The organism is Pseudomonas sp. Root401, from assembly GCF_001425105.1.
Classification (GTDB): domain Bacteria; phylum Pseudomonadota; class Gammaproteobacteria; order Pseudomonadales; family Pseudomonadaceae; genus Aquipseudomonas; species Aquipseudomonas brassicacearum.
Genome location: NZ_LMDO01000029.1, coordinates 1 through 51,393 on the forward strand (window position 1 = coordinate 1; position 51,393 = coordinate 51,393).

Annotated in this window: 46 protein-coding genes; 19 read left to right on the forward strand and 27 right to left on the reverse strand. The window is 61.9% G+C overall.

The window, feature by feature from the left end:
* Positions 1 to 209 precede the first annotated feature (209 nt).
* Positions 210 to 1,325: a Gfo/Idh/MocA family protein gene (locus tag ASC85_RS20295; RefSeq protein WP_057451063.1), complete on the forward strand. Its 1,116-nt coding sequence runs from the start codon at positions 210 to 212 to the stop codon at positions 1,323 to 1,325.
* A 166-nt stretch (positions 1,326 to 1,491) separates the two neighbouring features.
* Here the strand turns inward: ASC85_RS20295 and ASC85_RS20300 are convergent, their stop codons facing one another.
* The 3 genes from ASC85_RS20300 to ASC85_RS20305 all read right to left on the reverse strand — a co-directional run bounded on the left by ASC85_RS20300 (position 1,492) and on the right by ASC85_RS20305 (position 4,234).
* Positions 1,492 to 2,925, reverse strand: a complete 1,434-nt coding sequence (locus tag ASC85_RS20300) for an FAD/NAD(P)-binding protein (protein ID WP_057451064.1) — start codon at positions 2,923 to 2,925, stop codon at positions 1,492 to 1,494.
* A gap of 231 nt (positions 2,926 to 3,156) precedes the next feature.
* On the reverse strand, positions 3,157 to 3,525 hold the full coding sequence (locus ASC85_RS32190) for a hypothetical protein (RefSeq protein WP_156395664.1): 369 nt from the start codon (positions 3,523 to 3,525) through the stop codon (positions 3,157 to 3,159).
* A gap of 145 nt (positions 3,526 to 3,670) precedes the next feature.
* Positions 3,671 to 4,234, reverse strand: coding sequence for a helix-turn-helix domain-containing protein (locus ASC85_RS20305; protein ID WP_057451065.1), 564 nt, complete (start codon positions 4,232 to 4,234; stop codon positions 3,671 to 3,673).
* A 12-nt stretch (positions 4,235 to 4,246) separates the two neighbouring features.
* Between ASC85_RS20305 and ASC85_RS20310 the strand changes: the two genes are divergently transcribed.
* The 7 genes from ASC85_RS20310 to ASC85_RS20340 all read left to right on the forward strand — a co-directional run bounded on the left by ASC85_RS20310 (position 4,247) and on the right by ASC85_RS20340 (position 11,596).
* Positions 4,247 to 5,251 (forward strand): DMT family transporter, encoded by a 1,005-nt coding sequence (locus tag ASC85_RS20310; RefSeq protein WP_057451066.1) that lies wholly within the window; start codon positions 4,247 to 4,249, stop codon positions 5,249 to 5,251.
* A gap of 284 nt (positions 5,252 to 5,535) precedes the next feature.
* Positions 5,536 to 8,460 carry a monovalent cation/H+ antiporter subunit A gene (locus ASC85_RS20315; protein WP_057451067.1) on the forward strand — a complete coding sequence of 975 codons (2,925 nt, stop codon included), beginning with the start codon at positions 5,536 to 5,538 and terminating at the stop codon, positions 8,458 to 8,460.
* Positions 8,460 to 8,804, forward strand: a complete 345-nt coding sequence (locus ASC85_RS20320) for a Na+/H+ antiporter subunit C (RefSeq protein ID WP_003202835.1) — start codon at positions 8,460 to 8,462, stop codon at positions 8,802 to 8,804. Before ASC85_RS20315 ends, ASC85_RS20320 begins: the two co-directional genes overlap by 1 nt.
* The gene (locus tag ASC85_RS20325; protein ID WP_057451068.1) at positions 8,801 to 10,486 is read left to right on the forward strand and encodes a monovalent cation/H+ antiporter subunit D; all 1,686 of its coding nucleotides are present in this window, start codon (positions 8,801 to 8,803) and stop codon (positions 10,484 to 10,486) included. Before ASC85_RS20320 ends, ASC85_RS20325 begins: the two co-directional genes overlap by 4 nt.
* The gene (locus ASC85_RS20330; protein WP_057451069.1) at positions 10,483 to 10,971 is read left to right on the forward strand and encodes a Na+/H+ antiporter subunit E; all 489 of its coding nucleotides are present in this window, start codon (positions 10,483 to 10,485) and stop codon (positions 10,969 to 10,971) included. The genes ASC85_RS20325 and ASC85_RS20330 overlap by 4 nt, the downstream gene beginning before the upstream one ends.
* The gene (locus ASC85_RS20335) at positions 10,968 to 11,246 is read left to right on the forward strand and encodes a K+/H+ antiporter subunit F (protein ID WP_003202841.1); all 279 of its coding nucleotides are present in this window, start codon (positions 10,968 to 10,970) and stop codon (positions 11,244 to 11,246) included. Before ASC85_RS20330 ends, ASC85_RS20335 begins: the two co-directional genes overlap by 4 nt.
* Positions 11,243 to 11,596: a Na+/H+ antiporter subunit G gene (locus tag ASC85_RS20340; RefSeq protein ID WP_057451070.1), complete on the forward strand. Its 354-nt coding sequence runs from the start codon at positions 11,243 to 11,245 to the stop codon at positions 11,594 to 11,596. The genes ASC85_RS20335 and ASC85_RS20340 overlap by 4 nt, the downstream gene beginning before the upstream one ends.
* A gap of 134 nt (positions 11,597 to 11,730) precedes the next feature.
* Here ASC85_RS20340 and ASC85_RS20345 read toward each other — a convergent pair whose 3' ends face one another.
* From ASC85_RS20345 to ASC85_RS20355, 3 genes are all read right to left on the reverse strand, one after another.
* Positions 11,731 to 12,168 (reverse strand): DUF3995 domain-containing protein, encoded by a 438-nt coding sequence (locus ASC85_RS20345; RefSeq protein ID WP_057451071.1) that lies wholly within the window; start codon positions 12,166 to 12,168, stop codon positions 11,731 to 11,733.
* A gap of 139 nt (positions 12,169 to 12,307) precedes the next feature.
* A complete protein-coding gene (locus ASC85_RS20350; protein WP_003202848.1) occupies positions 12,308 to 13,318 on the reverse strand; it encodes an ABC transporter substrate-binding protein in 1,011 nt (336 codons plus the stop codon).
* Between the two features lie 187 nt (positions 13,319 to 13,505).
* On the reverse strand, positions 13,506 to 13,955 hold the full coding sequence (locus ASC85_RS20355; protein ID WP_003202850.1) for a hypothetical protein: 450 nt from the start codon (positions 13,953 to 13,955) through the stop codon (positions 13,506 to 13,508).
* 426 nt (positions 13,956 to 14,381) lie between these two features.
* Here ASC85_RS20355 and ASC85_RS33920 point away from each other — a divergent pair, with 426 nt between their 5' ends.
* The 3 genes from ASC85_RS33920 to ASC85_RS20365 all read left to right on the forward strand — a co-directional run bounded on the left by ASC85_RS33920 (position 14,382) and on the right by ASC85_RS20365 (position 15,304).
* Complete coding sequence (locus ASC85_RS33920) at positions 14,382 to 14,618, forward strand: hypothetical protein (RefSeq protein ID WP_430458892.1); 237 nt, start codon at positions 14,382 to 14,384, stop codon at positions 14,616 to 14,618.
* 131 nt (positions 14,619 to 14,749) lie between these two features.
* Positions 14,750 to 14,980 carry a hypothetical protein gene (locus ASC85_RS20360; RefSeq protein WP_003202853.1) on the forward strand — a complete coding sequence of 77 codons (231 nt, stop codon included), beginning with the start codon at positions 14,750 to 14,752 and terminating at the stop codon, positions 14,978 to 14,980.
* 87 nt (positions 14,981 to 15,067) lie between these two features.
* A complete protein-coding gene (locus ASC85_RS20365) occupies positions 15,068 to 15,304 on the forward strand; it encodes a DUF2789 family protein (RefSeq protein WP_003202855.1) in 237 nt (78 codons plus the stop codon).
* A 234-nt stretch (positions 15,305 to 15,538) separates the two neighbouring features.
* On the opposite strand, the gene ASC85_RS20370 is transcribed toward ASC85_RS20365, so the two are convergent.
* The 14 genes from ASC85_RS20370 to ASC85_RS20430 all read right to left on the reverse strand — a co-directional run bounded on the left by ASC85_RS20370 (position 15,539) and on the right by ASC85_RS20430 (position 32,971).
* Positions 15,539 to 17,143, reverse strand: coding sequence for a methyl-accepting chemotaxis protein (locus tag ASC85_RS20370; protein WP_057451072.1), 1,605 nt, complete (start codon positions 17,141 to 17,143; stop codon positions 15,539 to 15,541).
* 178 nt (positions 17,144 to 17,321) lie between these two features.
* Positions 17,322 to 17,726 (reverse strand): TraR/DksA family transcriptional regulator, encoded by a 405-nt coding sequence (locus ASC85_RS20375; protein ID WP_003202859.1) that lies wholly within the window; start codon positions 17,724 to 17,726, stop codon positions 17,322 to 17,324.
* 470 nt (positions 17,727 to 18,196) lie between these two features.
* Positions 18,197 to 19,219: an ABC transporter permease gene (locus tag ASC85_RS20380; RefSeq protein ID WP_057451073.1), complete on the reverse strand. Its 1,023-nt coding sequence runs from the start codon at positions 19,217 to 19,219 to the stop codon at positions 18,197 to 18,199.
* A 268-nt stretch (positions 19,220 to 19,487) separates the two neighbouring features.
* Positions 19,488 to 21,041 carry a sugar ABC transporter ATP-binding protein gene (locus tag ASC85_RS20385; RefSeq protein ID WP_057451074.1) on the reverse strand — a complete coding sequence of 518 codons (1,554 nt, stop codon included), beginning with the start codon at positions 21,039 to 21,041 and terminating at the stop codon, positions 19,488 to 19,490.
* A 77-nt stretch (positions 21,042 to 21,118) separates the two neighbouring features.
* Positions 21,119 to 22,045 (reverse strand): sugar ABC transporter substrate-binding protein, encoded by a 927-nt coding sequence (locus ASC85_RS20390; RefSeq protein ID WP_057451075.1) that lies wholly within the window; start codon positions 22,043 to 22,045, stop codon positions 21,119 to 21,121.
* Positions 22,046 to 22,096: 51 nt separating this feature from the next.
* On the reverse strand, positions 22,097 to 22,249 hold the full coding sequence (locus ASC85_RS32660; protein WP_164488492.1) for a hypothetical protein: 153 nt from the start codon (positions 22,247 to 22,249) through the stop codon (positions 22,097 to 22,099).
* A 142-nt stretch (positions 22,250 to 22,391) separates the two neighbouring features.
* Entirely contained in the window at positions 22,392 to 23,444 is a 1,053-nt protein-coding gene (locus ASC85_RS20395) for a Gfo/Idh/MocA family protein (RefSeq protein WP_057451076.1), read from the reverse strand.
* A 140-nt stretch (positions 23,445 to 23,584) separates the two neighbouring features.
* Positions 23,585 to 24,595: a Gfo/Idh/MocA family protein gene (locus tag ASC85_RS20400; RefSeq protein WP_057451077.1), complete on the reverse strand. Its 1,011-nt coding sequence runs from the start codon at positions 24,593 to 24,595 to the stop codon at positions 23,585 to 23,587.
* Positions 24,596 to 24,626: 31 nt separating this feature from the next.
* On the reverse strand, positions 24,627 to 26,558 hold the full coding sequence (gene iolD, locus ASC85_RS20405; RefSeq protein ID WP_057451078.1) for a 3D-(3,5/4)-trihydroxycyclohexane-1,2-dione acylhydrolase (decyclizing): 1,932 nt from the start codon (positions 26,556 to 26,558) through the stop codon (positions 24,627 to 24,629).
* A 163-nt stretch (positions 26,559 to 26,721) separates the two neighbouring features.
* On the reverse strand, positions 26,722 to 27,543 hold the full coding sequence (locus tag ASC85_RS20410; protein ID WP_057451079.1) for a TIM barrel protein: 822 nt from the start codon (positions 27,541 to 27,543) through the stop codon (positions 26,722 to 26,724).
* Positions 27,544 to 27,578: 35 nt separating this feature from the next.
* Positions 27,579 to 29,081, reverse strand: coding sequence for a CoA-acylating methylmalonate-semialdehyde dehydrogenase (locus tag ASC85_RS20415; RefSeq protein ID WP_003202875.1), 1,503 nt, complete (start codon positions 29,079 to 29,081; stop codon positions 27,579 to 27,581).
* 30 nt (positions 29,082 to 29,111) lie between these two features.
* On the reverse strand, positions 29,112 to 29,921 hold the full coding sequence (iolB, locus tag ASC85_RS20420; protein ID WP_013693594.1) for a 5-deoxy-glucuronate isomerase: 810 nt from the start codon (positions 29,919 to 29,921) through the stop codon (positions 29,112 to 29,114).
* Positions 29,918 to 30,811, reverse strand: a complete 894-nt coding sequence (gene iolE / locus ASC85_RS20425; protein ID WP_057451080.1) for a myo-inosose-2 dehydratase — start codon at positions 30,809 to 30,811, stop codon at positions 29,918 to 29,920. The genes iolB and iolE overlap by 4 nt, the downstream gene beginning before the upstream one ends.
* Positions 30,812 to 31,033: 222 nt before the next feature.
* Complete coding sequence (locus ASC85_RS20430; RefSeq protein ID WP_057451081.1) at positions 31,034 to 32,971, reverse strand: bifunctional 5-dehydro-2-deoxygluconokinase/5-dehydro-2-deoxyphosphogluconate aldolase; 1,938 nt, start codon at positions 32,969 to 32,971, stop codon at positions 31,034 to 31,036.
* Between the two features lie 313 nt (positions 32,972 to 33,284).
* Here ASC85_RS20430 and ASC85_RS20435 point away from each other — a divergent pair, with 313 nt between their 5' ends.
* The gene (locus ASC85_RS20435) at positions 33,285 to 34,208 is read left to right on the forward strand and encodes a MurR/RpiR family transcriptional regulator (protein WP_014337867.1); all 924 of its coding nucleotides are present in this window, start codon (positions 33,285 to 33,287) and stop codon (positions 34,206 to 34,208) included.
* 30 nt (positions 34,209 to 34,238) lie between these two features.
* Complete coding sequence (locus ASC85_RS20440; protein WP_057451082.1) at positions 34,239 to 34,850, forward strand: glutathione S-transferase; 612 nt, start codon at positions 34,239 to 34,241, stop codon at positions 34,848 to 34,850.
* A 190-nt stretch (positions 34,851 to 35,040) separates the two neighbouring features.
* Here the strand turns inward: ASC85_RS20440 and hcnC are convergent, their stop codons facing one another.
* Genes hcnC through hcnA form a run of 3 tightly spaced genes read right to left on the reverse strand, consistent with a single transcriptional unit; the run spans position 35,041 to position 38,025 of the window.
* Positions 35,041 to 36,300 (reverse strand): cyanide-forming glycine dehydrogenase subunit HcnC, encoded by a 1,260-nt coding sequence (gene hcnC, locus ASC85_RS20445; protein WP_057451083.1) that lies wholly within the window; start codon positions 36,298 to 36,300, stop codon positions 35,041 to 35,043.
* On the reverse strand, positions 36,293 to 37,702 hold the full coding sequence (gene hcnB, locus ASC85_RS20450) for a cyanide-forming glycine dehydrogenase subunit HcnB (protein WP_057451084.1): 1,410 nt from the start codon (positions 37,700 to 37,702) through the stop codon (positions 36,293 to 36,295). The genes hcnC and hcnB overlap by 8 nt, the downstream gene beginning before the upstream one ends.
* Positions 37,699 to 38,025, reverse strand: coding sequence for a cyanide-forming glycine dehydrogenase subunit HcnA (gene hcnA, locus ASC85_RS20455; protein WP_095974883.1), 327 nt, complete (start codon positions 38,023 to 38,025; stop codon positions 37,699 to 37,701). The genes hcnB and hcnA overlap by 4 nt, the downstream gene beginning before the upstream one ends.
* A 276-nt stretch (positions 38,026 to 38,301) precedes the next feature.
* Between hcnA and ASC85_RS20460 the strand changes: the two genes are divergently transcribed.
* The gene (locus tag ASC85_RS20460; protein ID WP_003202897.1) at positions 38,302 to 38,985 is read left to right on the forward strand and encodes a response regulator transcription factor; all 684 of its coding nucleotides are present in this window, start codon (positions 38,302 to 38,304) and stop codon (positions 38,983 to 38,985) included.
* Positions 38,963 to 40,348: a sensor histidine kinase gene (locus ASC85_RS20465; protein WP_057451085.1), complete on the forward strand. Its 1,386-nt coding sequence runs from the start codon at positions 38,963 to 38,965 to the stop codon at positions 40,346 to 40,348. Before ASC85_RS20460 ends, ASC85_RS20465 begins: the two co-directional genes overlap by 23 nt.
* A 164-nt stretch (positions 40,349 to 40,512) precedes the next feature.
* Here the strand turns inward: ASC85_RS20465 and ASC85_RS20470 are convergent, their stop codons facing one another.
* Both ASC85_RS20470 and ASC85_RS20475 read right to left on the reverse strand, forming a co-directional pair.
* Positions 40,513 to 40,761: a DUF1652 domain-containing protein gene (locus tag ASC85_RS20470; RefSeq protein ID WP_057451086.1), complete on the reverse strand. Its 249-nt coding sequence runs from the start codon at positions 40,759 to 40,761 to the stop codon at positions 40,513 to 40,515.
* Between the two features lie 239 nt (positions 40,762 to 41,000).
* Positions 41,001 to 42,485, reverse strand: a complete 1,485-nt coding sequence (locus ASC85_RS20475; RefSeq protein ID WP_057451087.1) for a helix-turn-helix transcriptional regulator — start codon at positions 42,483 to 42,485, stop codon at positions 41,001 to 41,003.
* Positions 42,486 to 42,840: 355 nt separating this feature from the next.
* On the opposite strand from ASC85_RS20475, the gene ASC85_RS20480 reads away from it, so the two are divergent.
* Entirely contained in the window at positions 42,841 to 43,299 is a 459-nt protein-coding gene (locus ASC85_RS20480) for an REP-associated tyrosine transposase (protein WP_057451088.1), read from the forward strand.
* A 208-nt stretch (positions 43,300 to 43,507) separates the two neighbouring features.
* Here ASC85_RS20480 and ASC85_RS20485 read toward each other — a convergent pair whose 3' ends face one another.
* The gene (locus ASC85_RS20485) at positions 43,508 to 44,791 is read right to left on the reverse strand and encodes a Zn-dependent hydrolase (RefSeq protein WP_057451089.1); all 1,284 of its coding nucleotides are present in this window, start codon (positions 44,789 to 44,791) and stop codon (positions 43,508 to 43,510) included.
* Between the two features lie 59 nt (positions 44,792 to 44,850).
* The gene (locus tag ASC85_RS20490) at positions 44,851 to 46,329 is read right to left on the reverse strand and encodes an NCS1 family nucleobase:cation symporter-1 (protein ID WP_057451090.1); all 1,479 of its coding nucleotides are present in this window, start codon (positions 46,327 to 46,329) and stop codon (positions 44,851 to 44,853) included.
* A gap of 613 nt (positions 46,330 to 46,942) precedes the next feature.
* Between ASC85_RS20490 and hydA the strand changes: the two genes are divergently transcribed.
* The 3 genes from hydA to preA all read left to right on the forward strand — a co-directional run bounded on the left by hydA (position 46,943) and on the right by preA (position 51,200).
* Positions 46,943 to 48,382 carry a dihydropyrimidinase gene (hydA, locus tag ASC85_RS20495; protein ID WP_057451091.1) on the forward strand — a complete coding sequence of 480 codons (1,440 nt, stop codon included), beginning with the start codon at positions 46,943 to 46,945 and terminating at the stop codon, positions 48,380 to 48,382.
* Between the two features lie 175 nt (positions 48,383 to 48,557).
* Positions 48,558 to 49,925 (forward strand): NAD(P)-dependent oxidoreductase, encoded by a 1,368-nt coding sequence (locus ASC85_RS20500; RefSeq protein ID WP_057451092.1) that lies wholly within the window; start codon positions 48,558 to 48,560, stop codon positions 49,923 to 49,925.
* Positions 49,926 to 51,200, forward strand: a complete 1,275-nt coding sequence (gene preA, locus ASC85_RS20505; RefSeq protein ID WP_003202911.1) for an NAD-dependent dihydropyrimidine dehydrogenase subunit PreA — start codon at positions 49,926 to 49,928, stop codon at positions 51,198 to 51,200. It abuts the gene before it with no gap.
* Positions 51,201 to 51,393 lie beyond the last annotated feature (193 nt).

Consider the following 51,393-nt stretch of genomic DNA (forward strand, 5'->3'; position numbering starts at 1 on the left):
GGCAATAGCTACTTTGTTCATGGCAATGGTCTCCGATAGGCCCCCTGCGAAAGCTTAGTGGGCAATCGCAGGGGGCGGCGGGGGTAGCCATTTCATTAAGGGATCCTCTGCAATCGCGCAAATGAATATTTATTCCAATATTTGCAATTAGCGAATATTTATTCCATAAATAGCCCTCCTGAAAATAACAATTCAAAGGGCTCTTCCTCATGCGTGAACTCGGCATCGGTCTGATTGGCACCGGCTTCATGGGCCGTGCCCATGCCTTGGCGTTCCACAATGCCAAGGCGGTGTTCGACCTCCCCCTGAACCTGAAACTGGCGGCCCTGGCCGACGCCGATCCGCAGCGTGCCCGGCAATGCGCCCACAGCTGGGGGTTCGAGACGGCCCACAGCGACTGGCAACAACTGATCGACGACCCGAAGGTCAACCTGATCGCCATCACCACGCCCAATCACCTGCACTTCCCCATGGCCATGGCAGCGTTGGCGGCGGGCAAGCCGGTCTATTGTGAAAAGCCCCTGGCGGTGTCCCTGGAGCAGGCCGAGCAGATGCGCCAGGCGGCCAAGTCAGCCGGGGTGGTGACGCGGGTCGGCTACAACTACCAGCACAACCCGATCATTCAACAGGCGCGGGACATGATCCAGCGCGGCGAACTGGGACAGATCATCAGTTTCCAGGGCGAATTCAGCGAAGACTTCATGGCCGACCCCGCCTCGCCGTGGTCATGGCGCTGCGAAGCGGCCCACGCCGGCGGTGCACTGGCGGACCTGGGCAGCCACTTGCTGGCCATGGCCCGGCACTTGTTGGGCGATGTCGAAGCGGTGTGCGCCGACAGCCAGACCGTGCACAACCAACGCCCTGCCAGCGCGGGCAATACCGAACAACGTGCCATCGCGGTGGACGACCAGGTCCACGCGCTGCTGCGTTTCGCCAATGGCGCCCGAGGCACGGTGAGCAGCAGTTGGCTCAAGCACGGCTACAAGAACCACCTGAACTTCGAGATCAGCGGCACCCTCGGCACCCTGGCGTTCGATCAGGAACGGCTGAATGAACTGCGCCTGTGTCGCGTCGGCCAGGCGGGTTTCCAGCGCCTGCTGGCCGGCCCGGATTTGCCCGGTTATGCCGCGTTCAGCCCGGCCGCCGGGCACCAGTTGGGGTACAACGAATTGAAGACCCTGGAAGTGCATGAACTGGTGATGACCCTCGCCGGCGAAGGCGGCAACGGGACGGACTTCGAAGAGGCCTGGGAAGTGGAGCGGCTGGCGGCGGCGATTCGTGTGGCGGCGCGGGAGGAGCGTTGGGTCAAGGTCAGCGAGCAATGACCTGCTGAGCAAACCGCTCATAACGATCGTTCCCACCTGTGGGAGCAAGGCTTGCCCGCGATGAAGATGACGCGGTCTCCCTGGGAACCGAGGCGCCTGCATCGCGAGCAAGCTTTGCTCCCACGCAGCGGGGATAAATCCCCTCGCCACAGGGGCGTTTTCAATTTCAATCTTGGGATTGCAGTTCAACCAGACGCACGGCCAACGCCTTGGCCTGGCTCGCCACATCGGTCACGGCGGTGCTTTCCCACCACATCCCCCGCAGTGGCGGGCCCATGGCGAACAGGCGCTCGGCAGGCTCGCCTCGGGCGTCCAGCACCGCACCATCGGCACGCGCGGCGATGCCCAGGGCCAGCGGCCCGGGCTGGATCAGCCCCCGGGCCAGCAATTGTTGCGGCAACGGCCGTGCAACCCGGCGCCAGTCATATTCGATGCCGCTGGAGTTGATCAGCGCCGCGCCCTGCACCACCGTCAGCCCAGCCTCGCCCCGGCGGCGGATGGTAATACCCAGCGTGCCCTCGGCAGAGGACGCCAGCCCCTTGAACGACGCCGCCTGGATCCGCAACCGCCCTTCCCCATGCAGACGCGCCACCAGTTCGGCGCTCAGCGGTGGCGAACGATGGTGATGGCTCTCCCACCATGGCCGCACATGGCGGACGAACTGCCGGCGTTGCACATCGCTGGCCTGGTTCCACAAACGCCCGATATGCGCGCGCACCGTGTCCAACGGCGCCTGCCAATCGACGCCTTGAGCCAGGGCCTGACGGCATTGCTCGCGCAGGGCTCGCATCAATTGGCGTGGTGACCGCAGGCTGTGATCGTCGGCGAGGAAATCCACCCAGGCAGGTGGCTGGCGGCGCACATGGGGCAACAAACCATGGCGGGAAAAGACTTCGATCGGCCCACGGTGCCCGGCATGCTCCAGGGACACGACGGCATCGACCATGGTCAGTCCCGAGCCGATGATCAGCACCGTGGACTGCGGATCGAGCTGGCGCATCGCAGCCACATCCCAAGGGTCCAGCGCCGCGGCATTCAAGCCGCTGGATTCGGTTTGCGGGGTGCGCGCCGCCGGGAACATGCCGGTGGCCAGCACCGCGAAACGCCCGCGCAACACCTGGCCGTCATCCAGCGTCAGCATTACGGCATCCTCAGCAACCCGCAGGTCCACGGCCTCCCCACGCACGTGCTCGGCGGTCGAACCGTTTCGTGCGCCCAACTCGCGAGCCTCGGCCAGCCGTTGTTGCACATAGAGGCCAAACATTCCCCGGGGCGGGAACAACTCGCTGATCGGCACGTGCTGCTGATCCGCCTCGGGCCAGCCGCCGGCTTCGATGAACGCGGTGAGCCATTGGGTCAGGTCATCGGCGTTGTCCGGGTCGACGCTCATGCGCGCGGCGTTGCCGTTCAAGGTGTGGCCCAGTTCCACGGCACTGTAGGCCTCGCCCCGGCCCAGTTCGCTGCGCGACTCGACAATCAGCACCTCACGCCGGCCCGGCAGGCGCAGCAGCTGCGCGGCCAACATGGCACCGCTCAGGCCGCCGCCGATGATGAGGATGTCGGCAAAACGTGGCGCTAGCGTAGTCAAATCATCTTTCATTGAACGCTTCCATAAAAACAGTCAACACCCCATCGGTTACTCGTCATCGTCCAGGCACACGGTGCGAGTTTCCGATGAGATGAAGCCACCTTACTGTTTTGTCTGATTTTACGGAAGCTAGTTATAAAGCAGATCACCCAATTCAGATCTAGAGGGACAGGTATTCCACAACGAGATCCTATACATCAGCTATTGCCAAGCAAAACCATTGACGATTCAGCCCGCCTTCTTCTATCTAACAACCTGATACGGCACCCGTGGCGATCGTATTGGATGATCACCCTTATAAATAGTATATTCCACCGAGATCTGCATCCCTGGTTTTAGCTTCAACCTAAAAGAAGTTATGCGCCATTCAATTTCACCGCGGTCAATTTGCTCCTGAGTGATTTGCCTCCGCGCACCGTGAAGCGCCCCTATGGGCGAGTCAAAAACAAAACGAGTTTCATAACCTGCCTCAACAAACGAAGCAAGACGAGTGGCAATCGTACAATCGTCAAGAATATTAGTGTGAATCTCATTATTGACTGCTTGCAAAATCCGGGGAGCTGGAAGTTCTGGATCTACAAGCACCAAGATATCTTCATTAGTGTTTTCCATTGTGGAACCCTCTCAATAAGATTGTTCTTGTGGAATTTGTATACCGAGACGTTATCCGCCACTCGTTGATTATGATAGAAGCCTTGCCCAGCCATCTACTGTCAAACCTGACAGGTGCATGCATGAACAGTATTTAAAATGAAAATCAAATCACCACGTTGCGTACAAACCGCGCAGCCACTGAACCATCGTTGCGATAGGCATGGGGCTGGTTGCTGGCGAACATGAAAAACTCACCGGCACCAATCCGGTGTTCCTCGCTGCCCAACAGCAGGGTCAGGCAGCCCTCGAATACGTAGAGTTGCTCGCTCCAACCGTCGGCGTCGGGCTCTGAAGGGTAATACTCGCCGGGCTCCAGGCGCCATTCCCAGAGTTCCACCTCACGGCTGGCGGTGGCCTTGGCGAGCAATACGGCTTTGCTGCCGGCAATGGTCCCGGCCCAGGCCAGTTCGTTGATGCGGCTAGGGTCTCGGGCCTCGGGGGCCTGGATCAAGTCGCTGAAGGCCACGTCCAAGGCTTCGGCGACCCGGTCCAGAGTGGTCAGGCTGACGTTCTTTTCGCCGGCCTCGATGGCCACCAGCATCCGCCGGCTGACCCCCGACAGCTCGGCCAGCGCCGTCTGGCTGAGCTCGGCGGCATGCCGCAGACGACGGACGTTCTGGCTGACGTGTTGCAGGACGGACGCCCGCTGGCCGGATTCTTTGTGCACTATATTGCTCACATGGCTGGGTTGCGCATTATACTGCCCAACTTCGGGCGCATTGTGCGTCCGCCTCAAGTGGCGCGCAAGGTCATGGCATCGGTGAACTCCCCGCAAGTTTCTTCCCGTTTCTCAAGGTTCAGCAAGGCCGAATGCGTGCTGGTGCTGATTACCATGATCTGGGGTGGGACTTTCCTGCTGGTGCAACACGCCATGACGGTCAGTGGGCCGATGTTTTTCGTCGGCCTGCGCTTTGCCGCCGCGGCCGCGTTTGTCGCGCTGTTTTCCTGGCGGCATCTGCGGGACCTGACCTTCTTCGAACTCAAGGCCGGGTGCTTCATCGGTGTGGCGATCATGCTCGGCTACGGCCTGCAGACCGTCGGCCTGCAAACCATCCCCAGCAGCCAGTCGGCGTTCATCACCGCGCTCTACGTACCATTCGTGCCCTTGCTGCAATGGCTGGTACTGGGCCGGCGACCGGGCTTGATGCCGAGCATCGGCATCATGCTGGCGTTCACCGGGCTGATGCTGGTGTCGGGGCCGGCCGGGGCCTCGCTGAACTTCAGCCCCGGTGAAATCGCCACGTTGATCAGCGCCATCGCGATTGCCGCCGAAATCATCCTGATCAGCGCCTATGCCGGCCAGGTCGATGTGCGCCGGGTGACCGTGGTGCAACTGGCAAGCACGGCGGTGCTGGCCTTCCTGATGGTGGTGCCGACCCAGGAAGCGATCCCGGATTTTTCCATGTTGCTGCTGGTCAGCGCCGTGGGCCTGGGCGCCGCCAGCGCAGCGATCCAGGTGGCGATGAACTGGGCACAGAAAAGCGTCTCGCCCACCCGCGCCACGCTGATCTATGCCGGTGAGCCAGTGTGGGCCGGCATCGCCGGGCGCCTGGCAGGCGAGCGGCTGCCGGCGATCGCGCTGGTGGGCGCCGGATTGATTGTGGCGGCGGTGATTGTCAGTGAGCTGAAGACCCGTAGCAAAGGCGTTGTCGAGGTGAATGAGGCGCTTGAGCGGGAGCAGTGAGGCCGGGGGCGTTTAAACCTGTGTAGGAGCTGACGAGTGCAACGAGGCTGCGATCTTTCCCCAGACACTTGAGTCTCAAGCGAAAAATCAAAGATCAACAGATCGCAGCCTTCGGCAGCTCCTACACAAGGCCAGCGGGAGCAAGCGCCCTCACAACGGGTGATGTGTATGGCGCAAAGTCAGAAAACTCCACCTCCCTTGTAGGATTCTGCGACACCCTCGCGGTTGGTGATCGGGAATACGCCACGTATGATCCCTCACAACCTCCCGCCGAATAGAAGCCTATGTCACTGATAGTTCTATTGCTTTTGCCCTTCATCGGCAGCTGTGTCGCGGCGCTGCTGCCGCATAACGCCCGTAACGCCGAATCACTGCTGGCCGGCCTCGTCGCCCTGGCCGGCACGGTTCAGGTGGCCTTGCTGTACCCGCAGATCGCCGACGGCGGCGTGATCCGCGAGCAATACGCCTGGTTGCCCAGCCTGGGCCTGGATTTCGTATTGCGCCTGGACGGCTTCGCCTGGCTGTTTTCGTTGCTGGTGCTGGGCATCGGCACGCTGGTGTCGCTGTACGCCCGCTACTACATGTCGCCGGATGATCCGGTGCCGCGCTTCTTCGCATTTTTCCTGGCGTTCATGGGCGCCATGCTCGGACTGGTGATCTCCGGCAACCTGATCCAGATGGTGTTTTTCTGGGAATTGACCAGCCTGTTCTCGTTCCTGCTGATCGGTTACTGGCACCACCGCGCCGACGCTCGACGCGGTGCCTACATGGCGTTGATGGTGACCGGGGCTGGCGGGCTTTGCCTGCTGGCCGGGGTGATGCTGCTCGGCCATGTGGTGGGCAGCTATGAGCTGGACAAGGTCCTCGCCGCCGGCGACCTGATCCGTGCCCATGCCCTCTACCCCATCCTGTTGCCGCTGATCCTGATCGGCGCCTTGAGCAAAAGCGCCCAGTTTCCGTTCCACTTCTGGCTGCCCCATGCCATGGCGGCCCCCACGCCGGTGTCGGCGTATCTGCACTCGGCGACCATGGTCAAGGCCGGGGTGTTCCTCTTGGCGCGGTTATGGCCGTCGCTGTCGGGTAGCGAAGAGTGGTTCTACATCGTCGGCGGCGCGGGAGCCTGTACGTTGCTGCTGGGCGCCTACTGCGCGATGTTCCAGAACGACCTCAAAGGCCTGCTGGCCTACTCCACCATCAGCCACCTCGGGCTGATCACCCTGCTGCTGGGCCTGAACAGTCCACTGGCGGCCGTGGCGGCGGTGTTTCATATCCTCAACCACGCCACGTTCAAGGCATCGCTGTTCATGGCCGCCGGGATCATCGACCACGAAAGCGGCACCCGCGACATTCGCAAGCTCAGCGGCCTGGTGCGGCTGATTCCGTTCACCGCGACCCTGGCCATGGTCGCCAGCGCGGCGATGGCCGGGGTGCCGTTGCTCAATGGTTTCCTGTCCAAGGAAATGTTCTTCGCCGAGACCGTGTTCATTTCCGCCACGGCCTGGGTCGAACTGGCGCTGCCGATCATCGCCACCATCGCCGGGACCTTCAGCGTCGCCTACTCCTTGCGGTTCACCGTGGATGTGTTCTTCGGCCCCACCGCCACCGACCTGCCCCATACCCCCCACGAACCACCGCGCTGGATGCGTGCGCCGGTGGAGTTGCTGGTGTTCACCTGCCTGTTGGTGGGGATTTTTCCGGCCCAGGTGGTCGGCTCGTTGCTCGCGGCCGCCGCCTTGCCGGTGGTGGGCGGCACGCTGCCCGACTACAGCCTGGCGATCTGGCACGGCCTGAATGCACCGATGATCATGAGCCTGGTGGCCATGTCCGGCGGCATCGTCCTGTACCTGCTGCTGCGCAATCAGCTCCGGCAAGGGCACATCAAGCACCCGCCGTTCATTGGCCGACTCAGTGGCAAGCGCTTGTTCGAGCGCTGCCTGGTACTGATGATGCGCCAGGGCCGGCGCCTGGAACGACGGATCAGCACCCGCCGCCTGCAGGCCCAATTGTTCTGGCTGGTCCTCGCTGCGGTGCTCGCCGGGCTGATCCCGATGCTGCACAGCACGCTGGTCTGGGGCGACCGGCCGAAGATCCCCGGGTCCATCGTCTTCGTCACCCTGTGGCTGCTGGCGATCGCCTGTGCCCTGGGCGCGGCCTGGCAGGCCAAGTACCACCGGCTCGCGGCCCTGACCATGGTCAGCGTCTGCGGCCTGATGACCTGCGTGACCTTCGTCTGGTTCTCCGCCCCCGACCTGGCCCTGACGCAACTGGTGGTGGAAGTGGTTACCACGGTGCTGATCCTGCTGGGCCTGCGCTGGCTGCCACGGCGGATCGAGGACGTCTCGCCGCTGCCCAACAGCGAGCGGCGCGCGCGCATCCGGCGCCTGCGGGACTTGCTGCTGTCCAGCGCCGTCGGCGGCGGCATGGCGCTGTTGTCCTATGCGATGCTCACGCGCCAGACGCCCAACGACATTTCTTCGTTCTACTTGAGCCGTGCCCTGCCCGAAGGTGGCGGCAGCAATGTGGTGAACGTGATGCTGGTGGACTTCCGCGGCTTCGACACCCTAGGGGAAATCACCGTGCTGGTGGCGGTGGCCCTGGCGGTGTTCGCCCTGCTGCGGCGTTTCCGCCCGCCAAAGGAAAGCATGCAACTGCCGGCACAACAGCGCCTGCTGGCGCCGGACGTGGTCACCGACCTGGTCAACCCGCGCCATGCCAGCGACACCGCACTGGGTTTCATGATGGTGCCGTCGGTGCTGGTGCGCCTGCTGCTGCCGATCGCCCTGGTGGTGTCGTTCTACCTGTTCATGCGTGGCCACAATCAACCCGGTGGCGGCTTCGTGGCCGGGTTGGTGATGTCGGTGGCGTTCATCCTGCAATACATGGTGGCCGGCACCCAGTGGGTCGAGGCGCAAATGAGCCTGCGACCGCTGCGCTGGATGGGCACCGGGCTGTTGTTCGCCACCGCCACGGGCCTCGGGGCGATGGCCGTGGGTTATCCGTTCCTGACCACCCACACCTGGCATTTTGAATTACCGCTGCTGGGTGATCTCCATGTGGCCAGCGCGCTGTTTTTCGACATCGGCGTGTACGCCGTGGTGGTCGGTTCCACCCTGTTGATCCTCACCGCCCTGGCGCACCAATCGGTACGGGCCCATAAGCCGGGCCTGCACGCCAAACCCGTCGCCCCCGTCAAAGGAGCCACCGCCTGATGGAAGAAGTCATCGCAATCGCAATCGGTGTACTGGCCGCCTCCGGTGTCTGGCTGGTATTGCGGCCACGGACCTTCCAGGTGGTCATGGGCCTGTGCCTGCTGTCCTACGGCGTCAACCTGTTCATCTTCAGCATGGGCAGCCTGTTCATCGGCAAGGAGCCGATCATCAAGGACGGCGTGCCCCAGGACCTGCTGCACTACACCGACCCGCTGCCCCAGGCACTGGTGCTGACCGCCATCGTGATCAGCTTCGCCATGACCGCGCTGTTCCTGGTGGTGCTGCTGGCGTCCCGGGGCCTGACCGGTACCGACCACGTGGACGGTCGGGAGCCCAAGGAATGATGTTGACGCCTCATCTGATCGCCGCGCCCATCCTGCTGCCGCTGCTGACCGCCGCGTTGATGCTGATGCTGGGCGAGAAACACCGACCGCTCAAGGCACGGATCAATCTGCTTTCCAGCCTGCTGGGCCTGGGCATCGCCGTGCTGTTGCTGTACTGGACCCAGGATCAGGCCCTGCCCGCGTCCATTGGCGTGTACCTGCCGGGCAACTGGCAGGCGCCGTTCGGCATTGTCCTGGTGGTCGATCGTCTGTCGGCGCTGATGCTGGTGCTGACCGGCATCATCGGCGTCAGCGCCCTGCTCTTCGCCATGGCCCGCTGGGACCGCGCCGGGGCCAGTTTCCATGCGCTGTTCCAGATCCAGCTGATGGGCCTCTACGGCGCCTTCCTGACGGCGGATCTGTTCAACCTGTTCGTGTTCTTCGAAGTGCTGCTGGCGGCCTCCTACGGCTTGATGCTGCACGGGTCGGGCCGGGCGCGGGTATCGTCGGGCCTGCATTACATTTCCATCAATCTGCTGGCCTCGTCGTTGTTCCTGATCGGCGCAGCGCTGATCTATGGCGTCACCGGCACGTTGAACATGGCCGACCTGGCCCTGAAAATCCCGCTGGTGCCGGAGGCCGACCGCGGCTTGCTGCACGCCGGCGCAGGCATCCTTGCGGTGGCGTTCCTGGCCAAGGCCGGCATGTGGCCGCTGAACTTCTGGCTGGTGCCGGCCTACAGTGCCGCCAGCGCACCGGTGGCGGCGCTGTTTGCGATCATGACCAAGGTCGGCGTCTACACGATCCTGCGCCTGTGGACGTTGCTGTTCTCCGGCCAGGCCGGCGCCTCGGCGTATTTCGGTGCCGACTGGCTGGTCTACGGCGGCATGGCGACCATCGTCTGCGCCGCCATCGCCATTCTGGCGGCCCAACGCCTGGAGCGCATGGCGAGTCTGAGCATCCTGGTATCGGCCGGGATCCTGTTGTCGGCCATCGGCTTCGCCCAACCCAACCTGGTGGGCGCGGCGCTGTTTTACCTGGTGAGCTCGACCCTGGCGCTGTGCGCGCTGTTCTTGCTGGCCGAACTGATCGAGCGTTCGCGCTCAGCCAATGAACTGTCCCTGGACGACGACTTCGACACCTTGCCGCGACCGCTGGAATCCTTGCAACCGCCCAAGGGCATCAACCTCGACGACGAGCAGAAGGCCGTGGTCGGGCAGGTGATTCCCTGGACCATGGCCTTCCTTGGCTTGAGTTTTATCTTCTGTGCGCTGTTGATTATCGGCATGCCGCCGTTGTCGGGGTTCATCGGTAAGCTGAGCCTGCTCAGTGCCCTGCTCAATCCTCAGGGGCTCGGCGCCAGCGCCGGGGCACCGCTGTCGAATCAGGCGTGGGGCTTGTTGGCGTTGTTGATCCTGTCGGGGCTGGCCTCGCTGATTGCCTTTTCACGCCTGGGCATCCAACGTTTCTGGACGCCCCAGGAACGCCCATCGCCGTTGCTGCGGCCGTTCGAATGCCTGCCGATCATCGTGCTGCTGGGCCTGGGCATCGCCCTGACTTTCAAGGCCGAACCGTTGCTGCGCTACACCCAATCCGCTGCCGATGCGCTGAACAACCCGGAACATTACGTGATGTCGGTACTCGCCACCCGCGCCGTGCCCAACCCCGAGACCCGCACCGCATTGCGGGAGGTGCAACCATGAAGCGCCTGTTGCCCGCCCCGTGGTTGTCCCTGGCGTTGTGGTTGCTGTGGCTGGTGTTGAATGTGTCCGTCAGCGCCGGCCATCTGCTGCTGGGCGCGTTACTGGGCTTCCTGGCCCCGTTGATGATGCGCCCGTTGCGCCCACGGCCCATCCGTATCCGCCGGCCGTGGGTGGTGTTGCGCCTGTTCCTGCTGGTGGGCCGTGATGTGCTGGTGTCCAACCTGGCGGTGGCCTGGGGGGTGCTCAACGCGGGGCGCCGCCCGCCTCGCTCGCGCTTCATCAAGGTGCCGCTGGACCTGCACGACGCCAACGGCCTGGCCGCGCTGTCGATGATCACCACGGTGATTCCGGGGACGGTCTGGTCGGAACTGGCCCTGGATCGCAGCATCCTGCTGATGCATGTGTTCGACCTGCAAGACGAGGCGTCATTCATCGCGCATTTCAAGGCCACCTACGAGCGCCCGTTGATGGAGATTTTCCAATGAGCCCCTTGCTGTCCAATGCGATCCTGCTGAGCCTGTTCCTGTTCTCCCTGGCGATGGTGTTGACCCTGTGGCGGCTGTTCAAGGGCCCTTCGGCCCAGGACCGGGTATTGGCCCTGGACTACCTGTACATCGTGGCGATGCTGATGATGCTGGTGCTGGGCATCCGTTATGCCAGTGACACCTATTTCGAAGCGGCGCTGCTGATCGCCCTGTTCGGCTTTGTCGGCTCGTTTGCCCTGGCCAAGTTCCTGTTGCGTGGCGAGGTGATCGAATGAGCGGCGAGCTGTCGATGTGGGTGGAAATCCCGGTGGCGATCCTGTTGGTGCTCGGTAGCCTCTTCGCCCTGGTTGGAGCGATCGGCCTGGTGCGGCTGAAGGATTATTTCCAGCGCATGCACCCTCCGGCCCTGGCGTCCACACTGGGCGCCTGGTGCGTGGCACTGGCTTCGATCGTGTATTTTTCAGCGCTCAAGTCCGGGCCGGTGTTGCACGCCTGGCTGATACCGATCCTGTTGTCCATCACCGTCCCGGTGACCACCCTGCTGCTGGCCCGAGCGGCGTTGTTCCGCAAGCGCATGGCCGGGGATGATGTGCCGGCGGAAGTGAGCAGTCGCCGAAACGACTGACAGATACGTTGATCGTTCCCACGCTCCGCGTGGGAATGCATCCCGTGACGCTCTGCGTCACCTTCCAGAAGCGGAACGCGGAGCGTCCCTGGCGACGTTCCCACACAGGAGCGTGGGAACGATCGATATGAAACTCAGGCCCACGCCACCGTCAGCAACCCGGCCCCAAGCACCACGCACAGCGGCGAATAGACCCAGGTGTCGAGCCTGGCGAATGTCGAATCCTTGACCTCCTTGAAGAAACCCACCAGCTCCGACTCGCCAATGGCCCGGGCGAACATCAGCAAGGCAATCGCGCTGATCAGCCACTGCAACGCCCGATGGGTGACCGGCTGCGCCAGCAGGCCGACCCGCAGGCACACCAGCAACGCCACCATCAGCAGTGCCACGGCAACCAGCAAGGTCAGCCAGCCCGAGGGGTCGAACGCCGGTCGCAGCGCCTCCCCCTGCTTCACCGGCACCTGAGGCACGACAGCCTTGGCCGCCCACCGCCCACCCAGGGCCCAATACATATGAATCAAGCTGATGGTCGCAAACACTGCGACCAGCGACCGAGCCAATAAAAGCGTCATTCGCCAGCCTCCTGAAAAAGGTTGAACACTCATCCTAGCTCGAATTTGGCATTTCGCTGGACGGGCGTAGGTTGCCAGTTTCCAGCGAATGACTCATTGCCCAGGATCAAGAGTTCAACCTGCCGGCACGCGCGCGGCCCTACAGACCGGCGGAGACCTTGTCCGCCACCTCCTTGGGCAGCCAGGCCTGCCAGACCTGTGGATGCGCCTTGAGGAACGCCTCGGCGGCTTCACGGGGGGGCGTGCGCTTCTCGCTCATGTCGGCCAGGGCTTTGTTCAACGGTTCGATGGGCAAATCGACCTTGCTGAAGAACTCGGCAATGTCCGGGTATTGCTTCTGGAACGGCGCGGACACGCCAATCGACAGTTTCGAGGCCAGTGAACGGGTGGGCTTCGGGTTGGGGTTATCGGCGTCGGTCAGGGTTTTCCAGGCCTCGGCATCGAACGGCGGCTCTTGCAACTGCACCAGCTTGAAGCGCCCGAGCAGTGGCGTGGGCGACCAGTAGTAAAACAGGATCGGCTTGCCCCGGCGGATCGTCGAGCTGATTTCCGCATCCAGCGCCGCCCCCGAACCGCTGCGAAAATTCACGTAGCTGTCAGACAAGCCGTATGCCTTGAGCTTCTGTTTGTTGACCACCTCGGAAGTCCAGCCAATGGGGCTGTTGAGGAAGCGGCCCTTGTCGGGGCTCTCCGGGTCCTTGAACACATGCTTGTAGCGCGCCAGGTCTTCGACGCTGCGCAGGTCCGGCGCCAGGGGCTTGATGCCCTTGGCCGGGTCGCCCTTGATGACGTACTCGGGCACCCACCAACCTTCCGTCGCGCCTTTGACCGTATCGCCCAAGGCGACCACCTTGCCCTCGGCCTCGGCCTTGACCCACACCGGGCTGCGGCCGGCCCATTCCTCGCCGATCACCTGGATGTCGTTATTGGCCAGGGCGGTTTCCAGGGTAATGGTGGTGCCCGGCAATGTGTCGGTCTGCAACCCGTAGCCTTTTTCGACGATGATCCGCAGGATATCGGTGATCAGGCTGCCACTTTCCCAGTTCAAGTCGGCAAAGTGGATCGGCGCTGTGGCGGCCGACGCCGGAAGGGGTGAAACCAACACCGCGAAGGTGGCCCAGGCAGCCAGCCACTGTCGAACTCGTTTCATGCTTTGCACCTCATGCCAGATACAGCAATAGCTGAACGGCCCTGCGTAACCGAACGCAAGCCCTGAATAGTTCAGTCAATTGACTGTAGCCGAGGTTCCAGCGAGATCTTGCGAAACTGTCAGCGGTTTGGGCGCACAGCCCCGCGCAAGCCCGATGCCTAAGCGCTTTTCAGCGGTCCGGAAGCGATCACTCGCTGGCCTTGAAGGTCACCAGTTCGCCCTTGCGCCACTTGGCGGCCTTGGCGGTGACCGCCTTCAGGGTCTTGGTCAAGCCTTCTTGCAGTTGTTCATTGGCCGCAAACACGGTCACCACGCTGTGGCCTTCCTTGAACAGGATGGCCTGACCACCGGGGGTCGTGACGAAGGCGTAATCGCCAAGGCCATAGACCGTCAGCTTGATTTCGCGAAAGCGGATTTCAAACTTGCCACCTTCGCGGCTGGGCAACACCGCTGCGCGAAAATGATCACCGACCTTGAGTTCGAGCCTGGGCTTGTCATCGACCACCAGAGCCGACTCGGTGTCGATTTCGGCGACATAAATACCTTCGGCGGTCTGCTCGGTGATGTAGACGAAACGTGACTGGAAGAGTTTGACCAGTTTTGCCCGCAGGTCACCAAGTACGAATAACGCATGCATGTCGAGATTACTTACTGCCAAGGAAACATCCCCATTTTTGAAAAAGGCCCGCCCTGCACAAAGGACGGACCACGAGAACCCGTGCCGACTGTAATGTCGTATGGACCTGTAATTGAAATTCGAAGTGAACGGTGCGCCCTGTCCCGGGCCGAGAGCAGACTAAAGGTTGCCGCTCTCGCCGTCTTTCCCGGGGGGTCGCCAGAGGCTGAAGGAAAAAGCCACTCTGAGCATCGGAAAAGATGGGACTACTAACTTTAGGGAAATTTCTCACTTAAAAAAGCATTTTTCTGACATCAAGCCCAAAAAAAATTGCTTTAGATAGGCGCAGCCGTCCACACGACACTGCCGATTCTAGAGCAGCCGAAGGCGTGGAGACTACTCGAAGTACTCGGCAATTCGTCGGTAAACCATAGAAAAGGAATTCACATGGCCACTTTCACAACCCTGCCCCACCCCTTCCCACCTTGCATCGTCGATACAGCTGACAGCTTCGACGGGGTCGATTGCCTGCCTGTTTCGTTGATACAACCGCGTTATCGGGTGGTTTTGGCCGGAAAGTGTTTTTTTCACATTGAGGAAACATCGACCGGACGTGTAAGAGGATTCCGAACCGATCATAACGAAGCCTGCTACTTGGCCAGGCGTCTCGAACGCAGCGCCTGAGCTCATCTATGCCCGTCCATGACTTAACTCAGCCGTCGACGGGCAACTGCTGCCATACTGCCCGCCCTGCGAAGCCGTCGCCCATTGACGGATCGCGCACCCATGGTATGACTTCGAGGAGAAGGCGCGACGTGACGGAATTTGATATCGGCGAATTTTTTATCCGGGGCGAAGCCAGAGAAGTCGAAGGCGAGTTCCAGGCCGTCATCGTGATGCGCGCCAAGCCACCCTTGACCACCGTCAGTTGCCACCAGGTGGAGAAGGATCGCTGGTTCAAGACTGCGGAGATCGCTGCCGAGGCTGCCAGGGAAGCCGCCAAGGCGTTGAAGGCCGCCGTGGACGAAGGGGCCTTGAAAGCCTGAGCCCGATCGAACTCCTGATGACCGCTTGCCTCAGATAAAGGGAAGCACCGAGGCGCCACGACGGCGCCACGCCCAAAGGAGACTCCCATGGAACAACCTTCCCACGAACTCAAGACCCTGTTCGACCAACTGGGCCTGCCCTCCGACGACAAGGCCATCGACGATTTCATCATCGCCCACCCGCTGGCCCCGGAGATCAAGCTGGTGGAGGCCGATTTCTGGTCGGACCAGCAAAAAGACCTGCTCCGGGAATGGCTGCTCGCCGACGGCGAAGAGGCAGTGCTGGTGGATCAGTTGAACGTGCGTCTGCACGACGGCAAATAGAATGGACTGAATACACCATCGCTTTTGTGGCGAGGGAACTTGCTCCCGCCGGGGTGCGTCCTGTAGGAGCTGTCGAGTGCAACGAGGCTGCGATCTTTCCCCAGGCACTTGAGTCCCAAGCGAAAGATCAAAAGATCGCAGCCTTCGGCAGCTCCTACACAAGCCCAGCGGGGAGCAAGCTCCCTCGCCACAGGATTGTGGCTGGCTGGAAAACTCAATCACCTGTAATCAGGCCTAGCGCGGCTTCTCGGGTTTGTAGCCCAGGCGCAAACCACCCCAGTGACGCCCCTTGAGCATGATCGGTACGGAAAGATCGTGCATCAACTCGCCCGTGTCGCGGGTGTAGGTCTGGAGCAGCACCGGTTGCTGGTGACTGCCGCAGCGAATCCCGGTGCGATCGGAGAATTTGCGCTTGGTGCGATTGTTCAGCGTGTCCACCTGCGGATCGCCGGTCAGCGGCTGGCTGAAGACCTTGTTATGGGTCGGCACGTAGCCCTGCTGGGTGCAGGCAATCGCAAACACCAGGCCCTCATGCCGGGCAAGCAAGGGTTCCTGGATCACCGGCAGTACCTGATCGGTGTAGCGGTCGAAACGGGTCTGGAATTTGGCTGGCTGGGTATTGGGGATCGGCTGGTAGTTGCGGTCGAACAGGTCCTCCAGGCTGACACGGCCCTGGTCGATATCGGCTTCGAACTGCGCAGCGATCTGGCTTGCCCCTTCCCGTGCCAGGTCGTAGACCCGTTGGTGATAATCGTCGAGGCCCACCTCGGCCAGCCGTTCGCTGATGGTTTCGGCCTGCCCCTCCATTTGCACAGCCGCCTCGGCCAGGCGCTGGGTCTGCTGGTCGCTGATGGACAGGTCGCCGCGCATCTGCTCGATGGCGTGGAACAGGCTGTCGAGTTGTTCGCGATTGGTGTCGGTGCCTTCGGCGATGGCGCTGACCTGGGTTTCGACGCCGGCGGCGAGCCGGGCGATGTTTTCCAGATGCTGGCCGGTGTGCTCGACCTGCTGCACGCCAATGTCCAGGTCCGCGGCCAGTTGACGGATCTGCTCCACCACCTGGGCGGTGCGCTGCTGGATGTCGGCCACCATCACCCCGACCTCGCCGGTCGCCGCAGCCGTGCGCCCGGCCAGGCCACGGACTTCATCGGCCACCACCGCGAACCCACGGCCATGCTCACCGGCCCGCGCCGCCTCGATGGCCGCGTTCAGCGCCAGCAGGTTGGTCTGGCTGGCGATCGACTGGATCACCAGGCTGACCCGCTGGATTTCATCGCTGCGCACACTCAAGGCCTCGATCAACTCGCGGCTGTCGTTTGCGCGCTGGCTGAGCTGATGCATGCGGCTGATGGACTCCACCAGCTCGCTGCGCCCGGCCAGGCTGCTGCGATGGGCCTCGCTGGCGGCGCCCAGGGCTTGCTGGCTGAGTTGCGAAGTGGCTTGCTCGGTGGCGATCATCGATTCGGCATTGCTGACGATCTGCGCCGCCGCGTCGAGTTGGGACTGGACCTTGCCGGCCAGTTGCTTGACCGAATAGGCGACACCGGCCGCTGACAGCGCGTTATGGCTGGTGGTGTAGGACAGGTCGCGGGTCAGCTCGGCCAGTGTGTCGGTCGCGAGTGCGGGCGCCGCGGCCACGCGCGAACGCAGGCGCGGCAACCAGACGATGAGCATGACCAGCGGCAGGGCCAGGTACAGCGACCAGCCGCCCAGGGCCATGCCGCACAACAGCAATGCCAGGGCGAGGCTCTGCAACGTCGGCGTCAGCCAGCGCGCCGTGCTTTTTGTCTCAGGTGCCGAGGCCGGCACTGCACCCGTCAGCGTTCCGTCTGTCGCCATGTTCGTCACCCACACTCTCGTTGTTATAACCGCATTAAACGCCACTACAGAGCCATTATCCATGGTCCATTAGTCGCGTTCTTGCAGCAGATCAACGGGAGTAGACGAACGAGCACAGGCGAAAGCAAAAGATCGCGGCCTTCGTCAAAAGGTCGCGATCTTTTTTGGAAAACCCGAATCAGGCCTGACGCTGGTGCTTGTCGATCTGTTCGTGACGTTCCTGGGCTTCGATGCAGTACTTGGTGGTCGGGCTGATCAGCAGGCGCTTGAGGCCGATCGGCTCGCCGCTGTCGTCGCACCAGCCGAAGCTGTCGTCGTTGATGCGGTCCAGGGCCTGCTCCAACTGAGGCAGCATGCGCTGGTCGCGATCGATGGCGTTGACCAGCCAGGTACGCTCTTCTTCTACGGAAGCAGCGTCCGCCGGGTCAGCCGGGGTGTCCAGGCTCTCAATGGCGATTCGGTTCTGTTCGATGCGCTCGTGGGTTTCGACTTTCATGTTCTGCAACAGCTTGGTGAAGAAAGCCAGCTGCTCGGCATTCATGTAGTCATCCGCCGGCATGGCCAGCAACTTTTCCTTTGTCATTGATTTCTCTATAAAAAAACGTGCATTAAGGCGAATTATGGAGCGTCCCGCACTAGGCTTTGTACGATAAGTGCCTGCGCGACGATCAGGCCGCGTTGAAAACAGGCTCGGAATGCTCATTGACAACCAGTCAACTGCGCTTCCTCGCCTGTTTTCGCCTTGCCTGATCGCCGCTCGGCGACTTCTCGTACAAACCCTAAGCTGCCGCGCTCATCAGGAAGGCGCCGTCTATTCCAAGCGCCACCCGGCACTCAATTTACGAGGGGCGGCAGTCTAAGGCCGAGTCGAGGCCTCAGCAACTGAAAACATAGGGAAAATGTCCGACAACCCCTTCAAATGTTCTCTGACAGGCTTTTGGCAGTCATCGGAGTGCGTTTATAACAAGAAATTCGGTGCAATAGCTGTATTAAGAAGACAAATGGCAACGCCACGCGGGTCAGACGTGGCGCTTTGGCGCAACTTCCTGGGCATCAGCGCTTGAGTTTGCGCTTGTTGCGGTACTGGTCGATGACCACCGCCACCACAATGATCAGCCCCTTGATGATGTCCTGGATGTAGGCATCGACACCGACGAAGGTGAAACCGCTGGCCATCACCCCAAGGATCAGCGCCCCGATCACGGTGCCAGTGATGCGCCCCACCCCGCCCGCCAGGCTGGTGCCGCCGATCACGGCCGCGGCAATCGCGTCCAGCTCATAGGACATGCCCATGCCCGCCTGCCCGGTCGCCGCCCGCGCCGAGGCCACCACGCCGGCCAACCCCGCCAGCAACCCGGCAATGCTGTAGACGATCACCAGGTGGCGCTTGACGTTGATGCCGGATGTGCGCGCGGCCTGCATGTTGCCGCCGATGGCGTAGGTGTACTTGCCATACTTGGTGTAGCGCAGGGCGATGTGGAAGATCACCGCCACCACCAGGAAGATGATCACCGGCATCGCCCCATGCCCGATGGCGGTATAGGAATCGGACAGCATGCTCACCGGTTGACCTTCGGTGTAGTAGCGCGCCAGGCCACGGGCCGAGACCATCATGCCGAGGGTGGCAATGAACGGCGGAATACCGGTAATGGCGATGATGCTGCCGTTGATCGCCCCGGCCAGCAGCCCCACGCCGAGCCCCGCCACCACCGGTATCCACACCGGCAAGTCCGTCAAGGAGGGAAACACCGCCCGGGCGAAGTCAGAAGTCTGGGCCAGGCTGGCGGCAATCATCGCCGACAGCGCCAGCACCGAGCCGGACGACAGGTCGATACCGGTGGTGATGATCACCTGGGTCACGCCGATGGCCAGCAGGCCGATGATCGACACTTGCAGGATCATCAGCACCAGGCGCTGGGAGTTCATCAGGAAACTCTGGTCGCGCATGATCCAGCCGAACATTTCGAACACCAGGCCGATGCCGATCAGCACCAGGAAGATACTCAGTTCCGTCGGCAGTCGCCGGCGCGCCCTGGCCGGTGCGGCCGCGGGTTTGTTTTCCAGTATCGCGTTCATAACCATTCACCTTTTTTATCTGTGGCGAGGGAGCTTGCTCCCGCTGGGCTGCGCCGTAGGAGCTGTGTAGGAGCTGTGTAGGAGCTGTCGAGTGCAACGAGGCTGCGATCTTTCCATAGACACTTGAATCTCAAGCGAAAGACCAAAAGACCAAAAGACCAAAAGATCAAAAGATCGCAGGCTTCGCCAGCTCCTACAGAGCCCAGCGCGAGCAAGCGCCCACTCCACGGGATTGTTGCCCGACTTTATTTACCTGAACCGAAAGACATCAGGACAAGCCCGAGGCCAGTTGCATCACTCGTTCCTGGGTCGCTTCGCTGCGGTCGAGGGTGCCCATCAGGTCGCCTTCGTGCATCACCATGACCCGGTCGCTCATGCCCAGTACTTCCGGCAGCTCCGAGGAAATCATGATCACCGCCATGCCTTCGCTGGCGAGGTAGGAAATCAGCCGGTAGATCTCGGCCTTGGCACCGACATCGATGCCACGGGTCGGCTCGTCGAGGATCAGGATGCGCGGGTTGGTCATCAGCCAGCGGGCCAGCAACGCTTTCTGCTGGTTGCCGCCAGACAAGGTGTCGATGCACTGTTCCAGCGACGGGGTCTTGACCCGCAGCTTCTTGCACATGTCCTCACACAAGGCGCGCAGGGCTTTTTGCTGGATGAAGCCGTTGCCCACGTAATGGGGCAGCACGGCCATCTCCATGTTTTCCAGCACCGACAGGCACGGGAACAGGCCACTGAGCTTGCGGTCCTCGGTCAACAGCGCGAAGCCTTTCTCGATGGCCATGTGCGGGTCACTGATGCGCACCGGTTGGCCGTCCAGCAGGATTTCGCCACCGGTACTCGGGGTCACGCCGAAAATCGCCTCGGCCACGTTGGTCCGGCCCGAGCCCATCAACCCGGCGATGCCCAGGATCTCCCCGGCATGCAGGTCGAAGGACACGCCTTTGAAGATGCCGTCCAGGCTCAGGTCGCGCACCGACAGCACCAAATCGCCGATGGGTTGCTCCCGCACCGGGAACAACTGGCTCAGTTCGCGCCCGACCATCATCGAAATCAGGCTGTCGCCGTCCATGCTGTCGGCCCGTTGCAGGCCGATGTAGGCACCGTCGCGAAACACCGCCACTTCATCGGCGATGGCAAACACCTCGTTCATTTTGTGGGTGATGTAGATGATGCCCTTACCCTGGGACTTGAGGTCGGCAATGATCGAGAACAGGTGGGCGACTTCGGTCTCGGTAATGGCCGAGGTCGGCTCGTCCATGATCAGGATGTCGGAGTCGTAGGACACGGCCTTGGCAATCTCGACCATCTGCCGCTCGGCGATGCTCAGGTTGCCGACCTGCTCCTCGGGGTCGAGCTTGATGCGCAGGCGCTCCAGCAGGCGGGCGGTGCAGCGATGCATCTCGCCATGGTCGACCATGTGCAGGCCGTTGAGCTGCTCGCGACCGATCCAGATGTTTTCGGCGATGCTCATGTGGGGCATCAGGTTCAGTTCCTGATGGATCATCGCGATGCCGGCCTGCAAGGCCGCCAGCGGCGTGTCGAACGTCACCGGCTTGCCGCGCAGGCGCAGTTCGCCGGCGTCCGGCTGGTAGATACCGGCGATGATTTTCATCAAGGTGGATTTGCCCGCGCCATTCTCGCCCATCAGGGCCAGCACGGAACCGGGGCGTACCCGCAGTTGTACATCGGACAGGGCCACCACGCCGGGAAAGCCTTTGCTGACATTGACGACTTCCAGCAGATACGGTTCATCAGGTATTACGTCCGGCCGGAAAGTCATCGCCGGGGCGCTCGAAGCAGTCGCTGAAGCGAACATGATCAGGTACTCCCTCGGCAAGGTCGGCGTTGCAACCTTGCCTGTTTATTGTTGTGGTGGGACCGGTGCGTCAAACGTCACTTGAACTGATCGACGTTTTCCGGCGTGATCAGGCGGTACGGCACCCAGACGGACTGTTCGACCGGCTGTTTCTTGACCATTTTCACCGCGGTGTCGATCGAGCCGTCAGCCTGACCCTTGGCGTCCTGGAACACCGAGACCGCCATCTCGCCTTTCTTGATCGCGTTCAAGCCGTCCGGCGTGCCATCGACCCCGGCAATCAATACGCTGCCCTTCTTGGTGCCCGCTTGCTTGAGGGCCATGGCGGCACCGATGGCCATCTCGTCGTTGTTGGACACCACGGCCTGGAAGTCGCGGCCCTGGGTCAGCCAGTCGTTGACCAGGGTCATGCCCTTGTCCCGGGACCAGGTACCGGTCTGTTCCTGCTCGATCTTGATGTTGGGATATTTGGCCAACACTTCCTTGACGCCCTTGGTGCGGTTGGTGGTGGAGTTGTTGGCGAGGTCGCCCAGCAGGATCACGATGTCACCCTTGCCGCCCATCTTGTCGGCCAGGTATTGCATCTGCATGCGGCCGGCTTCCAGGTCATCGGAGGCCACGGTGACCACGCCTTCTGGCAACTTCGGATCATCCGGACGGCGGTTGACGTACACCAGTGGGATACCGGCGGCCACGGCGGCCTTGGTGATGCGCTGGGTCGCGGCGGTGTCCACCGGGTTGACGATGAGCGCGTCGACCTTCTGGCTGATGAAGCTTTCCACTTGGCTCAGCTGCTTGACCACGTCACTGCGCGCGTCTTCGAACTGCAGGGTGACGCCGTCCGGCAGGGACTTGGCTTTCTTGTCCATGGATTCGCGCAGGTAAGTCAACCAGGTGTCATCGAACTGGGACATGCTGACGCCGATCTTCAGGTCCGCCAGGGCAGCGCCGCTGGTGAGCATCAACGACAGGGCCAGCGAGGCGATACGGGTCTTGGTCTTCATGAACGGTCTTTCTCCACTTTTTTGTTGGTTTTATGGATAAGGCGTGACGGATCAGGAACGGGGCAAACGCACGATGGGCGCGCCGGGCATGCAACACACCATGGCGCCGTTACGCTGGATACACAGGAATTCGAACAGGGGGAGAACTGCGGACAGGCGCAGCAGATGTGGCAGGTGAAACGCAGAGCGGCTGAAGGTTTTCATCGACGGTACCTAGCTGTGTTTCTTGTTTTTGTTTCGTCTGGCATCCGTTCAAGGCTGGCTTGGCGGGAGACAGACAGGATTGTCGGTAACCTGGAATCGACTTTATTGGAAAATATTTTCCATATCAACTCATTTTAGAATTTTATTCGTTTTTTATTCCATGACCCACAGGCGTGGATAAACGCACCACTTCGCCCTGCTCGGCACTCTGCCTGGCAGCATCAAGGATGCGCGTGGTCGCCAGTGCATCACGGGCCTCCACCGGCAGCGGGCCAGCGCCCTGCAACGCGGTTTGCAGGTGTTGGTAGAACGCCAGCCAGCAGCCACGCTCCGAGGTCACCCGCTCGCGCTCGGTGCCGTGCTCGAACCAGCCCCAGCGCCGATGCTCTTCAGCGCCCCAGCGCTCACCCTCGGTCGCCGGACTCAGGCCCGCCAGCGCCTGGGCTTCTTGCCCGTCCAGGCCTTCGACGGTATAGCAGCCCTGGGTGCCGTTGACCCGAAAGCGCGGGCGCGCTGCGTTTTGCACGCAATTGCCGCTCAAGTGGGAAATCACGCCGCTGGCATGGGTCAAGGACATGAAGAAGCCGTTGTCGAACGCCTGGCCGGGTTGGCGGTAGTCCAGCTCGGCGTAGACCCGCTCCACCGGCCCGAACAGTTGCAGCGCCTGGTCCACCAGGTGGCTGCCCAAGTCGCGCAGGAACCCGCCACCGCTGCCTTTGCCGACCGAGGTCGGCGAATAGCGCTCGACGCTGGATTCAAAACGAATGACCTGCCCCAGGGCGCCGGACGCCAGCAGTTTGCGCAAGGTCAGGAAATCCGAATCCCAGCGACGGTTCTGGTACACGCTCAACGGCACGTTGTGTTGTTCGGCGGCCATCACCATCGCTTCGGCCTGTGCTGCATCCCAGGCAAAAGGCTTGTCGCTGACCACCGCCACGCCGAGGTCGATGGCTTGCATCACCACCTCCGGGCGACCGTCCAGCGGCGTGGACACCACCACCGCATCAACGCCCGCTGCGACCAATTCTTCGAGGGAATCAAAGGCTTGGACGTGCGGATAATCACTCGCCAGTTGCTGGCGCCGCTCGGCGGACCGGGTCACCACGCCGACGAACGTAGCCCCGGGCAGACTGCTGATCAGCGGCGCATGAAAAAACCGCCCGCCCTTGCCGTAGCCCACTAGTCCGATTCGCATGAAAGCTCCTTGTTGGTCACTGAATGAAGGCAATCCCTGTGGGAGCAGAGCTTGCACGCGATGACGGCGGCACATTCAGCATCAATGCAAGCTGACCCACCGCCATCGCGAGCAGGCTCGCTCCCACAGAGGGAATGCATTTAACCGTAGAAACGCGGGCGTTCGGGCAGTTCGACCTTGATGATCTGCCCACTCTGCTGCGCTGCCACACAGGCATCCGCCGCCACCGCTGCGGCAAAACCATCCCAGGCCGACGGCCCGCCCACCTGCCCGGCGCGCACGCCGTCGATGAAGGCCTGCAATTCGACGTCGTAGGCCGCGATGAAACGGTCCTTCCAGTCCATCAGGATCGCATTCGACAGTTTCGCGCCACTGCGCAATTGCACCTGGGACGGTTCCGGGAGCTTGGCGATGCCGGTCTCCCCCACCACTTCGCACTGGATGTCGTAGCCGTACTGGCAGTTGACGAACACTTCGACGTCGATGCGCGTGCCCCGGGCGGTTTCCAGCAGGACGATCTGCGGGTCGCGCAAATGGGCCAGGGCCTTGCTGGTCTTGCGTGGGAACACCACCTGCACCGACACGTAGTCATCGGCCAGCAGCCAGCGCAACACATCCAGCTCATGAATCAAGGTGTCGGTGATCGCCATGTCGGTCTTGTAGTTTTCGCCCACGCTCGGGTTGCGGTGGGCGCAATGCAGCATCAGCGGTTCGCCGATCTGGCCGCTGTCGATCACCGCCTTGAGCGCGCGATAACCTTCATCGTAAGGGCGCATGAAGCCGACCTGCACCAGGCGCTTGCCGTGGGCCACTTCAGCCTCGACGATCTTGCGGCAACCTTCGGCCGTGACCGCCAGCGGCTTTTCACAGAACACCGGTTTGCCCGCCGCAATCGCCGCCAGCACGAATTCTTCGTGGCTCGGGCCCCAGGAGGTGACGAGGATCGCTTCCACGTCCGGCGCCTTGATCAATGCATGACCGTCGGGGTAGACCTCGGCGGTCAACTTCAGATCGGCAACGACCTTGGCCGCTTGTTGCAGGTTGATGTCGGTCACCGCCACCACCTGGCTGTTGAGCAAGGTCTGGCTGCAACGACGGATATGGTCCTGGCCGATGGCCCCGGTGCCGATGACGCCCAGCTTCAAAGACATGTAGAGAACTCCTTTCGTATTGTTGGGGCAATCAGTATTGACGGGCCTTGGCCAGTCGTTCGTTGAGGGTCTTGGCGACGGCGTCGGTGCGGGCGCTGGTGGAGACTTGCGCCACGCCGACCCGCCACCACGACAGGTACTTGTGGATCATGGTCTTGGGCAGGACCTTGATGTCGATCAGCGTCGAGACGCTCTGGCGCCGCGCATCGACCAGGGCCGCGTGCAGTTCGTCGAGAGTCTTGACCTTGTAGGTCTTGCAACCGTAGGCCGCGGCGCTCATGGCGAAGTCCACCGGCACAAAACCGCCGTCGAGCTTGCCGGTGTCCGGGTTGCGGAAGCGGAACTCGGTGCCGAAGCTGTCCATGCCGTGTTCCATTTGCAGGTTGTTGATGCAACCGAAGGTCATGTTGTCCAGCAGCACCACATTGATCTTGCGGCGTTCCTGGATCGAGGTCGCCAGCTCCGAGTGCAGCATCATGTAGGAGCCGTCGCCCACCAGGGCGTAGACCTCTTTGTCGGGCTCGGCGAGTTTCACCCCCAATGCCGCATTCACCTCGTAGCCCATGCACGAATAACCGTACTCGACGTGATAGGTGTTCACGCCCTTGCTGCGCCAACTGCGCTGCAAGTCGCCGGGCAGGCTGCCGGCGGCGGCGACGATGATGGCGTCATCCGCCAGGGTCTGGTTGAGGGTGCCGAGCACGCGGCTCTGGGTCAGGCAGGAACCGGTGAGTTCGATGAATTCGCGAAACACCGCCGGGTCCATGTGATCGTTGATTTCCGGGACAAAATCCTCGGTCTGGAAATCCGCCTGATAGATCCGATCCACTTCCGCGTCCAGCTGGGCCTTGGCGTCGACGACCTGCCCGCCCCATTCGGCGCGATAGTCGCCCATTGCGGCAGACAGTGCCTCCAGCCCCGAACGGGCGTCGGCCAGCAGTTGCACGCCGTCGAGCTTCAACGCATCGCACGGGCTGATGTTGAGATTGAGGAACTGCACATCCGGGTGCTGGAACAGCCATTTCGACGCAGTGGTGAAATCGCTGTAGCGGGTGCCAATGCCGATGATCAGGTCGGCCTTCTTGGCCAGCAGGTTTGCCGCCAGGCAACCGGTTTCACCGATGCCACCGACGTTCAGCGGGTGACTGGAGACCACCGCACTCTTACCGGCCTGGGTCTCGGCGAACGGAATGTCGAAGCGTTCGGCAAAGGCCTGCAACGCGGCGTTGGCGCCGGAGTAGCGCACGCCGCCGCCACAGATGATCAACGGCTGGCGCTTGCCCTTGAGCAGCGCCAGGGCATCGCCGAGCATCGCCTCGGTGGCCGGGCGGCGATCGATGCGGTGGACACGTTTTTGCAGGAAGTAATCCGGGTAATCGTAAGCTTCGGCCTGTACGTCCTGGGGCAAGGCCAAAGTCACCGCGCCGGTTTCGGCCGGGTCGGTCAGCACGCGCATCGCATGGATCGCGGCGGTCATCAGTTGCTCGGGGCGGTTGATGCGATCCCAGTATTTGCTCACGGCCTTGAAGGCATCGTTGGTGCTGATGCTCAGGTCATGGAACTGCTCGATCTGCTGCAGCACCGGGTCTGGCTGGCGACTGGCGTAGACATCGCCGGGCAACAGCAGCAACGGAATGCGATTGGCCGTCGCGGTGGCCGCGGCGGTCAGCATGTTCGCCGCACCGGGGCCCACCGACGAGCTGCAGGCGTAGATCTTGCGCCGCAGATGCTGCTTGGCAAAACCGATGGCGGCATGGGCCATGCCTTGCTCGTTACGGCCCTGATGGACCACCAGGTCGCCGCTGTCCTGCTCCAGCGCCTGGCCCAGGCCCAGCACATTGCCGTGGCCAAAAATGGTAAAGACCCCGGCGACGAACTTGCTCTGGACGCCATCGACCTCGATGAACTGGTTATCGAGGAATTTCACCAGGGCCTGGGCCATGGTCAGTCGTGTTGTGGTCATGCTTGCACCTTGTCTGGAATGCAAATTTGCGGCTGACTCAGTCCACTCTGGGAGCGAGCCTGCTCGCGATAGCGGTGTGTCAGGCGCCTATGTGTTGAATGTGCTACCGCCATCGCGAGCAGGCTCGCTCCCCCAGGGGGGCTTCATCATTTTGATGACTGTGTCAGACCTGGGAGCCCTGCAGGTGATTCATGCTCGCCCCCAACGCCTGGCGAATGTCGGCCAGGTCATGGACGCTCTCGGCGAACGGCTCGAAGGACAGATAGCCCTCGTAGCCCCCGGACCGCAGCGCCTCGATCTGCGCAGCGTTGCCAAGGATGTCGGCCGCGCCCACCAGCACCCGATGGCCGTCACGGATCGTCGCCAGCGGCGCCTGGGTATCCTCGACACCGGAGATGTGCACCAGCCCGGTCAGCTCGGGGAAGAACTCCTGTTCACCGGCCAAATGATGGTGAAAGGTGTCATGCACCAGGCGGAACACATCCAGCCCACCAATGCTCTTGATCGCTTCCACCGCCGTGCGCTTGCGGCGCAAGGAGCACTCTTCGAAACCCAGGGGCTCGATGAATCCGTAGATGCCAAAGGCGCGCAGGATCGGCGCCAGTTCACTGAGGGCCGTATGCAGCCCCGCCGCACGTTCGGCCTCGTTGCGCGGGTCGGCGCGGTCGTTGAGCGGGCACATCACCAGGCCCTCGGCACCGCATTCGCGAGCGTAATCGGCCAACCGCACGGCCTGGGCGCGGCGCTCTTCGTTCCACACGTCAAAGGGGTACAGGGCGTTGATCGACAGCACCTTGATGCCGCGCGCCTCGCACAACTCGCGCACCCGGGCCGGCGGCATGCCGTCTTCGATCTCGACGCCCTTCAGATCGTTGCGGATCTCGATGGCGTCGGTTTTCAACGCCAGGGCCAGGTCGATGAAAGCGGGCAGTGACAGGCGTGGCGCAACCATTCGGTTCAAGGCAAAACGCAGGGGCTTGTTCATTGTTGTTCTCCCTCCGGCAGTCATTCAAAAACGCGTTATTGAGCAGTCGGCATGCTGAATTCAGGACCCTTGGCAATGCTGTCGGGCCAGCGTTGCATCACGCTTTTGTAGCGGCTGTAGAAACGCAGGCCTTCTTCACCGTAGGCATGGTGATCGCCGAACAGCGAACGCTTCCAACCACCAAAGGAGTGCCAGGCCATGGGCACCGGAATCGGCACATTGATGCCCACCATGCCGACCTTGATGCTGCGGGCGAACGCCCGGGCAATGCCGCCGTCACGGGTGAAGCACGACACGCCGTTGCCGAACTCATGGGCGTTGATCAGCGCCACCGCGGTGGCGAAATCCGGTACACGGACGATCCCCAGCACCGGGCCGAAGATTTCTTGCTGGTAGATGCTCATCTCGGCGGTGACCTGGTCGAACAGCGTCGCGCCAACAAAGAAACCCTGCTCGGCGCCAGGCACCTTGAAACCACGGCCATCGACGATCAGCCGAGCGCCCTCGGCCACGCCGGCGTCGATGAAGCCTTCGACCTTGGCCTTGTGTTCGGCGGTGACCAGCGGCCCCATGTCGGTGCCGGGCTGCTGGCCGTTGCCGATCTTCAGTTGGTCGATGCGGGGCAACAGTTTGGCAATCAGTTCATCGCCCACATCACCCACCGCCACGGCGATGGAAATCGCCATGCAACGCTCACCCGCCGAGCCGTAGGCGGCACCGATCAAGGCATCCGCCGCCTGGTCGAGGTCGGCATCGGGCATGACGATCATGTGGTTCTTGGCCCCGCCCAGGGCCTGCACGCGCTTGCCGTGCGCCGTGCCCTGCTGGTGGATGTACTCGGCAATCGGCGTGGAGCCGACAAAGGAAATCGCTTCGATGTCCGGGTGCTGCAACAGCGCATCCACCGCCACCTTGTCGCCCTGGACCACGTTGAACACACCGTCCGGCAAACCGGCTTCGGTCAGCAAACGGGCCATCAGCAGGCTGGCGGAGGGATCGCGCTCCGAAGGCTTGAGGATGAAGCAGTTGCCGGCGACCAGCGCCAGGGGAATCATCCACAACGGCACCATCACCGGGAAGTTGAACGGCGTGACCCCGGCGCAAACGCCCAGGGGTTGGCGCAGGTTCCAGTTGTCGATGCCGCCGCCGATGTTGTCGCTGAAATCAGTCTTGAGCAGGTTCGGCGCACCGCAGGCGTACTCGACGATCTCGATGCCGCGGGTAACTTCGCCGTGAGCGTCGGACAGCACCTTGCCGTGTTCACGGCTGATGATCTGCGCCAGCTCGTCGTGGTGCCGGTCCAGCAGCTCCTTGAACTTGAACATCACCCGCGAACGTCGCAATGACGACTGCTCGGACCAGGCCGGGAACGCCGCCAGCGCCGAGGCCACTGCCGCATCGACAGTGCCCGGCTCGGCCAGGGCCACCCGGGCCTGCACCGCACCGGTGGCCGGGTTGAAGACATTGCTGAACCGCGTGCTGTCGTGGTCCTGCACATGGCCGTTGAGGTAATGGCCTACTACCGGGGCGTCACTCATTGTTCTTGTTCTCCGTGCGAATGTTGGAAATCAGAGGTCCAGCAGCCAGCTGTGCTGCGGATCGTTATGGAACTGCCAGACCCGCTTCGGGCCGGCCATGACGTTCAGGTAATACGACTCGTACCCGTAGGGCACGCTGACCGGGTGGTAACCCTTGGGCACCACCACCAGGTCGCTGTTCTCCACGGCCATGGCCTGGTCGATGCTGCGGTCGTCGGTGTAGACCCGCTGGAACACGAAGCCTTGGGACGGGTTGACCTGGTGGTAATAGGTCTCTTCCAGGAAGCTCTGGTGCGGCAGGTCGTCGGTGTCGTGCTTGTGCGGCGGGTAGCTCGAGGAATGCCCCGACGGAGTACGCACTTCCACCACCAACAGCGAATGGGCCGGCTCGCTGTCGGGCAGGATGTCGCAGACATAACGGGTGTTGGCGCCCTTGCCGCGCACACTGCGCTTCATGCTGTCCGGGCGGATCAGCCGTGGGCCATGGCTGTTCTGCGCAGCCCCCGGCGCGGCGCACACGGCAATCTGTACATCGCTCAACGCGGTGACCTGGGCCTGACTGCCGGGCGGCAGGTAAGCGGCATACGGTGACTTGTCCTCGAATACCGACTGGCGATCACCGAGGTTGTCCCAATCGAAAGCCCCCTGCCCCGGCGCTTCGCCCTTGAGGCTGATGCGCCCGCTGAGCAGCACCAGGCACAATTCCTTGTCGCCGGCGGCCACCGGCAGGGTTTCGCCCAGGCTCAGGCGGTAGGCGGCGAACCCGACGTATTCCAGCTCCCCCGCCGGTAACTGGACCATGGTTCGACCGCTGGAATGGCTCTTGATCAACAGGCTCATGACAAGCTCCTTTCTTGCAGCAAGGCACGCAGCGTGTCGTAGCCCTTCTTGGCGTAGGCATAACTCGGGGCTACGGCAGGATCCTGCTCGGCTTCCACCACCAGCCAGCCTTGGTAATCGGCAGCCAGCAGCACGTCGAGCAACGCGGCGAAGTCGATGTCACCGTCCCCCGGCACGGTGAAGGTGCCGTTGATGATGCAGTCGGGAAAGCTCCAGAGGTTATTGCGCGCCAGTTGCACCACCGGTTTGCGCACGTCCTTGAAGTGCACATGGCAGACCCGCTCGATGTGTTTGCGCAGCACCTGCAACGGTTCGCCACCGCCCATGTAGCAGTGGCCCGAGTCGAACAGCAGGCCCACTTCGCTGCCGGTCAGGGCCATCAGCTTGTCGATGTCCGAGGGCGACTCGACGTAGGCGCCCATGTGGTGGTGATAGGCCAGGCGCACGCCCCGGGACAAGGTGAAGCGCGCCAGTTCGGTGAGCTTGTCAGCGTAGGCTTGCCAGGCTTCATCCGTATGGAAACGCGGCCGCTCGATCAGTGAAATGCGTTGGCCTTGAATGGAATCGGCGACTTCACCATAGACCAGCACCTTGGCGCCGTTCTGTGCCAGCAGCTCGACGTGGCTGGCGATGGCGTCGATTTCCTCAGCCGCCGAACGCCGGGCCAGGCGACTGGAATACCAGCCGGAGACCAACGCCAGGTCATAGGGACGCAGCACATCGCCGACACCCTTGGCGTCCTTGGGGAACTTGCCGTTGAGTTCAAAACCTTCGTAGCCGATTTCCTTGCCTTCACTCAGCGCCGTACTCAACGGCGTCTCGCCGCCCAACGATGGCAAGTCGTCGTTGCTCCAGGAAATCGGGTTGATGCCAATTCGAATAGCGGGCATGGCTGCACCTTTTATTGTTGTCTCTAATGTTCAACCGATCACCTGTGGCCAGAGATTGCTCCCGCTCGGCTGCGCCCTGTAGGAGCTGTCGAGTGCAACGAGGCTGCGATCTTTCCAATACCAATTGAGTCGAGAGCGAACGATCAAGATCAAAAGATCGCAGGCTTCGCCAGCTCCTACACGTCCAGCGGGAGCAAGCTCTGGCCACAAAAGCCCTGTACATCAAGCACGGGCACTGCGCCACGCCTCGATCAATTCCACGAACCTGCCCTGCACCTGCCGGATCAGCGTTTCATCATCGATTTCCCCGGCCAGCCACGCCCGGCTCGGTTCCTGGAAGATCGTGCGGCCCACGGCAAACCCGCGGCAGGTGGTGCTCTGGCTGGCCTGGCGGAAGCCTTCGGCCAGGGCGGCGGCCGGGGCGTTGAGGCCCAGCAGGACCACGCCACGGCAATACGGATCGCGTTGCTGGATCAGCTCATCGAGTTGTTTCCATTCCTCCGCGCTCTGGGTTTCGATCTTCCACCACGCCGGGAAAATACCCAGGTTGTAGAGGCGCTTGAGGGCGCGATAGAGCACATCCGGGTGGGATGACGGATGATCCTTGGGCGGAATGACTTCCAGCAGCAATTCATGGCCGCTGACCTGGGAAGCCTTGTACAGCCCCATCAGTTGCGCTTCCTGCTCCAGGCGCAGCAGCGGTTCGTCATCAGGGTGAAATTGCACCAGGCACTTGATGATCTGTTCCTGCGGCCAGGCGATCAGGTTGCTGCCAATGGAACGCCCATGCTCGAACGCCAGCGGCCGCGAATTCTGTACCTCCACTGGCCGCGCCACCCACCAGCCACGTCCGGTGGCAGCGTTCAGCGAGTCCTGGCCGAAGCGTTGGTCGGCCAGCAGACCGACGTCGGCCTCGATGCCTTGGCGTTGCAGGTCGGCTTCGACCCGCTCCACCGCCTGGATGAACAATTGCTTGAGTTCGCTGATGCTGCTCAGGTCGCGGCCGCCTTTCTGGGCCAGCTCCACCAGTTGCCAGCGATGGTCGAACGCAAAGATGAACAGTTGTTTCCAGGCCTTGCGGGGCACGCTGACCTGGTGCAGCCGTTGCAGCACGGGATCCTGATCCGGACGGGTAATCGGCACCGGGCTCTTGAATAAATAGTCGAGCTCAGCCCGGGTCGGCATCGCCGGGGCACAGGCATGGCGCGACACCACCAGGCCGCCGCAGGCATTGGCCAACTGACAGCAGCGCTCATCGCTGGCGTCCTCCAGCCAACCGGCGAGGAACCCCGACATGAATGCATCACCGGCGCCCAGTACATTCAAGACCTCGACCCGGACGCCAGGGTAAAGGGCGCCGTCTTCAAGGCGGGCCGCAATGGCGCCATGAATCACCGTGCAACCTTGCGGGCCAAGCTTGACCACCAGGGTCGCCGCCGTCAGCGAGCGCACGGTGCGTAGCGCGGTCAGCAGGTCTTCGCTGCCGCCGGCGATGAGAAATTCTTCTTCAGTGCCAACGATGAGGTCGAAACGCGGCAGGATGCCTTGCACATGCTGGCTGACCTTCTGGTCGGCCACAAAACGGGTTTCCCCATCGGCCTTGCCCGCCAGGCCCCAGAGCACCGGCCGATAATCGATGTCCAACACGCATTTGACGTTGTGCTTCTCAGCGTAATCCAGGGCCTGGGTACTGGCCTTGTAGACGCCATCGGTAGAGAAATGCGTGCCGGTGATCAGCAGCGCCTTGCTGGAGGCAATGAAGGCTTCGTCGATGTCTTCGGCGCGCAACGCCATGTCGGCGCAATTTTCCCGGTAGAACACCAGGGGAAAGGTTTCCCGGTCCTTGATCCCCAGCAGGACCATGGCCGTCAGGCGTTCGGGATCGACCTTGATACCACTGACATCGCAGCCTTCACGTGCCAGGGATTCCACCAGGAAGCGGCCCATGTGGTCGTCCCCTACCCGGCTCAGCATCGCCGACCGGAGCCCCAGGCGTGCCGTGCCGAAAGCGATGTTGGCCGACGAACCGCCCAGGTACTTGGCGAAGCTTGCGACATCTTCCAGGCGCGCGCCGACTTGCTGCGCGTAAAGGTCGACGCCCAGGCGTCCCAGGCAGATCACATCCAATTGACGCCCACTGGCAAAACGAGTCTGGCCCATGCTGGCTCCTGTTATTTTTATCAGCCTGCGCTTGTCGCCAAAACCGACGCCAGCGCTGTTGGTGAATGCAGACTAAAACGAGCGGCGCGCAACAATCAATAATTATTCTATAAATTTTTTACGTGGAATATTTTTTCCAATACGCTATGAGCAGAGCGAACCAGGCGCAGTGCATCGTTTCAGCAGATGCTGCAACATTTGTCCGCCCATGATTTTCCCTGCGCCTACGCTGTAGACTGCGACCAGCCAACCTATTGTCGAGGGCCGGCCTTTTTTCGGGCCGCCCTATAAGAACAAGCCAGAAGGATTTTCTATGACCCGCCCCGATGATCTGCCGGCGCCGTCCGAGAGCGCGTCCGAACCCGCCCTCTCGAGCCCACCGATCAATGCCGAGCGCCTGCTGCAACTGATCACCGATGAATACGAAAGCCTGCCGCGCCAGCTCAAACGCATCGCCAGCTACATGAGCCAGCAGAGCGACCGGATCATGGTCGACCGCATCAGCGACATCGCCCGGGAATGCGAAGTGCACCCCTCGGCCATCGTCAGGTTTTCCCAGCGCTTCGGCTTCAGCGGGTTCAGTGAAATGCAGGCGCTGTTCCGCGAGGCCTACACCCACAAGACCACCCCGGTGCAGAACTACCAGCAGCGCATCCGTAGCATGATCGCCAACAAGTCGCAGAAGGCCAGCGGCGGCGACCTGGCCCGCGAGTGCGTCAACGCCACCCTGTCGGGCATCGAGCGCCTGGGGTTGGAGCTGGACGACCAGGCGTTCGAAAAGGCCGTGGACCTGGTGGTCAACGCCGACAACATCTACGTGGTGGGTGTGCGCCGTTCGTTCGCGGTGGCCGATTACCTGGTCTACAACCTGCAACACACCAATAAACGCATTCACCTGGTGTCCGGCCTGGGCGGCAGTTACCGCGAGCAGATGCGCAGCGTGCGTGCCAACGACCTGGTCATCGCCATCAGCTTCACGCCCTATGGCAAGGAAACCCAGCACTGCCTGCGCATTGCCCAGCACCACCAGGCCAAGACCCTGATCATCACCGACAGCAACCTCTCGCCCCTGGCCAAACGGGCCAATGCGGTGCTGTTGGTGAACGAAGGCAGCTCGTTCGCCTTCCGTTCATTGAGCGCCACGCTGTGCCTGTGCCAGGCGTTGTTCATTGCCGTGGCTTACCGACTGGAACTCAAGGTTGATGAAATCCATGAACAGGTCGGGTTCGAGGATTAACGCCCGCAAAGGATTACTCAAGGAGACGTCATGAAACTGATCGGCATGCTGGACTCGCCCTATGTAAGACGCGTCGCCATTTCCGCCAAGTGCCTGGGGGTTGCCCTGGAGCACGAGTCCGTTTCGGTGTTCAGGCATTTCGAACAGTTTCAGCGCATCAACCCGGTGGTCAAGGCCCCGACCCTGGTACTGGACGACGGCGACGTGCTGATGGATTCCACGTTGATCATCGATTACCTGGAGGCCTTGGCCGCCCCGGGGAAAAGCTTGATGCCGGCCGACATTGGCCAACGGCTGCGCGCACTGCGCCTGATTGGCTTGGCCCTGGCGGCGTGCGAGAAATCGGTGCAGATCTACTACGAACGCAACCTGCGACCGACAGAGATCCAGCACGCGCCTTGGGTTGAACGCGTGGAAGGCCAACTGGCTGCGGCTTATGGAATGCTGGAGCAGGAACTGGAGAAGCAGCCCCTGGGCACTGATGGCAACCTCGATCAGGCCGGCATCACCGTGGCAGTGGCCTGGAGCTTCACCAACCTGGTGGTGCCGGACCAGGTGCAAGGCAAGGCTTTCCCGTTGATCAGCGCGTTCACCGCCTATGCCGAAGGGTTGGAGGCGTTTGTCAGTACGCCGATGGAATAATCGGCTGTGAACAAAAAACCCTGGGGGTAACCAGAGTACCTGTGGGAGCAAAGCTTGCTCGCGATAGCGCTGGATCATCCAGCAACAATTTTGACTGGCATACCGCTATCGCGAGCAAGCTTTGCTCCCACAGGCTCGCACACAGTTTTTTTCGGGTGACTGTGGGATATGTGTTCCCCACAGAGTTTCTTCAGGCCAGTTGCATTTCCTGGGGCTTTACTGTCGGCGCCACCTCGAAGCGATCTTCCAGGAACGGGGTGATGTCCAGCGGCAAGGGCTCGTTGTTCACCAGTTTATCCAGCAGCACCCCGGTGATGGCCGAGGTCAGGATGCCGGTGCGGAAATGCCCGCAGGCGTTGAGATAGCCTTCCACCCCGCGCATCGGCCCCAGGATCGGCAATTCATCAGGTGACCCCGGGCGCAGGCCGGCCCAGGTTCGTTTCAGGTTGATGTCGACCAACTGCGGGATACAGCGCACCGCGCCTTGCACCAACCCTTCAATCTCCGGATAGGTCGTGGTCACGTCGAAGCCTTTGTCTTCGGTGGTGCTGCCAATGAGGATCTCACCGTTGTCTTTCTGCGCCACATAGCAGTCGCTGGTGGTCAGGCAGCCATTGAGAATCTTCGGCATGCGCTCGGTCAACAGGATCTGCCCCTTGACCGGCTTGACTGGAATCCGCACCCCAGTGGCCTGCTCACTCAGGTCCGCCGCCCAGGCACCGGCCGCGTTGATCAGGGTCCGGCAGTTGAACGTCCCCGCCTCGGCGGTTTTCACGCCTGTCACCCGCGTGCCGCTGCGCAGCACCTCGGTCACGCTGGTGTTGAAGAACAGGTCGACGCCGTTCTGCCGGGCGCCTTCGGTGTAGGCGTCGGCCAGGCGGAACGGGCTGACCTGGTGATCGCAGAGAAACTCCAGCGCCCCCAGGGCTTCATGGCTGACATTCGGCTCTGCCTCACGCAGGGCCGCCTGGTCAAGCCAGCGCACCTGATCCGCCAGGTGGGGAATGCAGGCGACGATGTGCTCGGCGTAGGAACGGTCTTCGTCGTCGTAGATCACGAACTTGAGCCCGGTCTCCTCGAACTTGAAATCCATGCCGTGGTTGTCGATCAACTCGCGGTGCAGCTGCGGATACATCGCGTTGGACTGCAGGGCGAAATCAAAGAACGACTCGGGCAGGATGTGCGGCGTGCTGGCGTCTACCGCCACGGCCGCACCCTGGGTCTGGCGCTTGCGGTTGGCCGACATCATGCGAAAAAAAATCACCCCGCAGCCCAGGCCCACCGATTCACCAATGGCCCACAGGCCACCGGCCGACGCACGGGTCGCGTTGCCGGGGCGCTTGGCGTCGATCAGGGCGATCTTCAGGTGTTTGCGCTTGGACAGTTGATAGGCACAGGAGGCCCCGATCACACCGCCACCGGCGATGACCACGTCATAATCCTTAATCATGGGAAACGGCCTCCATGCCGACGTTCTGGAACGCTGAAAAGGGAATCGGATCGATGGGGAAACGCGGTCGCAGCCAGCCCACGTCGGCACGCCCGGTGGCCTCGCGCAAGCGGTCGCTGCAGTAGCCGACGCACATCCGCCCCTGGCAATCGCCCATGCTCACGCGGGTGCGCATCTTCAGGCTGGCCATGTCCTGCACGCCTTGCTCCAGCGCCCGGTCGATGTCGGCGCGGGTGGCGTGCTCGCAGCGGCAGATCACCGTATCGGCGGCCGGCAACGCGGTTTGCCCGGCGCCACGCTGGGTGTAGCGATCCACGGCGGCGCGAAAGCGAATGATCCGGTCCAGTTGCGCCTGGTAGCGTTCGCGGTGCGCCAGGGCCGTGGATGGATCCAGCACGTTGCGTTGCATCAGGATCGACAGCGCCGCGATGCGTCCACTGAGCATGGCGGCTTCACCGCCGCGAATCCCGCCCATGTCGCCGGCCAGGTGAATGTGCGCTTCGCTGCTTTGTTGCCAGGCATCAGACACGGCCCGCAAATAGCCGTCTTCGCTGAAACCGTGCTCCAGGCCCATCTGCTGGCTCAATTGAGTCCGCGGGATAAACCCGTAGCCGACCGCCAGCGTCTGGGCCGGTACCTGTTCAGCCCGCTTGAGGTCGGGTTCCCAGTTCGTGGAATAAGGCGCGACGGTAACGACGCTCAACTCACCCTCGCCGTCAGACTGCACCACGCCCCAGCCATAGCGCACGGGAATGCGATTGAGCTTGAGGTAGGCCAGCATGCTCAGGCCGTCGAGGAACAGTTGCGGCTTGTTCAGCAACGCCAGGCTTTCCTTGGCGATCCGGCCGAACGCACAGGCCTCATACACCCCCGCCACCGCCACGCCCGATGCGTGCAGCTGGCAAGCCACCAGTGGCAACAACGGACCGGTGCCAGCGATCACCACCGGGCTCGGCGGCTTGACCACACCGCTCTTGATCTGCAATTGCAGGCCGCCAAGCATCATCACGCCCGGCAGGGTCCAGCCAGGAAACGGCACGCTGCGTTCGTGACAACCGGCCGCCAGGACCAGATGGGAATAGGCGACCTCGCCCAGGCGCTCGTCGGCATCCAGCAGCATCAGCGCCCGGAAGCCTTCGGCACCGATGACCCGGCTGCTCAATCGCACGTCGATCAGGCCGGCGTGTTGCTGGAATTCACCGTGGAGTTTCTCCAGGGCTTCGCTGTAGCGCGGGCCCAGGTAGTCCAGGCTGACACCGTCGCGCAGCGGCCCGCGGTAGACGACGCCACCCAGGCGCGGCGCTTCTTCGAGCAAGGTGCAGCGCACACCGTGGGAGGCCAGCTCAATGGCCGCGGCCATGCCCGCCGGCCCACCGCCGACAATCACCGGATCGAGGCTCATGGCGCCTCCGTTTCGGTGATGCGGTTGACCCGGGTTTCGATCTGCATGCCCGGGCGTACCAGGGTCTGGCAGGCGCGGCGCTTGTGGCGACCATCGATCCTGACCAGGCAGCATTGGCACACGCCCATGCCGCAGTACGCGCCGCTGATCTGGTCGTGATCGTTGCGGGCCACCTGACGTTGCCCCAGGGCCTGGATGACGGTGAGGACGGTTTCACCGTGGGCAGCGCTGACAGCCTGCCCGTCCAGGCGCACCGTCATGTCGGCCTGTGCCAGCGGCTGGATATCGAATTTTCGGCGTAAAAGGTCTGAAGGTTGCATCATACGGCTCTTCCTTGAAGATTCTGTGGGGGCTCGGCTCCTTGCGGCACACCATCACCGGTTCGCATCAGTACCCTACAGCGGCAGTGCGCCAAAGCAGGGCAGCGGACGCCACATGATAGTGCGCACGAAATTTATGTTAGGGATTATTTGTGACCAAGTGTTGATCCAGGCCAGCGAATCGGCTCGTCGGCTCATGAACTTTTTTTCAGAAAGCCGACAGGTATTTTTTGGCAGAATGCTGCGCAATAGCACCAACTTCCCCACACGGTACCGCCCATGAACCGCATCCTGACCATCGAAGACGACGCCGTGACCGCCCGTGAAATCGTCGCCGAGCTGACCCGCAACGGCCTGGACGTCGATTGGGTCGACAACGGCCGCGAAGGCCTGGAACGGGCCGTGAGCGGCGACTACGACCTGATCACCCTCGACCGCATGCTGCCCGAGCTCGACGGCCTGGTGATCGTCACCACACTGCGCACCATGGGCGTGGCCACGCCGATCCTGATGATCAGCGCCCTCTCCGACGTGGACGAGCGGGTCCGTGGCCTGCGGGCCGGTGGCGACGATTACCTGACCAAGCCGTTCGCCACCGACGAAATGGCCGCCCGGGTCGAAGTGCTGCTGCGGCGCAACAATGGCGCCCGCGAGCCGGAAACCGTGCTGCGGGTGGCCGATCTGGAACTGAACCTGATCAGCCGCGAAGCCAGCCGCAACGGGCAACTGCTCAGCCTGCTGCCCACCGAATACAAGCTGCTCGAATTCCTGATGCGCAACAGTGGGCAGATCCTCTCGCGCATGATGATTTTCGAGGAAGTCTGGGGCTATCACTTCGACCCCGGCACCAACCTGATCGATGTCCACATCGGCCGCCTGCGCAAGAAAATCGACCCGCCGGGCCTGGAACCGCTGATTCGCACGGTACGGGGTTCCGGCTATGTCATTGCTGAACCCTGCTAAAGGCTGGCGCTCCTCCAGCAGCCGCCTGCTGGCGCTGTACAGTTCGCTGTTCGTGATCTGGAGCGCGATCCTGATGGGGGTCATGTATTACGAAGTGTTCGGCTACCTCGACAGCCTGGCCAAGCACTCCCTGATGCAGCGCCAGCACCTGTTCGCCCGGATCCATGGCGATCAACTGGAAGATGCGCTCATGGCCAGCCTGACGCTGGACGAGCGCGGCGTCGACGCCTACGGGTTGTTCGATCCGCAATTGCGGCATTTGGGTGGGCCGATCCAGCGAATCCCCGCCGACCTGCCATTGGACGGCAAGATCCACATGCTCGGCGGTTGCGTCGATTCCGACGACCCGAGCATACCTTCCGATAGCTGTGACGCGGTGGCAACCCGCACCCAGGACGGCCGCTGGCTGGTGCTGGCGCGGGACAATGGCTCGCTGTTCGCCGTGACCCGCATCATTTTGCACGCGCTGTTCTGGGGGGTGTCGCTGACGATCCTGCCGGGCATCGCCGGCTGGCATCTGTTGCGCCGGCGACCGCTGCGGCGGATTCGCAAACTGCAGGCCAGTGCCGAAGCCATCGTTGCCGGCGACCTGACCCATCGCCTGCCGCTGTCGAGCCGGCGTGATGAATTGGACATGCTGGCGGCGATCGTCAATGCCATGCTCGACCGCATCGAACGCTTGATGAATGAGGTCAAGGGCGTGTGCGATAACATCGCCCATGACCTGCGCACCCCATTGACGCGCCTGCGTGCCCAACTTTATCGCATCCAGCAGCAAGCGCCGGACGGCTCGCCCGAGGCCTTGCAAATGGACCAGGTGATCGCCGAAACCGACACCCTGATGGCACGGTTTCGGGGCTTGTTGCGGATTTCCGAGCTGGAAGACCAGCAACGGCGCTCGGGCTTCGTGCGCCTCGATCCGTTGCAGTTATTGCAGGAGCTGCATGACTTTTACCTGCCACTGGCCGAGGAAGGCGAACTGACCTTCATTCTCGAGGTGCCTGACGCGCTGCCCCTGCTCAACGGCGACCGGGCATTGTTGTTCGAGGCCGTGTCGAACCTGCTGAGCAACTCCATCAAGTTCACCCCGCCGGGAGGCACGGTGATCCTGCGTGGGGTCGATCAGGGCGACAGCACGCGCATTGAAGTGCTCGATTCGGGCCCGGGCATCCCCGAAGCGGAGCGCAAGGCCGTGTTCCGCCGCTTCTACCGTGCCGAGGGCAGCAGCCAGCACGGCGGATTCGGCCTGGGCCTGTCGATCGTCGCGGCGATCGTCAATCTGCATGGGTTCACGCTGGAGGTGGGCAGCTGCGAACACGGCGGCGCGCGCTTGGTGCTCGATTGCCGGGCAACGTTGCTGTAGCAAGGCCTCTTGTCCCGATCGGCCGTGTAGGAGCTGTGTAGGAGCTGTCGAGTGCAACGAGGCTGCGATCTTGTTCCAGACAATTGAGTCAAGAGCGAAAGACCAAGATCAAAAGATCGCAGGCTTCGCCAGCTCCTACAGAGGTTGAGGTGCCTGGTCTTTATTTATGCCGGATCACCGCGATGCAACGGAATGTTCTCAAGCTCATAGCGCAGCTCGTCGATCAACTTGGCGATGCTCTCTTCCGAGCGGACGCTGTCGACACTCATGCCGCTCACCACCAGGTCCACCTCACCGCTTTCACGGTGATACAGACGTACGGTGAGGGTGCCGTCGCCATTGAGGCTGCATTCGCAGGCCAGTGGCGTAAAGCTTTCTTCCAGGCGGGTGCGCAAGGGGGCCAGATGGGTCATGCGATGCACCTCAGCCCCGGGGGCAAAAATGAACGGTGGACAGCGCCGACCTCCTGGTCCGCATAGGCATCCTGTCGCGCTCATACTGGGTTGGTTTGCTGCACATTGTGGCGTATTCCTTGACGGTTTCGTGGGGACGCGACATCACAGACGATGTCGCACACTGACAGCCTAAGGAACCGAACCCCCATGCAAAACCCGAATTTGCACCAGCATGCCCGGTGCATTTGCACTGGCTATCATGGTGCCTTCATTCGCCATTCATTGGCGAACAAACCCCGTTCCCGCGCCCAGACAATCGCCTCGCTGCGGCTATGGACATCCAGTTTCGAATACAGCGTAGCCACGTGATTGCGCACGGTATTGGGCGCCAGCTTCAGGCGCGCGGCGATTTCCTTGTCTGCCAGGCCTTCACAAATCAGCCCCAGGACGTCGCGCTCCCGGGCCGTCAGTTCAGTGAACGACACACTGGGCACCTGGGCGTTGATGCTCTTCACGTTAGCCAATTTTTCAATCAGGGTCCGACTGAACCAGGACGCGTCTTTCATCACCTCTTCGATTGCCGCCACCAACTCCAGCTCCGAGCGTTTGCGCTCGGTGATGTTCATCAGCACCAGCAGATAGCAAGGCTTGTCCTGGATGACCACCGTATCGGCAGCGACCTCACAGTCGATGAGTTCGCCGCCCTTCTTGTGCACCTTGACGTCGATGCTTGAAACAGCGGCAGCCTTTTCCAACCGGGCAAACAGCGCGGCGCTGGCATCCTTGTCGAGAAAGCCGATTTCCTCCACGGTTTTGCCCAACAGTTCTTCGCTGGCGTAACCGGTGGTCTGGAGAAACGCCTCATTGATTTCCAGCAACTGCTGTTCGGCGCTGCACACCAGGGTGGGGACGGGCGACAGGCGGAACGACTTGGCAAAGCGTTCCTCGCTCTGGCGCAGCGCGGTTTCTGCCTTGCGTCGCGGCTCCATGTCCATGAAGGAAAACAGCATGCAGTCTTCGTCGTGCAGGTCCAGCGGCTGGCCGGCGACGATCACCTGTTTGGTGGTGCCGTCGGGCAATTTCAACTCGGCCTGCATTTGCGGAATGGTCGCGCCCTGCCCCAGGCGTTCGATGGCCAGGTCGCGTCTTTCGGCGGCTTCAAGCACATCAAGCTCATACACCGAACGCCCGATCACCTGCTCGCGGCTGTAGCCGGTCATCTCCAGGAACCCCGGATTGACCTTGATGTAACGCAGGTCACTGAGGCGACAGATCACCGCCGGCGCCGGATTGGCCCCGAAGGTTTTCTCGAAGCGCTGCTCGGCGCTGGCCCATTCGGTGGCATCGCTGAGGATCAGCACGAGAAGCTCCGGCTCGCCGTTACGGTCGGCCAGCACCATGCTGCGGATCCGATGCACCCAGGTGCGATCCGGGTCGGCCTGGGGCGTGACTTCCACCAGCACATCACTGAACTCATCGCCACGAGCAACCCGGGCGATGGGGTAGCTGTCGTCGGTCAGTGGGTGGTTGTTGCGATAACGCAGATTGAAACGCCGGGCGTATTGTCTCCCCGTGGTGCCCAGCTCACTGAGGTCCTCGACCCCGTGCATCGCCAAGGCCGCGGCGTTGGCCCAGGCAATGGTCTGGTCGACCTCGATCAACATCACCCCGTCGGACAGCCCGGCAATGATCTGCAGCAATTGACGACGGTTGGTATCGGTGGTCGGGACTTGCTGATTCATTGGGTCTCCATGTGGTCGGAAGCACATGGAGATTACGACCACCCGCAGAGACGACACGTTCCCCGCAGAAGCTGCGTAGGAGCTGTGTAGGAGCTGTGTAGGAGCTGTGTAGGAGCCGTGTAGGAGCTGTCGAGTGCAACGAGGCTGCGATCTTTCCAATGCCAATTGAGTCAAGAGCGAAAGATCGAGATCAAGATCAAAATCAAAATCAAAATCAAAATCAAAAGATCGCAGGCTTCGCCAGCTCCTACAAAAACCTGCGCGCACTGAAATATTGCGCAATTGCTTTTTCAGTCGCTCTTTGTCGCAACGACTAATTTTCAATGATCTACATAATTTTTTTGGAGATCAGGCAATGCCCACCGCAACATATGGATGTCGTTTGCGTAAAGGTCGAGTAAGTGAGCCCGAACGAATCTATCTATTGACCGCCGTTGTGTACCAGCGCCAGCCTATTTTTAGCGATTGGCGACTGGGCCGGCTGCTCGTCGATCAATTGCGAAATGCCGAAGAAGTCTCAATGGCAACCTCCCTCGCCTGGGTAGTGATGCCGGATCACGTACATTGGCTGGCACAATTGCATAGTGGCGATCTGGCCGAACTGATGAGCCGCATCAAATCTCGCAGCAGCCGAGCCGTCAATCTTGCCCGTCGCCAACAAGGCCGATTATGGCAGCGGGGTTATCATGATCGGGCGCTACGCAAAGAGGAGGACCTGAAAGACGCTGCAAGGTACATCATCAGCAATCCGTTGCGTGCCGGATTGGTGAGGCGTGTTGGTGACTATCCCCTGTGGGATGCCATTTGGGTTTGAAGATCAAAAGATCGCAGGCTTCGCCAGCTCCTACATATCAACGCGTTCCCTGTAGGAGCTGTGTAGGAGCTGTCGAGTGCAACGAGGCTGCGATCTTGTCCCATACAATTGAGTCGAGAGCGAAAGATCAAGATCAAGATCAAAAGATCGCAGGCTTCGCCAGCTCCTACATAGGCGTTCCCCCGTGGGAGCTACGATCTTTTAGCCTTCACGCCGCCATGCGCCCCTCGGCAATCGCCTGGGAGGCGGCCAGCATCGCTCGCAGCAACACCGCGCAACCGGCGGCGAGGTCGTCCGGGGCGGCGTTTTCGATTTCGTTGTGGCTGATACCGCCTTCGCAGGGCACGAAGATCATCCCGGCCGGGCCCAGTTCGGCGAGGAAAATCGCGTCATGGCCGGCACCGCTGACGATGTCCAGGTGGGACAGGCCCAGCCCCTGGGCGGCACCGCGTACCGCGTCGACGCAGCCCTTGTCGAAATACAGCGGCGGGAAGTCGGCCGTGGGTTTCAAATCGAAGGTCAGGCCGTGCTGCCGACAGGTGTCTTCGATCACCTGCTTGACCTCGGCGATCATCGAATCCAGCCGCGCCGGTTCCAGGTGACGGAAGTCCAGGGTCATGCGCACTTCGCCAGGGATGACATTGCGCGACCCCGGATAGGCTTGCAGGCAACCGACCGTGCCGCAGGCATGGGGTTGATGACCGAGGGCGGCGCGGTTGACAGCACCGACGATGATCGAGGCGCCCACCAGGGCGTCCTTGCGCAGGTGCATCGGGGTCGGGCCGGCGTGGGCTTCAACGCCGCGCAAGGTCAGGTCGAACCACTTCTGCCCCAGGGCGCCCATTACTACGCCGATGGTCTTGCCTTCATCTTCGAGGATCGGCCCCTGCTCGATGTGCGCCTCGAAATATGCCCCCACCGGATGCCCACTGACCGGGCGCGAACCCGCATAGCCGATGGCATTGAGCGCCTGGCCCACGCTGATGCCTTCGGCGTCGACCTTGGCGAGGGTTTCTTCGAGGGTGAATTTTTCCGCGAACACACCGGAGCCCATCATGCACGGGGCGAAACGCGAGCCCTCTTCGTTGGTCCACACCACCACTTCCAGCGGTGCTTCGGTTTCGATGTTCAGGTCATTGAGGGTGCGCAGCACCTCCAGCCCGGAGAGCACGCCAAAGCAGCCGTCGAACTTGCCACCGGTGGGCTGGGTGTCGATGTGGCTGCCGGTCATCACTGGCGGCAGGTTCGGATTGCGCCCCGGACGCCGGGCGAAGATATTGCCCACCGCGTCGATGCTGACGGTGCAGCCCGCCGCCTGGGTCCATTGCACGAACAGGTCGCGGGCCTGGCGGTCGAGGTCGGTCAGGGCCAATCGGCACACCCCGCCCTTGACCGTGGCACCGAGCTGGGCCAGGTCCATGAGCGATTGCCACAGGCGATCGCGGTTGATGTGCTGATGGGTGGATTGCAGAACGTCGATGGCTGCGTTCATGGGGATCTCCATTTTTCCAGGCATGTTTTTGGTGTACTTGCTCGCGATGAGGCCCTCCTTCACACCGCTGTTTTGGCGACGGAGGGGCTTGCTCGCATACTGCACAACCCGTAATAAATCACCCCGCCCAGCGCCGAGCCGGTGAACCAGCCGTAGCTGTAGAACCAACTGAACGCATCGCTGCCCAGGGACAGCAGCGTCAGCACCACCGGCACGCCGAAGGCGATGAAGCCGTTCCAGTTCCACGCCGGATAAACGTCGTCGCGGTACAGCCCGGCCAGGTCCAGTTGCTGTTTCTTGATCAGGAAATAATCCACCACCATGATCCCGGCAATCGGCCCCAGCAGGCTCGAATAACCCAGCAGCCAGTTGGAATAGACCGACTCGAGGCTGACCTCGGACACGATCAGGCCAAGTTTCTTCAGCAGCTCGTGGGCCATCAGCGCCAGCCCCACCAACCCGGTGAGCATCACCGCCTTGGTGCGGCCGATCAGTTTCGGCGCCAGGTTCTGGAAGTCGTTGGTGGGCGAGACGATGTTGGCGGCGGTGTTGGTCGAGAGCGTGGCGACAATGATCAGCACCATCGCCAGCGCTACCCACACCGGGCTCTGGATGTGCCCAATCAAGGTCACCGGATCGGAGACCGTCACCCCCACCAGTTTTTCCGAGGCCGCGGTCATGACCACGCCGAGGGAGGCAAACAGGAACATGGTCAATGGCAGGCCAATGATCTGCCCCACGATCTGGTCTTTCTGGCTCTTGGCATAACGGCTGAAGTCAGGAATGTTCAACGACAGCGTGGCCCAGAAACCGACCATGGCTGTCAGGCCGGCGAGGAAATAGCTGGTCACCCCGGCACCTTCGGGACGCTTGGCCGGAACCGCCATCAGTTCAGTCAACGAAACGTTGGGCAACGCCCACACCAACAGCCCCGCCCCCACCAACACCAGCAGTGGCGCAGACAACGTTTCCAGCCACTTGATCGACTCGGCACCGCGCAGCACCACCCACAGGTTGATGACCCAGAACACCATGAAGCCGATCACTTCGCCGGTGCCACCCAGGCTCTTCCAGCCGTCGAACACCGAACCGAGAAACAGGTGGATCGCCAGCCCGCCGAACATGGTCTGGATCCCGAACCAGCCACACGCCACCAGCGCGCGGATCAGGCACGGCACGTTGGAGCCAATCACGCCGAAGGACGAGCGCAACAGCACCGGAAACGGAATGCCGTACTTGGTCCCGGCAAAGGCGTTCAGGGTCAGGGGGATCAGCACGATGATGTTGGCAAACAGAATCGCCAGCAGCGCCTCGCCCACCGTCAGGCCGAAATAGGCGGTGAGCACACCGCCGAGGGTGTAGGTCGGCACGCAGATCGCCATGCCCACCCACAATGCGGTGATGTGCCATTTGTTCCAGGTTCGCTCGTGCACCTTGGTCGGCGCGATGTCGTGGTTATAACGGGGGCTGTCGAGGACGTCGCTGCCGGCTTCAAGCTCGAACAACCCGTCGCGCTCAGTCACTGTTGATCTGGTCATGTCCGCTCCACTGTTTTCATTATTTTTGCTCATCGACTGGCGATGGCCGGAGTACTTGCACGCGTGCTACCGACCACCCCGCCAGACCACGACGGCACTCAATAACCGTGCCGAATAACGCGCCGAGCTGACCGGACGATCGATATAACCTTCTCAAACATTTGATATCTAAAGATTTAAAGCCAATTAACCGCCCTGCTTCACTTTGTGCTCATCGACTTGAGGCTAGATGACCTGTACGTCCTGTCGAGTTCGAGATTCAAAGTGGTGCACCCCGAATCAAGGCGAGGTGTCTGGGCCGCACTTCAAGCGCTTTCAAGCCGCTGATTTACCATGACAAATCTCGCTCAAATAACGATCCTGTCAAGTGCGTCAAAATGGTGAGCAGGCTCACCATTTTGGTGATTTTAAAATTTAATTCTTTAATTTCAACTACTTAATAACTGAATAAGCTTATAAAAAATAATCTTGCTCATTTCAATAACTCCAGCTAGCGTCTAATCCTGACAGTCGTGACAAGAATGAAAATCTGCACGACGTCGTCACTCAATAACCGTGATCGATAAAACATAAAGAACCGGCAACAGTCGGTCATGCCTGCGAGGAACTCGGAATGTCTCTGTTGATCCGTGGTGCCACCGTTATTACCCATGATGAAAGTTATCGCGCCGATGTGTTGTGTGCCGACGGCGTGATCAAGGCCATTGGTGAAAACCTGGATGTTACGGCCGGCGTCGAAGTGCTCGATGGCAGCGGCCAATACCTGATGCCTGGCGGCATCGACCCCCATACGCACATGCAGTTGCCGTTCATGGGCACGGTCGCCAGTGAAGACTTCTTCAGTGGCACGGCGGCGGGCTTGGCCGGGGGCACTACATCGATCATCGACTTCGTGATTCCCAACCCCCAGCAGTCGCTGATGGAAGCCTTTCATCAGTGGCGTGGCTGGGCCGAGAAGAGCGCCAGCGACTATGGTTTTCACGTGGCAATCACCTGGTGGAGCGAGCAGGTCCGCGAAGAAATGGCCGAGTTGGTCAACCATCATGGCGTGAACAGCTTCAAGCACTTCATGGCCTACAAGAACGCGATCATGGCCGCCGATGACACCTTGGTGGCAAGCTTCGAGCGCTGCCTGGAACTGGGCGCGGTGCCCACCGTGCACGCGGAGAACGGCGAGCTGGTCTATCACCTGCAACGCAAGTTGCTGGCCCAGGGCATCACCGGGCCCGAAGCCCATCCGTTGTCGCGGCCTTCGCAAGTGGAAGGCGAAGCCGCGAGTCGCGCCATCCGCATCGCCGAAACCCTGGGCACGCCGCTGTACCTGGTGCACGTGTCCACCAAGGAAGCCCTCGACGAAATCACCTACGCCCGCAGCAAGGGCCAACCGGTCTACGGTGAAGTACTCGCCGGGCACCTGTTGCTGGACGACAGCGTCTATCGCGACCCGGACTGGCAGACCGCCGCCGGCTATGTGATGAGCCCGCCCTTCCGTCCGCGCGGGCACCAGGAGGCACTCTGGCACGGCTTGCAGTCCGGCAACCTGCACACCACCGCCACCGACCACTGCTGTTTCTGCGCCGAACAGAAAGCCGCCGGGCGTGACGACTTCAGCAAGATCCCCAACGGCACCGCCGGTATCGAAGACCGCATGGCGGTGCTCTGGGACGAAGGGGTCAACAGCGGCAAATTGTCGATGCAGGACTTCGTCGCCCTCACCTCCACCAACACCGCGAAGATCTTCAACCTCTACCCACGCAAAGGGGCGATCCGCGTCGGCGCCGATGCCGACCTGGTGCTTTGGGACCCGCAAGGCAGTCGCACGATTTCCGCCAAGACCCACCATCAGCAAGTGGACTTCAACATCTTCGAAGGCAAGACCGTGCGCGGCGTGCCCAGCCACACTATCAGCCAGGGTCGGCTGGTCTGGGCCGACGGCGACTTGCGGGCCGAACGCGGCGCCGGGCGCTACATCGAACGGCCGGCGTATCCGGCGGTGTTCGATTTGCTGAGCAAGCGGGCTGAGCTGAATAAACCCACTGCCGTGAAACGCTGACCCCAGGATCGTTCCCATGCTCTGCGTGGGAATGCCTCTGGGGACGCTCCGCGTTCCGCTTTGGGACGCTGAGCGTCCCGGGCTGCATTCCCACGCGGAGCGTGGGAACGATCGAGGCACCCGAAAAACCACTGCCCACAAGAGGCAGCACCTCAAACACCGTGAGGCCCATTCCATGATCCAGCCCTTGAGTCACCTCCCCCATTCCCAGGAAGACCCGGCCACCCTCGCCGCTCGCTTCAGCGACCTGGCACCGCCACTCAACGCGCGCCAGGCACACTTGGAAGCCTCTCGTTGCCTGTACTGCTACGACGCGCCGTGTGTGAATGCTTGCCCAAGCGAGATCGACATTCCCTCGTTCATCCGCAACATCCACCAGGACAACGTCCAAGGCGCGGCGCAGAAGATTCTGTCGGCCAACATCCTCGGCGGCAGTTGCGCTCGGGTCTGCCCCACCGAGGTCCTTTGCCAGCAAGCCTGCGTGCGCAACAACGCCCATGAATGCGCACCCGTGCTGATCGGCTCGTTGCAGCGCTATGCCGTGGACAACGCCCACTTCAGCGAACACCCGTTCCAGCGAGCCGCCGCCACCGGCAAGCGCATCGCCGTGGTCGGGGCCGGGCCGGCGGGGTTGTCGTGTGCGCATCGCAGCGCAATGCACGGCCATGAGGTGGTGATGTTCGAAGCCCGGGAGAAAGCCGGTGGCCTCAACGAATACGGGATCGCCAAGTACAAACTGGTGGACGATTACGCCCAACGTGAACTGGACTTCCTGCTGGAGATCGGCGGCATCGAAATCCGCCACGGTCAGAAACTCGGCGAGAACCTGAGCCTGAGCGACCTGCACCAACAGTTCGACGCAGTGTTCCTCGGCCTCGGCCTGGCCGCCAGTAAACAACTGGGCCTGAGTGACGAACAAGCGCCAGGGCTGCTGGCCGCCACCGAGTACATCCGCGAACTGCGCCAGGCCGACGACCTCAGCCAGTTGCCCCTGGCCGACCGTTGCATCGTCCTCGGCGCCGGCAACACCGCCATCGACATGGCCGTGCAAATGGCGCGTCTCGGCGCCCGGGACGTCAACCTGGTCTACCGTCGCGGCCTTGAAGACATGGGGGCCACCTTGCACGAGCAAGACATCGCCAAGGCCAATCAGGTACGCCTGCTGACCTGGGCCCAACCGCAACAGGTGTTGCTCGATGACACCGGGCATGTGTGCGGCATGCGCTTCTCTCGCACGCATCTGGAGAACGGTCGGCTGGTCACCGGCACCGACACCTTCGAGCTGCCCGCCGACGCCATTTTCAAAGCCATCGGCCAAGCCTTCGACGACAACGCGCTGGTGGACCCACTGGCCCGGGAACTCAAGCGCCAGGACGGGCGGATTTTGGTGGACGAACACCTGCGCACCAGCATTCCCGGTGTCTACGCCGGCGGTGACTGCACCAGCCTGGACCAGGACCTCACCGTGCAGGCCGTGCAGCACGGCAAGCTCGCCGCCGAGGCGATCAACGCTCAACTGATGCTCAATGTGGAGGCTGCGTAAATGGCCGATCTTTCGATTGTCTTCGCCGGCATCAAAGCGCCCAACCCGTTCTGGCTGGCCTCCGCGCCGCCCACCGACAAGGCCTACAACGTGGTCCGTGCCTTCGAGGCCGGCTGGGGTGGCGTAGTCTGGAAAACCCTCGGAGAGGATCCGGCGGCGGTGAACGTGTCCTCGCGTTATTCGGCCCACTACGGTGCCAATCGCGAGGTGCTGGGCATCAATAACATCGAGCTGATCACCGACCGTTCGCTGGAGATCAACCTGCGGGAAATCACCCAGGTGAAAAAGGACTGGCCGGACCGGGCGTTGATCGTGTCGCTGATGGTGCCCTGCGTCGAAGAATCCTGGAAACGCATCCTGCCTTTGGTGGAAGCCACCGGCGCCGACGGCATCGAGCTGAACTTCGGCTGCCCCCACGGCATGCCGGAACGGGGCATGGGCGCGGCGGTCGGCCAGGTGCCGGAGTACGTCGAGCAGGTGACCCGCTGGTGCAAGACCTATTGCTCGCTGCCGGTGATCGTCAAGCTCACGCCGAACATCACCGACATCCGCGTCGCCGCCCGGGCGGCCCATCGCGGCGGCGCGGATGCGGTGTCGTTGATCAACACCATCAACTCCATCACCAGCGTCGACCTGGACCGCATGGTCGCCCTGCCCAGCGTCGGCAGCCAGAGCACCCACGGCGGTTACTGCGGCTCGGCGGTCAAGCCGATCGCGCTGAACATGGTCGCCGAAATCGCCCGTGACCCGCAGACCCAAGGCCTGCCGATCTGCGGCATCGGTGGCATCGGCAGTTGGCGCGACGCCGCCGAATTCATCGCTCTGGGCAGCGGCGCGGTGCAAGTCTGCACGGCGGCGATGCTGCATGGTTTTCGCATCGTCGAAGAGATGAAGGACGGCCTGTCGCGCTGGATGGACAGCCAGGGCCACGCCAACCTGCAAGCGTTCTCCGGTCGCGCGGTGGGCAACACCACCGACTGGAAGTACCTGGACATCAACTACCAGGTCATCGCCAAGATCGATCAGCAGGCCTGCATCGGATGTGGGCGCTGCCACATCGCCTGCGAGGACACCTCACACCAGGCCATCGCCAGCCTCAAACAGGCTGACGGCACGCACAAATATGAAGTGATCGATGAAGAGTGCGTGGGCTGCAACCTGTGCCAGATCACTTGCCCGGTACAGGACTGCATCGAGATGGTGACGGTGGACACCGGCAAGCCGTTCCTGGATTGGAACCATGATCCGCGTAATCCCTATCATGTCACTGTCTGAGGGTTGAGGTGCCTGGACTGGCGCCATCGCGAGCAAGCTCGCTCCCACAGGAGACCGGTTGTGAACACAAAATTTGTGTTCACCGCAAATCCAATGTGGGAGATTCTATGTTGCAGGGCAACCCTGCAACATAGGCTTCGGCTGGTATTCGCTCTGATTTTTCATCAAGGCAAATGCCACCCGGCAGAGCTTG

Excerpts from the sequence above, each read along its gene's own strand:
- ASC85_RS20440 (WP_057451082.1), top strand. The coding sequence starts at position 34,239 with ATGAAACTGATCGGCATGCTGGACTCGCCCTATGTAAGACGCGTCGCC.
- ASC85_RS20300 (WP_057451064.1), bottom strand. The coding sequence starts at position 2,925 with ATGAAAGATGATTTGACTACGCTAGCGCCACGTTTTGCCGACATCCTC.
- ASC85_RS20335 (WP_003202841.1), top strand. The coding sequence starts at position 10,968 with ATGAGCCCCTTGCTGTCCAATGCGATCCTGCTGAGCCTGTTCCTGTTC.
- ASC85_RS20385 (WP_057451074.1), bottom strand. The coding sequence starts at position 21,041 with ATGTTCGCTTCAGCGACTGCTTCGAGCGCCCCGGCGATGACTTTCCGG.
- ASC85_RS20355 (WP_003202850.1), bottom strand. The coding sequence starts at position 13,955 with ATGCATGCGTTATTCGTACTTGGTGACCTGCGGGCAAAACTGGTCAAA.
- ASC85_RS20480 (WP_057451088.1), top strand. The coding sequence starts at position 42,841 with ATGCCCACCGCAACATATGGATGTCGTTTGCGTAAAGGTCGAGTAAGT.
- hydA (WP_057451091.1), top strand. The coding sequence starts at position 46,943 with ATGTCTCTGTTGATCCGTGGTGCCACCGTTATTACCCATGATGAAAGT.
- hcnB (WP_057451084.1), bottom strand. The coding sequence starts at position 37,702 with ATGAGCCTCGATCCGGTGATTGTCGGCGGTGGGCCGGCGGGCATGGCC.
- iolE (WP_057451080.1), bottom strand. The coding sequence starts at position 30,811 with ATGCCCGCTATTCGAATTGGCATCAACCCGATTTCCTGGAGCAACGAC.
- ASC85_RS20340 (WP_057451070.1), top strand. The coding sequence starts at position 11,243 with ATGAGCGGCGAGCTGTCGATGTGGGTGGAAATCCCGGTGGCGATCCTG.
- ASC85_RS20315 (WP_057451067.1), top strand. The coding sequence starts at position 5,536 with ATGTCACTGATAGTTCTATTGCTTTTGCCCTTCATCGGCAGCTGTGTC.
- ASC85_RS20380 (WP_057451073.1), bottom strand. The coding sequence starts at position 19,219 with ATGAACGCGATACTGGAAAACAAACCCGCGGCCGCACCGGCCAGGGCG.
- ASC85_RS20415 (WP_003202875.1), bottom strand. The coding sequence starts at position 29,081 with ATGAGTGACGCCCCGGTAGTAGGCCATTACCTCAACGGCCATGTGCAG.
- ASC85_RS32190 (WP_156395664.1), bottom strand. The coding sequence starts at position 3,525 with ATGGAAAACACTAATGAAGATATCTTGGTGCTTGTAGATCCAGAACTT.
- ASC85_RS20345 (WP_057451071.1), bottom strand. The coding sequence starts at position 12,168 with ATGACGCTTTTATTGGCTCGGTCGCTGGTCGCAGTGTTTGCGACCATC.
- ASC85_RS20390 (WP_057451075.1), bottom strand. The coding sequence starts at position 22,045 with ATGAAGACCAAGACCCGTATCGCCTCGCTGGCCCTGTCGTTGATGCTC.
- ASC85_RS20325 (WP_057451068.1), top strand. The coding sequence starts at position 8,801 with ATGATGTTGACGCCTCATCTGATCGCCGCGCCCATCCTGCTGCCGCTG.
- ASC85_RS20310 (WP_057451066.1), top strand. The coding sequence starts at position 4,247 with ATGGCTGGGTTGCGCATTATACTGCCCAACTTCGGGCGCATTGTGCGT.
- preA (WP_003202911.1), top strand. The coding sequence starts at position 49,926 with ATGGCCGATCTTTCGATTGTCTTCGCCGGCATCAAAGCGCCCAACCCG.
- ASC85_RS20365 (WP_003202855.1), top strand. The coding sequence starts at position 15,068 with ATGGAACAACCTTCCCACGAACTCAAGACCCTGTTCGACCAACTGGGC.
- ASC85_RS33920 (WP_430458892.1), top strand. The coding sequence starts at position 14,382 with ATGGCCACTTTCACAACCCTGCCCCACCCCTTCCCACCTTGCATCGTC.
- ASC85_RS20465 (WP_057451085.1), top strand. The coding sequence starts at position 38,963 with ATGTCATTGCTGAACCCTGCTAAAGGCTGGCGCTCCTCCAGCAGCCGC.
- ASC85_RS20370 (WP_057451072.1), bottom strand. The coding sequence starts at position 17,143 with ATGGCGACAGACGGAACGCTGACGGGTGCAGTGCCGGCCTCGGCACCT.
- ASC85_RS20485 (WP_057451089.1), bottom strand. The coding sequence starts at position 44,791 with ATGAACGCAGCCATCGACGTTCTGCAATCCACCCATCAGCACATCAAC.
- ASC85_RS20500 (WP_057451092.1), top strand. The coding sequence starts at position 48,558 with ATGATCCAGCCCTTGAGTCACCTCCCCCATTCCCAGGAAGACCCGGCC.
- ASC85_RS20430 (WP_057451081.1), bottom strand. The coding sequence starts at position 32,971 with ATGGGCCAGACTCGTTTTGCCAGTGGGCGTCAATTGGATGTGATCTGC.
- ASC85_RS20395 (WP_057451076.1), bottom strand. The coding sequence starts at position 23,444 with ATGCGAATCGGACTAGTGGGCTACGGCAAGGGCGGGCGGTTTTTTCAT.
- hcnA (WP_095974883.1), bottom strand. The coding sequence starts at position 38,025 with ATGATGCAACCTTCAGACCTTTTACGCCGAAAATTCGATATCCAGCCG.
- ASC85_RS20460 (WP_003202897.1), top strand. The coding sequence starts at position 38,302 with ATGAACCGCATCCTGACCATCGAAGACGACGCCGTGACCGCCCGTGAA.
- ASC85_RS32660 (WP_164488492.1), bottom strand. The coding sequence starts at position 22,249 with ATGAAAACCTTCAGCCGCTCTGCGTTTCACCTGCCACATCTGCTGCGC.
- ASC85_RS20350 (WP_003202848.1), bottom strand. The coding sequence starts at position 13,318 with ATGAAACGAGTTCGACAGTGGCTGGCTGCCTGGGCCACCTTCGCGGTG.
- ASC85_RS20470 (WP_057451086.1), bottom strand. The coding sequence starts at position 40,761 with ATGACCCATCTGGCCCCCTTGCGCACCCGCCTGGAAGAAAGCTTTACG.
- ASC85_RS20435 (WP_014337867.1), top strand. The coding sequence starts at position 33,285 with ATGACCCGCCCCGATGATCTGCCGGCGCCGTCCGAGAGCGCGTCCGAA.
- iolB (WP_013693594.1), bottom strand. The coding sequence starts at position 29,921 with ATGAGCCTGTTGATCAAGAGCCATTCCAGCGGTCGAACCATGGTCCAG.
- ASC85_RS20400 (WP_057451077.1), bottom strand. The coding sequence starts at position 24,595 with ATGTCTTTGAAGCTGGGCGTCATCGGCACCGGGGCCATCGGCCAGGAC.
- ASC85_RS20330 (WP_057451069.1), top strand. The coding sequence starts at position 10,483 with ATGAAGCGCCTGTTGCCCGCCCCGTGGTTGTCCCTGGCGTTGTGGTTG.
- ASC85_RS20475 (WP_057451087.1), bottom strand. The coding sequence starts at position 42,485 with ATGAATCAGCAAGTCCCGACCACCGATACCAACCGTCGTCAATTGCTG.
- ASC85_RS20320 (WP_003202835.1), top strand. The coding sequence starts at position 8,460 with ATGGAAGAAGTCATCGCAATCGCAATCGGTGTACTGGCCGCCTCCGGT.
- ASC85_RS20490 (WP_057451090.1), bottom strand. The coding sequence starts at position 46,329 with ATGACCAGATCAACAGTGACTGAGCGCGACGGGTTGTTCGAGCTTGAA.
- ASC85_RS20375 (WP_003202859.1), bottom strand. The coding sequence starts at position 17,726 with ATGACAAAGGAAAAGTTGCTGGCCATGCCGGCGGATGACTACATGAAT.
- ASC85_RS20410 (WP_057451079.1), bottom strand. The coding sequence starts at position 27,543 with ATGAACAAGCCCCTGCGTTTTGCCTTGAACCGAATGGTTGCGCCACGC.
- hcnC (WP_057451083.1), bottom strand. The coding sequence starts at position 36,300 with ATGATTAAGGATTATGACGTGGTCATCGCCGGTGGCGGTGTGATCGGG.
- iolD (WP_057451078.1), bottom strand. The coding sequence starts at position 26,558 with ATGACCACAACACGACTGACCATGGCCCAGGCCCTGGTGAAATTCCTC.
- ASC85_RS20295 (WP_057451063.1), top strand. The coding sequence starts at position 210 with ATGCGTGAACTCGGCATCGGTCTGATTGGCACCGGCTTCATGGGCCGT.